This window comes from Brevibacillus sp. FSL L8-0520, from assembly GCF_037963895.1.
Taxonomy (GTDB): domain Bacteria; phylum Bacillota; class Bacilli; order Brevibacillales; family Brevibacillaceae; genus Brevibacillus; species Brevibacillus borstelensis.
The window spans coordinates 1,292,843-1,350,513 of sequence record NZ_CP150171.1 but is presented as its reverse complement, the minus strand read 5'-3'; the positions used below and the strand labels follow the sequence as shown (position 1 = coordinate 1,350,513).

Here is a 57,671-nt window from a genome sequence, read left to right as displayed (position 1 = left end):
GCCATGTACGGGGGAATCTTGGAAATTGATAGCGAAAATAGTTGAATAACCTCAATTTTTGCAATATATTAAAAATATATTAAATTTATAACAAAATGTTGGGGGTTGATCTCTTTGAAGCGCAGATGGTCATTCGTCCTCACCAGCCTGGTTCTCGCTGTTTCCATGCTCGTTGCCGCTTGCGGCACACCGGCGAACCAGCCTCAAGCTCAGAACAACTCGCCGGAATCGCCGGCAAAAACCGAGCCGACCGCACCGAAGACGTCAGCAGACACACTGTTCGTCGCGATCAACGCGGATCAAGGCACGCTCGATCCCGCCGTCACCTTTGACAACGCCGCATGGAAAATCACTTATCCCACCTACGAACGTCTCGTCGAATACGACGGGGAGTCCACAGAGGTCAAGCCCGGTCTCGCCAAGGAATGGAAAGTGAGCGAAGACGGCCTTACCTGGACCTTTACACTGGAAGAAGGACATAAGTTTGCCGACGGTACTCCGGTCACGGCAGAAGCCGTCAAGTTCACCTTCGACCGCACGCTCGCCATCAAGAAAGGCCCGGCTGACGTATACAGCGTGATCAAAGAAGTCAAAGTCGATTCGCCGACACAGGTTACCTTCGTTCTCTCCAAAAACTTCCCGCCATTCCTCTCGACTCTCGCAGCCAACTACGGCGGCATCGTCAATCCGAAGGTAAAAGAAGAAGAACAAAACGGCGATCTGGGCCAAAACTTCCTCGCAAACAACACGATGGGCAGCGGCCCGTACAAGCTCGAAGAATGGAAAAAAGGCGAATATCTCAAGCTCACCGTCAACCCGCACTCCACAGTGAAACCCGCATTCCAAACCGTATACTTCAAAATCGTTCCGGATGCGACAGCTCAGCGCCTGCAGTTGGAACAGGGCGAGATTGACATCGCCGAAGGCATCCCCAATGAACAATTGAAAGCCGTCAAAGAATTGCCCAACGTAGAAGTCCTGCAAAAACCGAGCCTGTTCGTCGACTACGTGTACGTAAACTCCTCCAAAGGCAACGAAGCGCTCAAAAACCCGAAGGTTCGCCAGGCGTTAAGCTACGCGATCGACTATGACGCCCTGACCGAATCCGTGCAGGAAGGCTACGCTACGCAAATGCGCGGTCCTATTCCAAAAGGTCTGTGGGGGCATGATGAATCTGCCCATCAGTACAAGCGCGATGTGGAAAAAGCCAAAGCGCTCCTGGCGGAAGCAGGCGTCTCCAACCTGACCCTCGATCTGCTGTATTCCGACAACAAACCGTGGTGGGAGACAGAAGCACTCACCCTGCAGGCATTTTTCGCCGACATCGGGGTAAAGCTCAATCTCAAAAAGATCGCCTACGCCACGTCCCGCGAAATGATTGACGCCGGCGAATTCGACCTCGCTCTTGGCGTTTGGAGCCCGGACTTCGGCGACCCGTACATGTTCATGAACTACTGGTTTGACTCCGTCAACTTCGGTCTGGCCGGAAACCGCGCCTTCTATAAAAACGACAAAGTGGACGAGCTGGTGCGCAAAGCCGCATCGATCAACGACAAGGCAGAGCGCGAGAAGCTGTACAAGGAAGCGCAGAAGATCGTCATTGATGAAGCGCCTTACCTTTATCTGTATCAAAAGGACTTCCTCCTGCCGGTCAGCAAAAACGTCAAAGGCTTCGTCTACAACCCGATGCTGGAGGGCATTTACAACCTGGCGGAGATGTCTAAATAACGCCTTGAATAAAGGAGTGCTTTCCTCATGAAACAGATCATCCTGAAACGTCTCGCCATGCTGGTGCTGGTGCTCCTCGGGGTCACATTGATCACCTTTTTCCTCTCTCATGTGATCCCGGGAGATCCGGCGCGGATGATGGTGGGACAGCGCGCCAGTGAGGAAACACTGCAAGAAGTTCGTCGCCAATTGGGCCTGGACCAGCCGGTCTGGGTCCAATATCTTACCTACATGAAAGGGCTTTTTGCAGGTGACTTTGGCACCTCGATTCGCACGCAGCAGCCTGTCGTCCATGATCTGATCGCCTTTTTCCCTGCAACGCTGGAGCTGGCCATCACCGCTTTTATTATCGCGATCGCCATCGGAATACCGCTGGGCGTCCTGTCCGCCGTGAAAAAGGACACTGGATGGGACCACTCCAGCCGCTTTTTCTCCATCGCGGGAATCTCTACACCCGTGTTCTGGAGCGGCCTCGTCGGCATCCTGATCTTTTACAAGTTTCTCGGGGCGCTGCCATCCAGCGGCAGGCTGGACCTGACTGTCCCGGCTCCGACCAAAATTACCGGCCTTTACCTGTTTGACAGCCTGCTCACGGGCAATTGGGCCGCATTTAAAAACAGCTTGTGGCATCTGATCCTGCCTGCCTTTACGCTGGCATTTGCTCAGCTGGCAATCGTCACCCGCCAGGTCCGCTCCAGCATGCTGGAGGTACTCGGACAGGATTACATTCGGACCGCGCTGGCCAACGGCATCCACGGCCCTGTCCTTTTGATCCGCTACGCCTTGCGAAATGCGCTGATCCCGACGATTACCGTCGTAGGTCTTTCCTTTGGCTCGCTGCTTGGCGGAGCAGTCGTGACGGAAACGATTTTCAGCTGGCCCGGCATGGGGAAATACGTCGTCGACTCGATTGCGTTTCTCGACTTCCCGGCGATGATGGGCTTCACTTTTGTCATATCTTTCGGGTACGTCGTGATCAACCTGCTGGTTGACCTCACTTACTACGTACTAGACCCGCAAATCAAGGAATAGGAGGGGCCACCATGTCCAGTCTATCGGCAAAAGCGGATACTGCTGCCCAGCCGTCCCGTAAGGTAAACCCCTTTTGGTTCCGGATCCGGCAGAGCCCGCTCACCTTGTTTGGCTTGTTTCTGCTCGTCATGCTGCTGCTCTTGTCCGTGTGCGCGCCGCTCATCTCCCCGCATGACCCGACCAAGATCAATATCCCGGAGCGGTTCTCCCCTCCGTCCGCTGCTCACTGGTTCGGAACAGATGAAGTGGGACGCGATATTTTTACGCGCATTCTGTACGGCGCTCGCCTGTCGCTCGGCGTTGGCGTAGCGGTCGTTCTCTCGGCGGGTCTGGTCGGAACGGTCATCGGGGCGATCTCCGGATACTTCGGCGGCCGCGTCGACCAGATCATCATGCGGATGATGGATATCGTCCTCGCGTTTCCTTCGCTCGTGCTGGCGATGGCGGTGGCCGCTGTTCTCGGCCCCAACCTCCAGAACGCCATGCTGGCCATTGCCATCATCAAGATACCTGTCTACGTCCGGCTGGCCCGTGCGGAAACACTGGCTCTGCGGGAAAAGCTGTATGTCAAAGCGGCTGTCACCTTCGGCATCAAGCCCTGGCGGATCATTACCCGCCACATTATTCCCAATGCCGTCTCCCCCGTGATCATCCAGGTCACGCTGGATATCGGCGATGCCATCCTGCTCGTCGCAACACTCGGCTTCCTCGGCCTGGGCGCTCAGCCTCCTACGCCGGAATGGGGCGCGATGATCAGTATCGGCTGGAAATACCTGCTTGATTATTGGTGGTATCCCACCTTCCCTGGGCTTGCCCTATTCCTCGCCTCGTGCGGGTTTAATCTGATCGGCGATGGCATTCGGGACATCCTCGATCCGAAAGCCAACCGATAGGGAGAGATACCTATGCTTCTTACAATCAAAGACCTGTCTGTCGAATTTTCCTCGATGCAGCAGACCGTCAAAGCGCTGAACCACGTCTCTTTTTCCATCGACCAGGGGGAAATTGTCGGCATCGTGGGAGAATCCGGCTCGGGCAAGTCGGTTACGGCGCTAACCATTCTCGGGCTGCTGGATAACAATGCGACGATCAAAAACGGAGAAATTCTTTATAAAGGAAGAAACGTCCTGCAGCTTCACAAAAAGGAGCAGCAATCCCTTCGGGGCAAGCAGATCGGCATGATCTTCCAGGAGCCGATGACGGCCCTCCACCCGACGATGCGGATCGGGGATCAACTGGCCAAGGTCATTCACCGGCACCGTGAGATCGCCTACAAGGAAGCTTACCGGCAAGCCGTCCTCAGCCTGGCGGAGGTAAAGATCAACGAGCCGGAGCTGGTCGCACGGAAGTACCCGTTTGAACTGAGCGGCGGCATGCGCCAGCGGGTCGTGATCGCGCTGGCGATGTCGGCGCCACCTGACTTGTTGATCGCCGACGAGCCGACTACAGCGCTGGACGTGACCATCCAGCATGAAATTCTCAAGCTGATGAAGGAGCTGGCTGAAAAACGCGGCACGTCCATCATGCTGATCACCCACGATCTCGGTGTCGTTGCCGAGGTATGCCAGCGGGTCGTCGTCATGTATGCGGGTGAAGTGGTTGAAACGGGAACGACCGATGAAGTACTCGCTCATCCCGTTCATCCGTACACACGCGCCCTGATCGGAGCCCTGCCAGACCTCGCTTCCCCTGATCAGCCGCTGCATGCGATCCCGGGGGAGTCTCCCGATCTGCGGAATTTGCCGTCCGGCTGCGTTTTCGCGCCGCGCTGCGACCGTGCCTTGCCGCTCTGCCGCGAGGACCATCCTGTTTTGGAGCCGGTACCGGGCTCGCGAGACGCATCGACAGGTACACATCAAGTCGCTTGCTGGGTGAGGTGATTACATATGGAAGCACTGCTGCAGCTTTCCGGCGTCAGCAAGCAATACGGGAAGGGAAGCCAACTGTTTCACGCTGTCTCTGACGCCGCTTTTTCGATCTATCCCGGTGAGACGTTTGGCCTGATTGGCGAATCCGGTTCCGGCAAAAGCACGCTGGGAAAAATGGTAACAGGACTGGAATACCCGACTTCCGGGTCCCTTCTGTACCAAGGAAGTCCGCTTTGGAACGGGAAAAAATTCAACAGAAGGAAGCCTGGCGAGATGCAGATCGTCTTTCAGGACCCGCAGTCCTCTCTCGATCCGCGGATGAAGGTTCAAGACATCATACTCGAGCCGCTGTGGGCCCTGCCTGCCGAAGAACGGAGGCAAAAGGGCAGCACGGAACGATTGCACGCCCTGATCGCACGGGTAGGCCTCAAGCCGGAGCATCTGCCGCGCTATCCCCACGAATTCAGCGGAGGCCAGCGCCAGCGAATCGCCATCGCACGGGCCCTGATTACCGATCCGACGTTCGTTATTTTGGACGAACCCACCTCGGCTCTGGACGTTTCCGTTCAGGCGCATGTCCTCAATTTATTGAAGGAGTTAAAGCGCGAACGGGGCCTCACCTATCTCTTCATCTCGCACAACATGGCGGTCATTCGCTACATGTGCGACCGGATGGCCGTCATGCAGAAGGGAAGAATTGTGGAGACGGGAACCGTTGAAGACATTTTTAAGCATCCGCAGGAAGCCTACACGAAGACCTTGTTGTCGTCCCTTCCAAGCCTGCACAAGGAAAACGCCTCTCTTCACGCATGAATGAAGAACACATGAGCCAACAGACTAGCTTGCATAGCAAAGAAGGTCGATACCATGTTCAACGGAGCGGAACTTAGAGAAATCCGCAAACAAAAACAGCTGACCCTGCAAAATCTTGCCAATCGGACCGGTCTCAGCATGAGCCTGCTTTCCCAAATCGAACGCGGCCTGGTCGATCCCACCGTAGGAACGTTTTGGAAAATCTGCTCCGCTCTCGATGTACCGATCAATCATTTTTTCAAGGCAAAGGATGACGAAGAACCTGTCATCCGACGCGATCAGCACAAGATCATTCAGTTGAAGAACACCCACGTCAAGTATCACGTACTCACGCCCATACAGGCCGGAAAAATCGAATTCCTGCTGATCGAAATCGAGCCCGGGGAGACACTGGAGCAGGAGCAGATTTCCCACTCCGGAGAAGAGTGCGGCTTCATTCTCAAGGGCGAGCTGAAGGTGCTGCTCGCCGATCGCGAGTACCATCTGTACGAAGGCGACAGCATCGGTTTCAACAGCTCGTCGCCCCATCGGTTTATCAACCCTGGAAACTCTGTCTCCCTGGCGATTTGGGCACGGGCTACGTAGGTTTCCTTCGACACCAGAACAACGTCCGTCTGATCAAAAAAGCTCCGGGGCCAGCTTAGCCTCGGAGCTTTTTACCGTCGTTTATCGTCGTTTATCGCTTAATCGGAAGGAATAAATACAAGAGTGATGCGTCTGTCTCCATGCGGAGATCTCGCCTCTCCCCCGACTATGTACGATCCCCGGCAGGCTTGGGCGACTTCGCCTGCCCAACGGGAGCTGCCACCCGCTCATTTCCCATCATCAGGATAAACAGAACGGCCAGAATGGCGGGGACCAGCGCCCAAAGAAAGGTATGGGCGATGGAGCTTGCCAGCGTGTCCGTTATTTTTTCCAAAACGGGAGCCGGAATTTGTGCTCTTGTCTCCGGCGATAGAATAGCTCTCGGATCGGAGAGTGACCCGCCTGGAATCGCACCGCCATTTCCCGCAAGAGCAGTGCTCAAGCCACTCTCAAACAAATTTCGCTGAATGATGCCAAAAATCGTGATCCCCAGCGTCATCCCGAGCGAACGGAAAAAGGAGTTGGTCGACGAGGCAGATCCTCGCTGCCGCATGTCAAAATTGTGAATCGCCGCCATCCCCAGGACGGAAAAAGAGAACCCGACGCCAAAGCCGGTAAGAATCATATAAATCGTTACCATGACGCGCGAGGTTTCCGGCGAGAGCGTTCCGAGCAAAAGAAGCCCCGGAACGAAAAACACGGCTGAGATCAGCATGATGTTGCGGAAGCTCGTCTTGGTCGTGAGCAGCCCTCCGACCTGGCTGCCGGCAACAGAGCCGAGCATCATCGGCGTGAGCAGCAGGCCGGAGTTGGTCGCGCTCCCGCCAAATACGCCTTGAATAAAGATCGGAATGTAGATGGTCGCAATGATAAACGCCGAGCCGTACAGGAGCGCCACGCCGTTGCTCGCGGCAAACAAACGCTTTCTGAACATGGCAAACGAGATGATCGGTTCCGCTGCCTTCCGCTCAACCGCGATAAAGGCGGCAAACAGGATCACAAACACAGCGAACAACGCGATGATCTGAACCGAATCCCATGCGTACTGATTGCCGCCAAGCTCCAGAGCAAACATCAAGCTGACGACGGCACCGACCAGGGTTATCGCACCCCACCAGTCAATGCTTTGCTTGTTGTGCGCCAGCGACTCCTTGTAGTGCAGACTGATAAAAAGCAGGGACAATAGCCCGATCGGCACATTGATGTAAAAGACCCAATGCCAGCCGAAATACTCCGTTATGTATGCTCCAAGCAGCGGACCAAAGACACTGGATGTACCGAAGACAGCTCCGAACAGTCCGGTCATCTTTCCCCGTTTTTCCGGCGGGAAAATATCAAAAATGATGGTGAAGGCAATCGGCATCAGCGCGCCTCCGCCAATCCCCTGGATCGCCCGGTATACACTCAGCTCGATCATGCTGCCCGCTGTCCCGCACAGGATGGAGCCCAGCAAAAAGACGGCAAGGCCAAAAATGTAAAACCGTTTGCGTCCGTACATGTCGGACAGCTTTCCGAAGATCGGCATCCCCGCCATCGTGGCTACCATATAAGCGGAGGTCACCCAGACGAACTTGTCCATTCCCCCCATCTCGGACACTATCGTCCCCATGGCTGTAGCCACAATCGTATTGTCCATCGATGCCATCAGCAGACCGAGCAGGAGCCCGGCTACGACAAATCCCGTTTTGCTTTCTTTGGCAATCACGCCGCACCCCTCCTATTTCCATGCTTGCCCACGAATTATATTGTAATCCAGGCCAACGAGTTGTTATGAAAAGATTGATAAAAAAACAGCGCACATGACATGGCGCTGTAAAAGGAAGACCGCTGGACCGCTCAGGCCCCGAGATGCGGTTAACCCGTCATTCTCATCAGCCTGGCGATCAGCGGGGATTGCTGTAATGCGTAGTTACAGACGGTTGAAAGCCAGCCTGCTGGCTCTGATACATTTTGTATCCGGCTTCCGACATCGGTTCCACCATCGGCTTGATCTCTCCGGTGTACACATTTTTGGAGAACGGCATATTAAAGGTCCGCACCCCATCGCTTTTGCGCATGATAGACCCATCCGAGAGCTCGACCCAATTGCTTCGCTGACTGCCGTAATCGACTACATAAACGCCCTCGTCCGTGTAAAACGGAGCGTTATAGCCAGGAGAAGCTTCCGGCTGTTGCTGCGTCTGTACCTTTGGTGCCGGTGTTTTCTTTGCTGCCTGTTTTTTCGGCTGCGTCTTTTTTCTCGCAGTTGCAGTCTGAGTGGCCTTCTTGGCCGGAGACTTGGAGGCCGCCGACTGGGCCGTTTGCTTCTGTTCCCCCGCCCCTGCAGATTGCAATTGAGGGGAAGCAGCGGTATTTTCTCTAGCTGCGAACTGCTGAAAAGCGACCTCGGTCTTTTTCGGGTCTTGGTTGGAAAAATCCGTCCCTGCCGCTGTCGCCTGCACGCGAGATTCGGCCTTTGGCTCCGCTGCCTTTGTCCCCGCCGATACCGACTTGATCAGCGCAGGCCAAATGTACGCATTGAGGCCAAGCAAGGCCACCATCAATGTAATCCCCAGGACTTTTTTCATTTCGTATTCAGCTCCGTAAGTAACCTGATCTATGTAGCAAATGGTTCTGCCCAAATCAATAATGACTTCAGAACTATTATACAAGAAAAAGGTGCCTGGGGAAGCAAGAAATGGCTGATTAATTTGTCTTCAATATATCGTGGTCGACGTAGCGCTCGCCGTTCAGCTCGCTGATGACATTGATCGCTACCTTGGCTCCGTCGCCTGCAGTGATAATCGTGTGGACGCTGGCTCCCGCGCATGTCCCGGCAGCCCAAAATCCGGGTACGTTGGTCTTCCCTGCCGCATCTGCGTCGATGACTGTTTTGATCCGGGGTTCGGTGCCAGGCTTTGTCGCCACGCCTGCTTTTTCCGCCAGTTCGACCAGTACGCCGGTGGCGAGGATGACATGCTTGGCTTCATATGTCGCGTTTTCTCCTGCGGCAATCACAAAACCATCGCCTGATTTGGAAATATCAGTTACTTGGGCAGCGACCAGCTCAGCGCCGAAGTGCGCCGCTTGCTTTTTCCCCAGCTCTACCATGTCCGGTCCGGTAATTCCCTCTACTCCGTAGTGATTCTCAATCCAAGCCCGTTTGGTCATGCTTTTGTCATTGTCGAGAAGCAAAGTGCTCTTTCCCGCCTTGGCTGCAAAAAGCGCTGCGCTTGCCCCGGCTGGACCTGCTCCAATAATGGCGATATCGTACATAATGTCAACACACCCTTTCTGGACTTCTTTTAATCAACTTAATTATATAATAAGTAACAAAAATAGAAACCATTTTTTACAGTTTGCCCGCGGTTTTTCAATCTTACCATCAGCAGTCTCCATTCTTGACGCCTGCTCCGCAGTAGTGATAAAAATAACTGATAAGTTACTTTTCTCGTCGCTTTTGTTTGGGAGGGAACCAAGGATGGAAACACAAGAACGAAACAGGACCGCAAAAGGCGAGGCCAGCAGACAGCGGCTGCTTGCTGCCGCGACTGCCCAGTTTGCCCGCAAAGGCTACCACCATACCAAAGTCAGCGACATCGTCAAAGCCGCCGGATTGACCCAGGCTGCTTTTTATCTCTATTTTCCGAGCAAGGAAGCCATCTTTACAGAGCTGGTGGACAGCTTTCGGATGAAGCTGGCAACGCTCGCCCAATCAGCCGGAAAAGTGGCGTCGCTCGCTCCGGGAGAAGCAGCCAGGCAAATCAAAGAAAATCTGCGGGACGTCTTTGCCTTTCTGCAATCCGAGCCCGAACTGACCCGGATCGCCTGGTTTGAGTCTCCAGACGCAAAAGAAATGAAGGAAAAAGTAATCGCGCTATTGAGCGCCCACATCCTGAACAATCAGCAAGCCGGCCATATTCGCAAAGAGCTGGTCCCCGAAGTGGCCGCCTGCTGCATCGTCGGCATGATTGACCAGTTGACCGAGCGATGGATCGTGACCGGGGAGAAACAGCCGGAGCAGTTGACGGAAGAAATGTCCGAGCTGCTGCTTTACGGCGTACTTGCTCCCTATCAAAGCAGGTGACGCTTCATCCGACTTCTAGCTTGCACATGTTCATACAGTTGACAATGCATCCCGATAGCTAGTCTATACCCGATCATCCGGTTGACTGCATCCGACAATCTGCAGTCGTTCATCCAGATCACGTAAGATTCATATTCGCAATCCAGTCGGAATATCCAAAGAAAAAGTCCCGGGCTTTTCATCCTTTTCTTCCCCGAATTACTTTAAAAATAAGACGCTTCTCCCCACTACGGCCACTTTCCAATCCTTCTTTTAAAATGAATCGTTCTCCGTATGCAAAAAAGCGCTCCCCTTAATCGGGAAGCGCTTTGCTATGCTCTTGGTTCACTTTCGAACCTTAGTACTTGTTGAACGTCATGATCCAGATAGAACCGACAACGATCGTAAACACGATCACCAGCCCCAGGATCAGGGTTTGCACATTGTATCGCGGCTTTTCTCCCTCTCTGATATGCATGAAGAAGAATAGCTGCACAATAAATTGCAAGATGGCCATCACCATGATCGTGATCACGAGTGCCGTTTTTTCAAGCATGTGGTTCATAACCAGCACGAGCGGGATAATGGTCAGCACAATCGACAAGATAAAGCCGATCACATACGATTTGAGCGATCCATGATTGTGGTTGTCATGGTTTTCATGATGCATCCTACATCACCCCCAACAGGTAGACGACCGTGAACAGGAAGATCCACACGACGTCCAGGAAGTGCCAGTACAAGCTCAGGTTGGTCACTTTGCGGCGGGTAACCGGCGTAATCCCGCGGCGGGCGAGCTGGATCATGATCGCCACCATCCAGAACAAACCTACCGAGACGTGCAGACCGTGCGTACCGACCAGCGTATAGAACGCGGAGAGGAACGCACTGGTGGAAATGGTCGCACCTTCATGCACCATGTGCACAAATTCGGTAACCTCCAGCGCGATAAAGCCCAAGCCGAGCAGCGCTGTTACAACCAGCCAGCCAATCAGCTTTTTCACGTTTCCTTTGTTCATTGCCAGAACAGCCAAACCGCTGGTGAAGCTGCTGGTCAACAGGATAAAGGTTTCCGCGATGACACCCGGCATTTGAAACAGTTCCTTTGGTGTCGGGCCACCAGCGTAGTTGTGCATCAGCACCGCATAGGTGGCAAACAGCGTACCAAACAAGATACAGTCGGTTACAACGAATATCCAGAAACCAAGTACTTTGAGCTGCTCATGATCTTCATGACCATGATCGTGGTCGTGCCCGTGACTATGGTCGTGATGTTTTGCCACTTGTTGCATTATACAACCCTCCCCAGTGAAGCCTCCGTGCTGCGCACTTCATCCACCGGTACGTAATAATCCGTATCATATTGGAAGGAACGCGCCCACATCGACAGGGCCACGCCAATAAATCCAATCACGGCCATCCATACCCAGCCGAACGTAAAGCCAAATCCGACCAAGAACCAGAAGCAGGACATGATAAACGGAATACCCGAGTTTTTCGGCATATGGATCGGTTCCAGATGCACAGGCTCTTTTTTATAGGTGCCGTTTGCCATCGCTTGTTTTGTATGCCACCAGTCGTCCGCTTCTTTTACCTCAGGAACGACGGCGAAGTTGTAAAACGGTGCCGGGGACGGAATAGACCATTCCAGCGTGCGTCCGTTCCACGGATCGCCTGTTGTGTCGCGTTCACCGCGCTTGATGCTGTAGACGATCTGCCATACTTGGAAGATGAAGCCGATCCCCATCAGGAACGCCCCGACGGTGGAAATCAGGTTGAGGTCAGCCCAACCGCGGTCCCATCCATACGTGTAATAGCGACGGGTCATACCCATGAAACCAAGCGCGTATTGCGGCATGAAGCAAACGTAGAAACCGATATTCCAGAACCAGAAGCCCCATTTTCCGAGCTTCTCGTCAAGCTTGAAGCCGAACAGTTTTGGCCACCAGTAGTAGATACCTGCCAGGTAACCGAACACAACCCCACCGATCAACACTTGGTGGAAGTGAGCAATCAAGAAGTAGCTGTTGTGGTACTGATAGTCCGCTGGAGCGACAGCCAGCATAACCCCGGTTGCTCCCCCTACGAGGAAGCAAGGAATAAACGCGATCGTCCACAGCATCGGCTGTTTGAACGAAATCCGTCCGCGGAACATGGTGAACAGCCAGTTGAACACCTTCACCCCGGTCGGAATCGCGATGACCATCGTCGATATCGCAAAGAACGCGATAACGCTTGCGCTCGTACCCATCGTAAAGAAGTGGTGAGCCCAGGTGAAGAACGATGCGATCGCAATCGTCATCAAGGCTGCCACCATGGATTTGTAGCCAAAGACTGTTTTCTTCGAGAACGTAGCCACGACCTCAGAGAAGATACCGAAGGCCGGCACGACCACGATGTATACTTCCGGGTGACCCCACATCCAGATCAGGTTGAGGTACATCATCGGATTACCGCCGCCGTCCATAGTGAAGAAGTGGGCACCTGCAAAGCGGTCGAGGAACAGCAGCGCCAGTGTTACGGTCAAAATCGGGAAAGCAAAGATAATCATGATACAACTGGACAGTACGGACCAGCTAAACAACGGCATTTTCATCAACTTCATGCCAGGAGCGCGCATTTTCAAAATGGTCACGATGAAGTTAATCCCCGTGGCCAAACTACCGATACCGGAGATCTGTATCCCCCATATCCAGAAGTTCTGCCCCGGCCCCGGACTGAAATCATTTTCCGAAAGCGGCGGGTAAGACAGCCAGCCGGCATCCGGGGAGCCCCCGATGACGAACGACAGGTTGAACAGCATCGCACCCAGCATGAACAGCCAGAAGCTGACTGCGTTCAGAAACGGATAGGCAACGTCCCGCGCGCCAAGCTGCAGCGGAACGACCATGTTGAACAAACCGAACATCATCGGCATCGCCATGAACAAAATCATGATCGTACCGTGTGTCGTAAAGATGGCATTATAGTGATCGGAGTGCAAAAACTCCACATTCGGGAATGCCAGCTGCAGACGCATCAGGATGGCGTCAACCCCGCCCCGGAACAGCATCAGCAGAGAGGCGATCAGGTACATGATCCCGATTCGCTTATGGTCGACCGTGGTCAGCCATTCGCGCCACAGCCAGCCCCATTTTTTATACTTGGTCAGAACGAAGACGATCGCGACCACGGTGAGTGCGATGGAAACGTCCGCGCCGTAGATCAGTGGATCACCTGTTACAAAGAACGTGGATGCAAACTCCTTTATGTTTTCCCACACTTGGTATTCCTCCTCCCTCTCAACTAGTGGTTGTGATGATGGGTTTCTGTCGAAGAAGCCTCATCTGTCTTGTTGCCCGATTCCTGCCCGGTTGCAGGCATCGGTTTTTTCATGACATAGTCCATGTCATGTCCATGGCTGTGTTTCATGACGATTTCTTCAAACAACCCTTCAGGGAATGCAGAATACGTCTTTTTATCCGTCAAGCCAGGCTTTCTCAACTCTTCGTAATCTTCCTTCGTCATAACAGGTGTCGTGTTCTTCACCTGCTGCACCCATTTGTCAAACTCTTCCTGCGGTTTGGCCTCTACCTTGAATTCCATATGAGCGAACCCTTCTCCAGTAAAGTTGGCTCCTCTGCCATAGAACTCGCCAGGCTTATCCGCTTGCAGGTACAGCTCGGTCGCCATCCCGGACATCGCATAAATCTGGCCGCCAAGCTCCGGTACCCAGAAGGAGTTCATAGGACCGTCCGCCGACAATTGAAATTGAACAGGTACGCCAGCAGGAATTTCCAGATAGTTCACTGTTGCGATGTTTTGTTCAGGATAAGTAAACATCCATTTCCAGTTCAAAGAAGTAACCTGAATGGTCATCGGCTTCACAGCCTGATTCGGCGATTCTTTCAACGCGTAAGTATCCCGCACCGTGAAATATCCCAGGATCGCAATAATGATGACCGGAATACCCCACCAAATAACCTCAAGGGTTGTACTGTGTGCCCAATCCGGCTTGTATGGCGCTTTATTGTCCTTGGTATCCCGATATCGATAGACGATAAAAGCAGTAAGCGCAAGAACCGGAATGATGATGATCGCGCACAATATCACGGAAATCATAATGAGATTGTACTGCGTCTCTGCGACAGGCCCTTTCGGATTCAGGACAACGTAATCGCTTCCGCATCCCGACAACAGGACGCTGGCGATAATCGCCATTAACCAGAAGCCCATCTGACGAAACGTCTTCGCTCTGTTCATTTCTTCTACCCCTTCCTCGTTCGCCACAGAAAAGGAAACGATCGTCCCCAATTTGTTCACATGAATTAAACTTTTCTTCGCCTTCACATACTAACAGACAGAACGATTTTCCGCAGTGGGTTTTTGACACCGTTCAACATTCTGTCTTTATTTTGTTACAAAGTGTTCAAGAAGGGTTCACGAGTTGATCATAATATTGTTATCGATCTCCTGCATTGGATTTGATCTGCCAAAAATGGTCATGTTTTCAGTGAAACTAAAAAAAGCGGATGCTGCCGCTGTGGCAAGCATCCGCTTTATCGGTTGGATCGTTTTGATTCGAGTTCTTTCCATATTATAGACCTGGCCCGTCTGGTCATACTGGTTTAACTGTTCGGTTCCAGATGAAGCAGTCGAAATACAACGCTGAGCAGGAAAATATTCGACGCTGCAATCAAAAACCCGATCGCTGCCATCAGACCGAAGTTTTCCGCCCTGAAATCGCTTACATGCGTAACGAACAAAAGTGCACCGATGAAGAAAGTGATCCAAGCGAACCATTTGAGTGTGTTTGCTGCTTTCATCCCGTTATTCATAACACATGACCCCTGTCTTTGTGTTTTCGAAATATTGTTACTTACATTGTAACACACTTTTCACTTGTTGTTCACTTTTTGTTCAAATTATTTTCAAAATCTTACTCTTGAGGAGTTTGATTGGGAAGCCGGCCGTCAATTATGAACAAAAATCAACAACCCGGCCTCCGCGCAAATGTGACAGACGGGGTCTTTTCCTGCCACGATCCGTTTTCCGTCAATCCGACACATAGACGCGCTCAAGCCGATTTCCCAGCCTGCTGCACAATTCATTCGTAATCGTTCCTGCCTGCTTTGCGACCTGCTCCGCTGTTATCCGCTCCGTGCCGTCCTCGCCGATCAACGTCACGATGTCATTTTGCCGGACATCCGGTATCCCGCTGCAATCGATCATGAGCTGGTCCATGCAAATTCTGCCGATGACAGGAGCCTTTTTCCCTTTCACCAGCACATAACCGCCGCCGCACGACAAGCATCTGGGAAAGCCGTCCGCATATCCGATGGAAACGACTGCGATTGTCATGTCGTAAGGAGCGGTAAAGCGGCACCCATACCCGACGGTCTCGCCCGCCCCGATCTCTTTTGTGAGCGCTACCCTCGCCTTCAAGGAGAGGACCGGGCGCAGGTCCACGGACAACTTCGTTTGATCCTCTGCCGTACTCAGCACGCCGTACAAGGCAATGCCGATCCGGGCGTAGTCGCACTGCAGCTCGGGAAAGTTCAACACGCCGTAGCTGCTCTGGATGTGTACGTTTGGCAGGTCGTATCCCCAATCCCTTAGCTGGGCCAGCACGCTGTAAAAATTGTCGATCTGAAAGCGGGAGAAATTCATTCCCGCCGGGCTGGAATCATCGGCCATGCCAAGATGCGTAAAGATGCCCTCCACGCTCAAGTTTTTGAAAGCAAACATGCCGGCTATCCCGCGTACGTTTTGATAGTCCTCCCCGAGCCGGTGCATCCCTGTGTCAATCTTTACGTGAACCTTTATTTTGCGTCCATACTGATCCAAAAGCTTGCCGTATTCGCAATCGACGACCGTCTGCGTCAAATCGTACCGGACCAGATCCGCAAATTCCTCCGGTGAAGTATAACCGAGGATGAGGATCTCTCCTGTTATTCCCTGTCTTCGCAGATGTACACCCTCCCGGATGGCAGCCACGGCAAAGGCAGAAATCCCGATTCGATTCAGTTCCTTTGCGACAACCGCATCTCCGTGCCCGTATGCATTTGCTTTCACGACCGCCATCACTTCGCACTTCGGCGGCAAAAGCTCCTTTAAAACCTTTGCATTGTGGCGAAGATGGTTCAAGTTGATCTCCGCCCACGCCCTGCTTTTCATACGATCTTCCTTTCTCTCTTCCGCTGCAGCAGCTTGGTGAGCAAGATAGCCCCCGCAAATGACAGAGCGGCTACCGCCACATAGTGGACGATACTATTTTCAATCAAAAGCGGCTGCATTTTCGCAATCTTGGCAAATCCGCGCACGACAATAATCGCCAGCGGGTGAATGATGTAGACAATCATCGAAATGGTCCGCAGGCTTCGGCTGCTTTTTCCCCTCCATAGAAGCAAGGATTGAAACAGGAAAAACATGCAGGGGAGCAGCATCACGTACATGCTGTCATGGCGCTGGAGAGAAAAATGGTGCAAGAGCAAGCCTTCCGCGAGCAAAAGCAAGAGCGAAACGGCAAGTCCGCCCATGCTTTCTCTCAAGCCAAATCCGCTTGTCTGCCGCGCGATCAGCCCGCCGAGCAAGAGAAAAACCGGGGCAAAAAACAAGCCGTTTCGCGTGTAATCCGAGAAGCTGAACAGCACGTCGTAAAACTGCGCAAAAAGCGGCACCTGCGATGTCAGGCCGTAATAGCTGTCCCCGCCGAGCCCGATCATGTAAAGCAGCCCGGCAATCAACGCCACCACGCCGGTCTTGCAGCTTCGCAGCAGAAGATATACGAGCCCCGCTCCCAGAATCGTCGCCGGCAAGTACCACAAATGATAAAACGTGCCATCGAAGAAAATATCCTTCAGCAGGTTGGGCAAAAGCGGCGTGGTTTCAAAGTAGCCGGCATACACGTTTACGGGGAGAAAAAGCAGGATCGCCATGCCATACAGCTTGCACGACTTGACAAAAAATTTGGCCAGGCTGCCCCTGTCTCCACGCTTCTCGTCCATGTATCGCGGCAGCAAAAAAAATCCCGTTGCCATAAAGAAAAACGGGACGGCTACCCGCCCCAAAATTCTCGTCAAGATAAAGTCCCCTGTCTCGCTGACGGAGACGAGCGGGTACGTGTGGATGGCCACAACCAGAAAGGCTGCGATGATGCGAAAGGTATCAATGCCCGCATAGCCCGCGTCCTGTTTCATCCGTTCTTCCTCCAAACCGTTGCCACGAATCCATCCACGTTATTTCCCGACACCTCGCAGCGGGCGCCGCTCGGAATGTCAATCCGCACTGTCGGGGAAGACAGGGCATGTACGTAAAAAATTTCTGCTGTTTGTCCATCTGCTTCAAACAACAAGTGCTCTCCCCCATAGGGGAAGCTTTTCACAAACTCCGTATACTCTTCCAGGGTAAACTGATGCTTCCGGATCAGCTCCGCATGCGGATAACCGACATACCGGAAGTGCCAGGGCTCGTGGGCGATGCCTGTAATGGCCTCTTTTCCTTGCGGGTAGCGTTCAATAAACCCGTACCTCGCTGCTTTTAGCCGGAACTCCTGACAGATGCCGGTATAGGGAAAGTCCGGCCTGATAAAGTCGATCTCTTCCTTCTGCTCGCCCACGTCAATCGCCAGCCCTGTCTGGTGCTCGCTGTGGTTCGGATAAGCTACGTACTTTCGCGTAAATTCCTCGCCGTTTTCCCGCATCGACTCGGTGTAGATGGTTTCCTGTTCTTTTTTTGTGCGATAGCCGCTGACAGGGACGATCCGCTCTCCGCCGTCGAGCGAGTGAATCAGCGCTGCGTACATCGCCGCCGCCCTTCGTTCCAGCAAAATGTCCGGGTGCCTGTGATCTGCGGGGATGAGCATGTCTTCCGCAGGCTCTTCAAAAACCGGGTGCATTCTGTTGATCAAGATCAGGCTGCCTTTATGCATATTGGCTTGTTCCAAAATCAATGTGTTCATTCCTCGATCGCCATCCTTATCAGCTTGTCTACGATTTCCTCAAACGACATGCCAATGCCCTTGAGCATATTCGGATAACGGCTGTGGGCGGTAAAGCCCGGGATGGTATTCACTTCATTAAAAACAAGCTCTCCCCCCGGCGTTACAAACATGTCGACTCTGGCAAAGCCGCGGCAGTCCAGCGCCTTGTAGATCGCAGCCGCTGTATGCTTTATCCGTTCGGCTGTCTGCTCGTCGACTCTGGCTGGCATGTGGATTTTGGAGGTTTTGAGCGTATATTTTTCGGTGTAGTCAAAGAACCCTTGCGACAGTTCGATTTCGTCCACTTCGCCGATAATCAGTTCCTCATTTCCCATCACGGCGCAGCCTACTTCGAATCCGTCGATGCCCTCCTCGATGACGACTTTTGGATCGTACTCCAGAGCGTTCACCGCCGCTTTGAAAAGGCCGTCTTCTCGCTCGACTTTGGTGATGCCAAACGATGACCCTGCCCTCGCAGGTTTGACAAACAACGGATAAGAAAGCTCCCGGACCAACTGTTGCAATTCTCCCTCGCTGATTTTGCCGTTTACGACGATGGAACGGGGCACCTTGATTCCCGCCTGCATGGCGATTTTGTGAGCCATGTCTTTATCCATGCACAGCGCCGAGCTGAGCGTGCCGCATCCTACGACAGGGATTCCGGCCAGTTCAAGCAAGCCTTGAATCGTGCCGTCTTCGCCGTTTTTTCCATGCAGGACGGGAAATGCGGCATCGATCCTGGTCGCTTTTATTCCGTCCCGATGAAACTCGATCACACCCCGAACATGCCTGCTTGGAGAAATAACGGCATGCACGCAGCCCGGGTCTGTGCTCCAAGTATCATCCATAATCTGTTCAAGGCTTCCGTTATACCGAAGCCATTCTCCCTGCCTCGTGATTCCGATCAAAACCGTTTCATACAGGGATTGATTGACGTGTTTTATGACTGCATAGGCGGATTGCAGAGAAACTTCATACTCTGTGGAACATCCGCCAAACAGGATGGCTATTTTTTTCTTTTCCATCGGTTCCCGCTCCCTCCTCCAACAATGCCTGTGCCCCGGCTTGCGGGAAGCAGGCAATTGTATTGTAGCGAAACGAGACAGGCCGTCCTTTAACTTTGCCTAAGGGAATCCTTACGAAATCATTACGGAATCATGACGTTTCCAGAACAGGTGAGCTGGAATAGAGGCCTGAAAAAACGACCAACCCTGCTTCGGATTCCCGGAACCAAAGAGCAGGGTTTTCCTTTGATCGGATAATGAATCGATCTATGATACCAGACAGCGGCAAACAATCGTTTTTGAACTGCATTTCTTTGCTTGACTTAGAGTTACCTCTAAGAGGTAGGCTAGTTCTACATCTACAGAGAGGGATGATGATCTTGTTCACCATTCGGGAAGCTGCTGAAAAGTGCGGCATCAGCTCGTATACATTGCGGTATTACGAAAAAATCGGGTTGCTCCCCCCGCCCAAACGAGACAGCGCGGGGAGACGCTGCTACACGGAAACGGATCTCCGCTTCATGCGGTTCCTGAAGAGCGTAAAGGAAACCGGCATGTCTCTGGAAGAAATCCATGAGTTTGTAAAAGACGGCTGTATCATGGAAAAGATTCACCTGGATGTGCCGATAAAGGAGCTTACCCCATCCTTAAACAGGCGCATCGAGATTTTAACGAAGCATCTGGAGAATATGGAAGCGAAGAAGAAGGAGCTCGAAGAAGTGATCGCGGCAACAAAGTCGAAGCTCGACTCCTACCATTCCATGCTGAGTGAGGGGTGAACATCAAATGAAGCCTATGAAAATATACGCGATGCTGCTCGGGTTTTCTATTTTTACAGGAGCCACCTTCAACCTCGCCAAATACACAGTCGAATACTTGGCGCCTTCCTCCGCGGCGGCGTGGCGTTTTGGTTTGGCTGCCGTGGTCATGCTGGTCATTTTGCTTTTGACGGAAGGGGTAAACAAAAGCCTGCTCAAGAAAAATGCAATCGCCTATGCAGTCCTTGGAATTGTCGGGATCTTTGGATTCAACGCTCTGTTTTTTATCGGCATGAAATATACGTCACCTGTCAACGCGGCCTTGATCATGGGATTGAATCCTTTGCTCACGACCATTTTCGCCCGGATGATCTTGAAGGAAAAAATTGTGAAAAGACAGGCAGTCGGCATCGCTTTTGCCTTTATCGGCGTGTTTCTCGTCATTACCCAGGGCTCGCTGGAGGCGATCGCCACCTTGTCGGTTTCAGTCGGAGATCTGCTTATTTTTGCAGGCAACCTTTGCTGGACGCTATATGCCGTGCTTGGACGCCGCTTTATAAAGGACGCCACTCCGCTGTCTACGACAACATACACGATGGCGGCCGGCGCGATTGGGTTAATCGTCGCTTCTTTGTTTACGTCCAACCCTGTTCCTCTTCCGGATGTTCCGGTCGGCGCTTGGGGCGCGGTTGCCTTTATGGCTGTCTTTACAAGCGTTTTGGGCTATCTGTGGTGGAATCAAGGGGTAAAAGAAATCGGGGCTGGGAAAACTTCTCTGTTTTTTAATCTTGTTCCTGTCGTTACGATGATCATTTCATTTGCCGCAGGAACCCCGATAACGTTCTTTCAAATGATCGGGGCTGCTCTCGTCATCGTCGGCGTTTTGGCTTCTTCGGGAATCTTCCATCTTCCCAAAGCCCATGCAGAAAAGCAAAAGCGTATGCTTGCAGCAAAATGAATTGATCTTAGGCTGAATACTGCCGTATTTCTCATACAGAGATGCGGCTGTTGTCTGTCCGTTTACGGATCCATTTTGTAGCCAACGCCCCGTACCGTTTTGATATACGTCGGACTTTCTGCCGAGTCATTCAGCTTTTCACGCAAATTCCTGATATGAACCATGACGGTGTTGGTATTATGACTGTAGTATTTTTCTCCCCAAACCTCCTGGAACAATTTCTCGGAGCTGACCACCTGTCCTCTGTTCTCACTCAAGAGCCAGAGGATCGAAAATTCGGTAGGCGTGAGTGGCAAAAGGTTTCCGTTCAAGAAGCATTCGTGGGAGTTTCTATTTAATAGAAGACCCGCAAAAGCGATTTTGTCATCCTCCTGCTGTGGATCACGATTGTATGTTGTGTATCTTCTAAGCTGTGCTTTTACGCGAGCGACAAGCTCCAGCGGACGGCACGGCTTTGTGAGATAGTCATCCGCTCCGAGCGCCAAGGCGGTGATTCGGTCGATTTCCTCGTCTCGCGCTGACAGCATGATGATCGGAAAATAGGATGTTTCCCGAATGTGTCGGCAGAGCGCGAATCCGTCCATCCCCGGCAGCGTGACGTCCATAATGGCAAGGTCAGGCCGAACAGAATCGAGACAGCGAAGAGCCTCTTCGGCCGTATCGCATTTGTGAATGCTGTAATTCTCGTTTTTCAGGAAAAGCTCGATATACTCCGCGTATTCCCGTTCAGCATCGACGATTAAAATAGTAGAATTCATGACTTCTCCCTCTTTTAGCAAAGCGATAAGAACTCTATGTATTCTACTGAAGAAACACCGGGAATTTTGCGTAGAAATTCTTAAGATTCCCTTACAAAAAACGCACACATGAAAAAACCCGCCTCCGAGATTCGCCGGAAACGGGCATCGGTCTAGCCTTGTGATCCGGGTGCTTGCCCCGCAACGGCACGACGACGTGCTCAATACACGCCCATCCCAACCGCTCATCGCTCAGTTCGTCAAAGATTGTCCGCTTGATTATAGCCTGTGTGAATATAAAAATCCCTCCAGTGAAGCTAAGATAGCAAAAAAACGAAAAATCCACCTCTATTATTTGGAAAAGAGGCGGATTTTTTGGAGGATCCAAAAGCCACATGCCTGTCAAAATTTTCAATGCTTCCTCGTATTTGGCTCTTTTACGCTTTCAAAAATAAGTAAAGCCCATCGACGTCGACATTGCCGCCGGAAATGACCGTCACGACTTTTTTGCCGGAGAATGGCAGCTTGCCGAACATAGCTGCTGCCACAGTCGTAGCGCTGGACGGCTCGATCATCTGCTTCATGCGCTCCAGCACAAACCGCAACGCCTGCCGGATTTCCTCCTCGCTGACGAGGACCAGATCATCGAGGTGCTTCATCAGGACTGGAAAGGTAAGGTCACCCGGCTGCGTCGTCCTGAGGCCGTCCGCAATTGTTTTCGGGCCCGGGACGGACACGATGCTTCGCTGCTTCAGCGAAAGCCATGTATCGTTTGCCAATGCCGGCTCCACACCGATCACCCGGACTTTTGGCCTGGATTCCTTTACTGCAGTCAAAATGCCGGAAATCAGTCTGCCTCCGCCGATGGGTACGATGATCGCATCCACGTCGCTGAGCTGTTCCAGTATTTCCAGCCCGATGGTTCCCTGTCCGGCCATGATGGAAGGATCGTCATACGGGGGGATGTAGACGCCGTTCTCGCTCGCTGCGAGCTCCTTTGCCCGCGGGAGCCTTTCTGCCGATGTGTACCCGTATTTCTCCACCGCCCCCCGGTAGGACCGGATCGCGTCGATCTTGCACTGGGCAGCATCCTCAGGTACCACAATCGTCGCCGGAATCCCCAGCCTTTGCGCGATATACGCCACCGCCTGCCCGTGATTGCCCGAGGATGCCGCCGTCACATAGGCGGCTCCTGCTGATACAGCCTGCTTTACCTTATTGGTCGCTCCGCGAATTTTGAACGAGCCTGTCTTTTGCAAGTGCTCCGCTTTCAAGTAGATGTCATTGCCGCAGCGCAGGGAGAGCTGTTCGGAGTTCAAGAGCGGTGTGACTCGCACGACGTCAGCGATTTGTTGACGCGCTTCCTTCACTTGCTCCAGTCGAATCATCGGCACTTCTCCTTTCATTTATTTGCGTTGACTGCAAACACAAATTCGATTTCCACCGGTGTATTCCCGGGCAGCTCAGCGACACCGACTGCAGAGCGCGCATGCCGTCCTTTTTCTCCAAAAATGGCTTGCAGCAGCTCTGAAGCGGCATCCAATACTTTGGGCTGCTGCGAAAAGCCGGGAGCGGACTGAACAAACCCGGTCACTTTCAATACCTGCTCCACTTTATCCAGACTGCCGAGCTCGGCTTCCAGACAGCTCAATCCTTTTAATACACAGATTTCCGCCAGTTCGCGGGCTTGCTCAATCGTGACCTCTGCCCCAACCTTTCCTGTATAAGGGAGCTCCCCGTTTACCCGCGGCACCTGGCCGCTAACGTAGGCAAAAGCTTCCTGAAACTGCCCATTTCATTTTCCCCTCGCAAAATCTTTGCACGATCTTCATCAATCCTTAACGGTATAGCTGCTACAATTCTTCCATGGGAGGCGGATTTTTGCATCAAAAGCAGCAAACTGTAAATTTTGCACATTTTACAGTTTGACCCAGTTGCCTTTCCATGCCCCGATTTTATATAATGGGTCTTATTTTCTGCGAGCAGGAAGGATGCTGATTCCTGTCCCGTGGCGTTTTTGAAAGAAATTGAGCAACACAGAGAGAGAGGAGAGAACCATCGAATGAAAGAACAGAGCATCCAAAAAGCGCCACTCGTCATCTTGATGGTCAACATGTTCATTGCTATGCTTGGAATTGGCTTAATCATTCCGGTTTTGCCAAAATTCATGCTGGAATTCGGGGCCAGCGGTACGGCCTTGGGCTATCTGGTCGCCGCATTTGGCTTGACCCAATTCATCTGTTCACCGATCGCCGGGGAGTTTTCCGACAAGTACGGCCGAAAGCGGATGATCGTCATTGGGCTGGCCGCGTTTGCACTGTCCCAGCTCATCTTTGCCCTCGCTGATCAGATGTGGCTGTTGTACCTGTCAAGGTTGATCGGGGGAATGGGCGCTGCGTTCATGATCCCTTCCATGATGGCTTACGTCGCCGATATTACGAGTGTGGAAGCAAGAGGAAAAGGGATGGGGCTCCTCGGAGCATCCATGTCGCTCGGGTTTGTGATCGGGCCGGGGATCGGCGGGTTTTTGGCCGAGTACGGCTTGCGTGTTCCGTTTTATGTGTCTGCCGCTGTCGCCTGTTTTGCGACCTTGGCTTCCTTCGTGTTTTTGCGTGAAACCTTGTCAATGGAAGACCAGTTGGCAGCCCGCAGCTCAGAGAAAAAGCGGGAGAACATTTTCAAGCAGTTTGCCTATTCGTTTAAAGCGCCTTATCTGGTGCTCCTGGTGCTGGTCTTTACCCTTACGTTTGGCCTGGCCAACTTTGAGGCGATTTTCGGGCTGTTCGTCGATCAGAAATACGGGTATACGCCAAAGGATATTTCCATTTTGATTACAGTCGGGGCTTTGATCGGCGTTGTCATTCAATCGCTTCTGATCGACAAGCTGCTCCGCCGCTTCGGCGAAAAACGGCTGATCAATCTCAGCTTTTTTGTTTCCGCAGTGACTATGGTGCTGATGCTGCTGTCTGGAAACTTCTGGTACGTGATGCTGGTGTGCCTCATCTTCTTTACTTTCACATCGATCCTCCGTCCCGCGATCAATACGCTGCTCTCCAAAATGGCAGGCAAGGAGCAGGGCTTCGTCGCAGGGATGAACAACGCCTACATGAGCCTGGGGAATATCGTCGGTCCTTCTCTGGCCGGTATCCTGTTCGATGTGCACATCAATCTTCCGTACCTGTTCGGAGCCTTCATGCTGCTGTTCAGCCTGTTGTTGTCCGTCTCATGGAATCGCCGCACTAAAGACAAACACATAACCCCTGCTATCCAGGAATAATCAGCAGGGAACGCAAAAGGGACGCGTGCCTTCTATTCGCCGAGAAGCGGATAAAGAGCATGCGTCCCTTTCCTTTTACAATTGCAGGTGATTTCTTTCCTTGAAGCAATTGCGGGTAACTCGCCTTATTGAAACAATTGATGAACTTCTATTTGACTCAGGTAATCCTGAATTTCTTTCCCTCTTTTTTCGAGCATATGGAGCGCTTCCTGTACCTTTTCTTCGGGCATGCGGTAGCTGGGACCCGCGATGGACAGGGAGGCGACGATTTCCCGATCTTTGTTGAACAGCGGGATGCTGATGCCAAATGTGTCCTCGAAATACTCTCCCCTGGAATAACACCATCCCTGCTTTTTGATGTTGTCCAAATCATCGATCAGTTTGTTCGGATCGACGATTGTATTGTCTGTATAGGGAGACAAGCCTTGTTCGATCACTTCCGCCCGCTTTTCTTCCGGGAGATAGGCCATCAGCACCTTGCTGGAAGCTCCAACATACAAAGGGGCTCGATTCCCCACTGTCAGCTCGTATTTTACCTTTTGCGGGCTCTCCACGATCTCGATGTCAACCGCTTCGATTCCCTCCAGGATCGTCAAAATAACCGACTCGCCGGTATCTTCGCACAGCCGGTGCATGATCGGCCGAATCGCGTCAATGAGCTTCAGCCGTTTCTGGACAAGCTGTCCGTACTCCCAAAATTTGATGCCCAGGACATATTTTTTTGTCACCTGATTTTGCGCCAAAAAACCGTGCTTTTCATAGGTGGCCAGAACCCGATGAACAATCGAATGGCTCACATTCAGCTCTTTCGCCAGCTCGCGGACACCCCAGGCAGGGGTTTCATCGGTGAAAAATTTTAAAATTTCCAAAGCGTTATCTAGTGTTTTCAAGCTCATACCGGTATCACAGCCTCACTTCCCTTATACAATGTCGATTATAGTATAAGAGTCCTGATATTGCCATTCGCTTCCATATATATTTCCAGAAACGGAAGATTCGTGCTGAGTGCTGCCCGCTCGCTGACCTTGAGCGACTATAGGCCAGACATCTCTTGTGACCATATCATCTGATGCTGTGACCGCCCAAAATTGTCAACTGTTTTTGACGATATACCAGGCGAGAAGCCCTTCTGCCTCCACTGGATCGATGACGGTCACGCCAAACTCCCTGCGAATGAGGGGTGCCAGGCCGATGGTTGAATACCCGGTGCACGCAAACGCGATCGTCTTTGCCCCGTTCTCCACCATCGTCCGCACAGCGTTCAGTGCTGCTTCCCGACCGTGGGGCGCCATGACCTCTGCGGAATTGGTCACCCCTGGCGGAGATATATGCCAAGCGAGCTGCCTGCCTAAAATCCGCTTCATGACCCGGGGCGGTTCGGCAGCGATATCGAGCAAACCGACTGGCTCGCCGTATCCTTTGGCAAGGAGTGCCGCCGCACTGCCCGCCCCGATCACGGGCACCCTCACCTGCTGACGCAGCGCATCGATTCCCGGATCATCCGCACAGCTGATCACCAAAACCCGGCAGCCTGATGCGGCCAGCCTTTGACCCAGTGCGACGATTTTCGGGACTGCTTGCCGCTCCGTCACCTCGTCGCAAATGCCGTACGGCTGATCGGGAATGCATGCGGATACGGTTTGGACACCGTACTTGCTCTCGATCAGCTTGCCGTGCTCATTCAGAATGTCCGCATCGTCAGTCGTGATTACCCGGATGATACCGATCATGGCTGGATGGTCACCCTCCCTTTGGAAAGGATTTTCGCTTCGTCGATGAACACGTCCGGCTCGTGGACGACCAGATCGATATGGACACCTGCTGAAATCGTGCCGCCAAACGTCCGGTTGCTGCCGAAGGCTACGTGAATCGTGCCGTATACCTTTTCATCCTCGAGCACATTTCCGGTGATGCGCGCCTTGTCATTGGTGCCGATGCCGAACTCCCCGAGCAGCCTGCCGTCTCCCTCTCCCAGCATGTCCAGAAGCTGATCGGCATCAGGGCCTTCCAAATCGATGATCCGTCCCTTGTCAACGGATACGAGCAGAGGACCGCTCACCTTGCCGATACCGGCAATCGAGCCGTCTACGACGATTTTTCCCGATGCCGTTCCCTCGACAGGTGCGATGTACGATTCTCCGGAAGGCAGATTGCCCGACTCGCCGGGATTGCGGTACACGCCCGTACTGGAAATCCCGTCTCTGCCCGCGATGGAAAAGCTGAGCGAGTGACCGTCCTTCTCGATCCGTACGGTGTGGCCAGTTGTCAGGACGCGCGTCACCTGCTCCGTCAGCACCTGTACCTGACCGTAGTCCGCCGTGATCGCTCCTACAAGAAACATGTCGGCTGTAATCCCCGGCATCGTCGCGATACGGGCGCCGCTCGCGGCTGCACGTTTTCTCGCTTCGGTATGGGTGAGGGAATACTCCGTCACACAAACGACGACGTCCGCTCCCCGCATCGCTTCCGCAATCGGTGTCGGCGGCTCTTCCCCGTCCTTTTCCCGCTCCTTCATCACCATCAGGAGCGATTCTGCTCCGATCGCAAGACCTGCCTTCTGAATCGCCTCCGCGAGCTCCTTTTTCTCCAGGTCAGCGACGACCAGGAGCGTATCCTCCTGCTTGAGCACCAGACTTGTCACCAATATGCTTTTGCTGACTTCGACCAATTGCGTGTCCATATCCCGATACCCTCCTAGTACAGTTCCGATACGATTTTGGCAAGCAAGGCGTTTGACAGGATGACGGGGAGATTCGCGTGGGCTTCTACGACCGCCTTGGACGCTTCTACATAGCCCATGCAGTCCATCAGGATCGCGTCCACATTTTGATCAGCCAGCTCTTTTGCGGCGCGGATCAGTTCCGTCTCCCCCTCCGCATATGGAGAAGCCGCTGCGTAGACGGCATCCACAAGGCTCCCCCATTCGTCTTCGAGCGCATCCTGCTGTTCCAGCAGAGGAACGATCACACCGAGTCTCTTGTTTTTCAGCATCGCGGACAAGGTCGAGCGCAGGATGACATCGGGCTCGATCAACAAGGCGTTGTTTGTGGCAAGCCCTTCAAATGTTCCGGTGCACAGTACGACAATCGGATCGCAGCCGGCTGCTTCCAGCTCATGCAGCCTGCGCTGGAGGACAGGCGCGATCTTTTCCCGGGACATCACCACAGACTCTCCGGTCACGAGCTTGCTGGTCAAGACGTAGTCACCCTTTTCCGGTGAAAAGGCCGCTTCCGCCTCCGCTTTGGTCATGCCGTCGAGTACGCCTGCCTGCATGATTTCCGCCCGGCCTCCGACGTATTTTTGGAAAATGGGGCCGACATCCATCCGCGGCGCTTGTCCGATCGTGACGATCCCCAGCTTTTTCATCGTCATGACGATTCTCCCGGCGTCTCTTGGCTGCCCATCGTCTGGAATACCGCCAGCGAGCCGTACAGGCTGACGAGGCGGTCGTACTCCGTCTGATCATAGAAGCTGCAAGTGCCAGCCGTAAACTCCTTGGCTACCTCGATGGCGAACCGGGCGGTGGCTGCGATGTCTACTTCGTGGCTGGCCCCTGTGCCGCAGCCGGGTACGGCAGATTGTGCCGTGATGGCGACTCCGACCACGGGAGCCTTTGTCGCGACAGCCGGCTGCATGATGCTGTTGAAATGGAACACGCCGTTTCCGTACGGCGTTATGTCCTGGAGCGTGATCGGGAAGGTGGCCGGAAGCTGTCCCGACGTCATTTCCATGATCCGCAGCAAATCCTCGCTTACGCGCAAAATGTACCCTTCCTTCACTGTCGGGGAGAGCGCAAAGCCTTTGATATTGATCAGCCTGTTTCCTTTGGACGTGTCGATGGACAATATCGCGTCCATCTCCGAACATACCTGGTAGCGGTTCATCGTCGGATCATCGACAGGGGAGTCCATGAAATCAACGGGATCATGCGGCTGGGTAGGCGCATCCGGACAGATGTGCGTCGTCACCAGCACGTCTCCTTTCAGCCTGTCGCCGTTTCTCGCCATCTCTGCCAGCTTCAAGCCGCTGGCGACCGCTGCCACCGCGCCATCCGCATCCGATACCATGCCGATCCGGCTCGGACGGGCCCCGATCCCGCCGAGCTGCCCGATGATGCCGAGTGTCGGAGCCGAGCCTCCCCGGGATTTTCCCTCTGTCCCGGGAATCAGGATTTTCACGAAATCCGTTTTGCCTTTGTCTCCTTGCACCGTATCTACTGCAACCTGAACATCGCTGTAAGGAGAGAACAGTTCCTTGATCTTCTCCCCGGAAGCGTATAGACTGTCCATCACCTCATAGACAATGAGTGTCTGTTTCAATGCCATGCCTTACCATCTCCTTTCAGGAAAACACGTACGAAATGACCTGTTTTCCAATCGCTTCTTCCACAGGTTCAAACAGTTTGCGGTTTCGCATCGTCGAGCTGAGCAGCAGCTGCTCCTTTGGCACCGCGATGACCGCCGCTTTTTGACCATTTGCCATTTTGGCAGATTCCAGCGGGCGTCCGCTTTCTGCATCAAAGGCCATGATCAGATCGGGGAACGTGGCCAGCCGCTCGCCATTTGACTCAAGTGTCATGTACTCGTTCCAAAAGGTAAGCTCCAGACTGCCAATGTCGGCCCGGCCCACATCAAATCCGCCTGTCGTATTCAACGAAAAATTCGAAACAGTCCCGACCTCGATGATTCTGCCCTGCAGGAGCTCGGTCACTGCTTCAATCGCCTTTTCTCCCGTGTGGGCCAGCATCGTCTCGCCGATGCGGATCGCCTGCTGGATCGCTCCCGGACAGCCGTTTTGCTTCACATAGGACACCTGTACGGGATTGCGGGCTACGGCGACCATGCCTCCCGCATCTACAGATGCCCGGCGCACCATTTGCGCCATGTTCTCCAGGGAACCGGACGCGCACAGCTCGATGTACCGGCTGCCCAATCCGCCTGCTGCCGTCTGCGTAGAGACGTAGCCTTCCAGCTCCGTCAAATTCATCGAGCCCATGCTCCCTGTCGGATGCGCTCTGCCGTTGCACGGCGCGTCCAAAACGGGCAGTCCGGTAACAGCCGACTGAAACCAGCCATTGACTGTGGTGCTCGCTCCGTTTTCGTTCGTGATCAGCCCGGAGATCGGACGGCCCAGCTTGTCCAGCAGCAGCTGCAGGGCCCGGATATAGTGCATCGGCTTGACGTACTGCTCGGCTGCGGCAGGTGCCCCCACCGCAGAAACCGTCACCACCCACTCGTCATCTAGCAGTTCATCTATCGTAATCAGCTTCGGCTCGCCTACCTCCAGGGCCAGTCTGCCGAGCTGGATGCCTTCTTCGATCGGGCCTCCGCCTCCGCCTCCGAGGACAGCGCCGCCCCAGACAGCAGCCTCCATTTTGCGTTCATCCAGCGTAATCGTTTCCATCTGCCTTCTCCTTCCTTCCTCTATTTTTTCATCGAAAAGACGGAGCTGAAGAAGCTGTACAAAGCATCGCCCGCGATAAATCCGGCTGCCATGATATTCATCGAGGAATCCGCCTCTTGGCCTTTCCATTTCAGGATAACGACGCGAATCAAGAGACCTGCGAGAACCGCCCAGCCCGCCTCGGGATACGTAAGCAGCAAACCCGTCGCAAACAAAATCCCCATCTGCCGCTTGGGCCCGCCGAGGAATTGCAGGATCGCGCCCGGAATCGCCCAGAGGAACAGCTCACCTGCCACATCGCCAGAGACCCCGGCGTTAATCGTCGCTACGTATACGGTATCGACAGGCGGAACGAGGTTTTGCGAAAACAGGCTGTGAAAGCTGAAAAGGACGACGAGGACAGCTACGCCGAAAGCGATCATCCCGGCTGTCATTTGCTGTCTTCTGCCCTCTTTCTCAAACTCGGGATCAGCGCCGTTGCCGCGCAAAATATAACCGGCCTTCAGGTCGTAGCCCATGTCTGCAAAAGCGGGACCCGTAGCTGCACTAAAGCCGACGAGCAGTGCCAGCGCGACAGGCGGAAATCCGATCAGCATGCCGAGGATCAAGGTGATCAGCGCCACCGCAAAAGCCGGAAACCAGCCGGAGTGCATCGCGGAAATGCCGACGATCAATTCGTGCAAATAAGCGGCGAAAGCAGCGAAAATAATGAACAATAAGAACATTCCAAACGACATATGCGTCAACAATCCGCCAATGATTGCCAAAATGACCGAAATCGCCATGTACAGCAAAAGCCCTGTCAAAAGCGTGCGCGAGGTTTCCTTTTCCCCTTTGGTCACCTGCAGCGCTTGCTCCGCCTCTGCGCCTGAACCTTGCTGCGGAGACTTTTTCCTGAAGATGACGAAGCTTACCTGGATCAGGGCGACAATTCCCGCTCCGATCATGAATCCATGCGGTATATACGAATCCTTCAAATCCATTCCAAGCAATGTCCCGGAGTAGCCCTTGAGCAAAAGACCGATCCCGAACATCGCCAGTGCCCAGATGTTTCCGATGAAGGCGACACCGAATGCAGACATCGGCACTCCCAGGATGGAGCCGACTACACCGCCGGCAATCCCCACACCGAGCAATCCGGCACGTTTGCCGCCTTTGTCGCCGGCAATGATCGACTCCGCTGTGGCGCGTCCGTCCGGCCAGGTGCCCGAAGCGGGAAAGACCTTCGTGTCAAACAGCCTGTACAACAGAAAGGCGTCAACGAACATCGCCAGCGCCGCACCGATCAGCATCGGCATGATCAGCTCCGGCTTCCCGAATACATATGGAATCCCGATCGGAATGAGCAGGCTGTTCGCAGCCCCGAATGTCGCCGACGAGATGGCGGTCTGAACGATATTTTGCCGATGGACAGAGCGCATCTTGCGAAGAAAGGCAAGCGGCACCCTCGCGATCAGCATAGCCAAGAGCGCTCCGATAATGGCCGTATTGGCCGTAATGCCCAACGTCACGATCAACTGCATCCCGATCGCCGCCCCGAGAATCGCCGTGACGATCGTCAAGATCAGCGTGACAGGCTCTAACGCTCTGGGATGCTTCTTTTGTTCCCCATTGTTCATGTTGCCCTTCGCCCCTTTTGTCTCCATATTCGGACCATAGGTCCTTATTTTAATAACATATGTGCAATTATACAAATCCGCCTTTTTTTATTCAATAATCAATTTTCGTTATTTTGGACTTTTGCAAATATTTTTGCGTCTGTTTGCGAACAGGCTGCGACAGAAAAACGACAAAAAACCCAAGCTGATCCGACTTCTCGGACGTCCGCTTGGGTTTTTCACGAAACTATGGTGAAAGATGGGCTTATTCTTCGACGATCAATTTTCCTGTCATCGTATCATGGCCGGCACCGCACATAACGGAGCAGTTGAATGTAAACTCGCCCGCTTTGTCAGCAGTAAACTCGGCGCTTCCGTCACCTTTGAGGTCTACGTTGAAATCAGGAATGGCTACACCGTGCATGCCTTCTGTATTGGTCAGCGTCAGCTTGATTTTATCGCCTTTTTTCACGTGAATTTCTTTTTGGTCAAATTCGAAGTTTGTCGCGGAAAGCTTGATCTCTTTTACGCCGTCTGCGGATTGAGCCGCACCTGCGTCAGCAGTAGCTGTGCTTGCTGCGTTATTGCTTGCAGCGCTGCCTTGGTCGGATTGGCTGTTTCCGCAGCCTGCCAGCGCAAGAGCTACAGCAGAAGCGAGGATCAGAGAAGTGAGTGCTTTTTTGTTCATTGTAATTACCTCCATTGCATCTGATAGATTGATTTATGTTGATATGGCCTGAGCGGCCATGTGTTACTTGGATTCAGGCTGCTGCTGGTTTTCGGTCTTGCCTTCGGTGGTGATGTCATCGACCACGCCTTTGGTCGACGAGCGGAATTCGCGCAGGGTATCCCCAAGCGCCCGTCCTAATTGCGGCAGCTTGGATGGCCCGAATACAACCAGAGCAATGACCAGAATAATGATTAATCCAGGGATGCCAATACTGTTGAACATCGATCATACCTCCTTTTTATGACTTTGACCCAGATACGAGCAAACCGCTTGATCTGCGATGATACCACCCTGAGATGAGGACGCTTAGCTCGAATAACAAAATGAGCGGAATCGTGACCGACAAATGCGAGACAAAATCAGGCGGAGAAATCATCGAGCCTACGATGGCAAGTCCCAGATAGACATATTTCCGAACGGCTTTCAGTTGGGCGGGAGTAATCAGCCCGATCCTCGTCAGGAACAGCACGACTGCCGGCATTTCAAACGCGACCGACAACGGAAAGATGACGTTGAACATAAAGGCGAAGTAGCGGTCAATCCCGTACGTTTCCACCGCTCCGATGCTTTTGTTCACCGACGAGAGGAACGACACCATCATTGGAAACGCGACGAAATAGCTGAACGCCATCCCGCACAAAAACAGAAAGCACGACAGCGGCACAAACCAGATCGTCTTCCGCGCCTCGTCATCGGACAAGCCTGGCCTGACGAACGCCCAGGCCTGGTAGAGCCCGAGCGGAAGCGTCAGCAGGATCGCCACCAGAAAGCCGCATTTCATATAGATAAACATGCCGTCCGTGAACGAAAATACGTTCCAGACTACATCGGCAGCCACCGGTTGCGCTTTGATAAACAGCAAAATGTCAGGGGACATGTACAAGCCGATGCACAGTGACAGAAAGAAGCCGACAATGACCACAATCAATCTCTTTCGCAGCTCAGCCAGATGACCAACAAATTCTTGTTTGTTTTCCATACACACCCCCAAATGAAAGGCAACGGGCAGCATTTTCAGACTAGACGAGGGAGCCGCCTTGCTTGATGTACTTCAAAATGCCTTCGGCTGCTCTGTAGGAGAGGGCCCCTACCGTAGCTGTCGGGTTGTATCCGCCGTTGTGAGCGAATGCGGAAGCCCCTACGACAAACACGTTCTCCGCATCCCACATCTGCAGGTAGGAGTTTACCGCGGAAGTCGACGGATCAGCCCCCATGATGACACCGCCCGTATTGTGCGTGGACTGATATGGGGTGATGTTGTACGATTTCATTTCTTTGGAGACTTCCATTTTGGTCGGATTCATTTCTTTCATGATCTCTCCGGCCCGCTCAGCCAGATACTTGTTCAATTCCCGGTCCTGATCCTCCCAGTCAAAGGTGATCCGCAAAAGCGGAGTTCCGTACGCATCCTTATAGGTAGGATCGAGGTCGAGGTAGTGGTGCTGCCACGGGAGGCTTGCCCCTTGGGAAGCCAGCGTAAGCGTCGAGTTCGCATACTTGAGCGACTGTTGTTTAAAATCCTTGCCCCAGGAAGGCGTGCCCTTTGGAACCGGATTGGTGGCAATCGGCCTTGCGCCAGTCTGGGTAAAGCGAATACCGGCCCCGTGCAGGAAGTTCAAGTTGCTGTGGTCAAAGTTGTCGCCGTTGAAATCGCTGATCTCCGCGCCGAGCGCACCCGCCCCCATGAACGTGTTGAACTCTTTGTCGTCGAAGAAGCCGACCGCTTTCCCGCTGTTTACCTGGTATGCGTAGTTCTTTCCGATCACGCCTTTTCCGGATGCCGGATCGTACGGTTTGCCCAGCTTGGATGTGAGCAGCAGACGGACGTTGTTCAGCACGTAGCTGGTCATGACCACGAGATCGGCAGGCTGCTCGATTTCTTCACCGGTAATGGTGTTGACGTAAACCACGCCGGTTGCCTTTTTCCCGTCATGCAGGATTTTGGTCACATTGGAATGCGTGCGCAAATCCAGGTTTCCTGTTTTCTCGGCGACTGGAATGACGGTTACGACCGGGTCGGCTTTGGCGCCGTACTCGCAGCCGAAGCGCTCGCAGAACGCACAGTACTGGCAAGCGGCACGCTCGATGCCGTCCGGATTTTTGTACATCTCGGACAGGTTGGCCGAAGGAATGATGTATGGGTGATAATTCAGCTTTTTCGCAGCGTCCATGAACATCTTCATGCCAGGCGTGACTTTCATCGGAGGAGTCGGGAACGGGTTGGAGCGTTTTCCGACCATCGGGTTTTGCTCCGCTTCACCCGAGATCCCCGCCATTTTTTCATACTTGTCGAAATAGGGCTCCAGCTCGTCGTAGGTAATGCCCCAGTCCTGAATCGTCATTCCTTTTGGAATCTTTTTCTCGCCGTAGCGTTCGATCGTTTTGGAGCGAATCTCGAAATCGTAAGGCAGAAAGCGTCCGTACTGCCCATTCCAGTGAGACCCTGCGCCGCCGAGACCGTCGCCCAAAAGGAAAGATCCGTACGTCCGCATCGGGAGCGCCCGCATTTTTTCGTTATTGCGGAAGGTGACGGTTTCCTTGGAGAGGTCCTGCATCATCTCATAGCGCAGCGCGTAACGGAGCTCGTCATGAGCCATGTAGTAATCGCTGGTGCTTCTGCCTTTTCCGCGTTCCAATCCAACAACCTTCACGCCGGCTTTCGTCAGTTCCGAAGCGATAATGCCGCCTGCCCAGCCCATACCGACGATCACAACGGGAACCTTTGGTAGCTTCTTGCTCATTTATGTCATCCCTTCCTGGTTATCAGTGGCCCATGTGGTCATGAAGACTTTTAGGCTCAATCTTCATAAATTCGTCCTTCTCGATATCTTTGGCGAAACTCATCTGGTTGCCAGGATAATTGCGCATTTTCCAGCCCTGCATGTCCTTGTTGCCGCCGTACATCGGATCGGTGTAAACGCCCTCGATCGTCATGCTGCGCAGAAGGCTAAAAAACCCTGTGGTCGAAGTTCCCGCAAGCTGATACTCCTTGCCTGCCTCAAAAACCTTCAAGGTCTCGTCTTGCTCTGCTTCGGTCAAATCAGTGAAGCGTTTGTTGTATTTCTTTTTGCTGTAGTCAGCCAGCCCTTGCAGCCCCAATGTGAAAATCTCCGCGCGTTTCAGGGAGGTTTGCATTCCTTGGGTCGGTTCTCCCGGGTAGAACGGACCGGTCATGTAATCTTTCGCATTGATTCCCCATGGACTGGCCAACTGGTGGTCGATGTAGAAGGCTACGCCCAGCTCTTTTGCGCCGGGGCCGTGCTCGTCCTGCGGAAAAATGCGCTCGCAAGCCGCTTCCGTCAATTGGAATTGCTCCTGATTGAAAAACATCAGCGCCTGGTTGTAGTTGACCGATTTCTCGACAACCTTCTCTACTTCCGCTTTCTTGCTTCCGAACAACGAACCACCCAGTACGCCTCCAACCACCAGCCCCCCGAGGGCGATCCCGGAATTCTTGAGGAATTCGCGCCGCGAGCTACTTTTGGGCTGTTTTGAGTTTGTATCTGCCACAGTAGTTCCTCCTTGATGTGTAAAATTAACTAGATAATTATTACCTAGTTCATGATAGTTCCAAAGAAAAATATCTGTCAAACGTTTAGGTGTTATTGTAATTTTCCAATAAAACAAACTTGGAAATCCCTACGCTGTCCAAAATGAAATTTCCATACAATTTTCACAAAAGATACATTTACTTAAAGCCGTTCTGCAAGTAGGATGAATAGTAGTTGCATTTACTTAGGTAAACATTTGAAAACGGATTCATCGCGCCGCTGAGCAGTCCGTTTTTTGGAAATCATAAACAGATGGAAGCAAAAAAATTGTTACCAACCTCTTGGTGTTCCGTCTATGAAAGAAAAGGATCATCTGCCAAAAAGCACCTTTAGGAGGATAGCCATTGAACTACATATATGGACACAAAATAAACCAGGCGGCTAGGAAATTTACCAAAAAATTGAATGAAAAGCTGTCTACCCAAGGGTTGTACAGCTCACAGTGGGGAATTATCTGGTGTTTGCATCAGCGAGGCTCCTTGACCCAGGTCGATATCAGCAATTATTTAAACGTGGAAGCCCCCACAATTACCAGATCACTGACCCGGCTGGAGGAGCTGGGATGGGTGATTCGCGAGGAAGGCGAGGATAAACGGGCACGCAAAGTTTCCCTGACTCCGCAGGCGAAAGAGATGCTCGCCACCTGGCAGAAAACCTCTGACGATCTGGAAATTATCGCCCTGCAAAATATCAAGGAAGAGGATTTGATCGTCTTTGACCGCGTCTTGCAGCAAATGATGAAAAATCTCGATTCGCTCTCTTGATCGTTTCAACATCGGTTACACGCTATCTGGCCAAAAAGCGCCGCTCCGATCCGGAGGGCGATTCTTTGTGTTTTCCTATGATTCCAGTTGGCTGATCAGGGGGCTCTATTTGAGCTCTATTTGGAGCTCTCTTTTTGAGTGAAGCTACACTCTTGCTATGTCACTTCAGTGCCTCGTCAAATGCGCTTTCGATTTTCTCCGCTTCCTTCGACACCGCCAAAAGAATGTAGCGGCCCTTCGTCTTCAAGACATGTTTTTCCAATAAAAAGTACTCATCTGGGACGTAATCTTTGAATTTTTTCCCTTGCTCTTCTATTCGCTCCGCTATTTTTGCCTTGATGCTTTCTGCCTGACTATCATCCTTTGCGATCAGCACTGCGACCTCGTCAGCCCTTACGTTCGTCGGGGCTGTATACAGGATAAAATCCTCAACCTCTTCCTCGCCGAGCTTGTACAGCTTTTGAAGCTTTTTCGCGTCTCCCGCTTTCATATCATCCAGATGCACAGCCTGTTTGATTCGATCTCCTATTTCTGCCGCTGCAAGCTGACTCTCTTCCGTATTTTGTCCGGAACAGCCGGTTAATACGGAAAGAGCAACGATACATGCAATCATCGAAACGAGTAATACTGCGTTTATTTTTCCAAGCCATTTTTGCATCATGCTTGGCCTCCTTTCCTATCTCCACTTACACGCTGCGGCGCTCTATGGCGGTGATCGGACGACCTGCTGGCCACCGGCAGCCTGATTCAGCGCTGACTGGCCAGCTCCTTTATCGACGGATCTTCCAAAAACGTATTCACGTTATAGAGCAGCAGCACATCGGTTATGTGGTTTTCCTGTATGAGCTCATCCAGGCGATCCTCGTAATACCGGAGGTCCACTACGTATATTTCCTCGAAATGAGCCGTCAGAAAGGGCAGAAAGCAGTTGGCATATGAGTCCTTGACGACAACGAGTTTTTTTCCATCCCCGGAACCAGTCGTGATTTTAATGAGTGGATGGTTGCCATTTAAAAAGACCGTGTATTTGTCTTTTTTCTTCAGGTTTTCCCTCTCATAAAGGGAATAGGTGCTCCTCTTTTCGCTTGCATACTCCACGCTATACGCTTCATCATCCTTTGGCAGATACAGGTCGATGCTGTCAGGGAGCACATGTCTGAATCCGCTTTTGGAAAAAAGCGAGCCATAGAAGTCATCAGTGGCCCGTTCAATCCGAAAATCCGCTTGCATCCTCGGCGTAAAGCCCATTTGCTTGCCAAGCTCCTGATAGGCATAGTAGGCTCCCCTGGTCGTCCAGTGATGGTCCGTTTTATAGTACAAATACTCTTCCTTTTTGGAACGCAGCGCAGGATAAACGTCCACAAAGGCAATGTCTTTGCTGAGCGCCTCTTTCACTTTTTCCATGTACGTTCGTTCTTCGTCCCCAGTGACATGGGCAGGCAGCTTTTCTTCCAGCACGCTGGCTGCAGTCGGCACCAGCATCATGTACGTATGGAGCCCCGGCAATGATTTGGCAAAGCCGTTTATGGCTTCCGCCTTCTCTTCCAGATCGCCGTCCTCCGGTTTCCCGAATTTTTGAATCAGAAATCCGTCCTTGCCTACATAAACCCCGTTGCTCTCCTTTTTCCCCATCAAGCGATCCGCTTCCGATTTTACGCCGATCCAAAAGTCTCGAAAAACAAACTGGTCAGACAGGTACTTCTCGAAATGGGCAGTAAATGTTCCATTCATACCTTTTTCCAGTGAAAAGGACGGAAGCTGCTCCAACATTCTGTTTTCTGACTCGGAAAACTCGCGTGTCGGCGCACCCGTGTTCAGTACCAGCAGTCCGCCGATAAACATTAGAAATACCAAACCAAGCATCCATTTGGACAGCTTGTCATCTCTCAGCATGAATACCCCCTCCTGCCAAGCCTGCTGATTTGCATGCACACCACCGCATCCGGTTAAAAGCGAAAGTAAAGAAACGGATTGTACGTTTCATTGACCAGATAAGCCGTCGAAAGAAAAAGCAGACCGACGTAGACAGCGGTACCGATGAGCATTCCGGCGATGTTCAGCCTTTCCCGCAGAACAGAAAACGCCTTGTGGGGAAGCGGGGTTGAGCACATAGCCAATGCGCTCAGCAGGACGAAATGGGTCGATAAATCGTATAGCGCTTTGCTATCTACGAGCGAATGCCCGCCTAGTCCAAACAGCGTGCCAATAAATGCCCACGCGGTGGACAGGTCTTCGATCTCGAAAAATACCCAGCCGACGATCACGATCAGCAGTGTATACAGATGTCCGACGAAGCGAGTCCTATACTTCAGCCAATCGAGCAGAAACCGCTTTTCCAGCGCGAGAAAACAGCCGAAGTACAATCCCCACAGGATGAAATTCCAGTTCGCCCCGTGCCATAGTCCGGTCAACATCCAAACGACGAACAAATTCCGAAGCTGTTTGGCCGTCCCCGCCCGATTCCCTCCAAGCGGTATGTAGACGTACTCCCGGAACCAGCTACCCAGCGAGATGTGCCACCGGCGCCAAAACTCCGTGATGCTTCGGGACACGTACGGGTAATGGAAATTTTTCAGAAAGTCAAAGCCAAGCATTTTCCCTAGGCCTCGGGCCATATCCGAATAGCCGCTGAAGTCGAAATAAATCTGGAAGGTAAAGGCGATGATACCCAGCCATGCCGAAAGCACTGTAAGCTCAGCCACAGGCGTCGCTTTCACATTCGTCCAGAGCAGTCCGATGTTGTTGGCCAGAAGCACCTTTTTTGCCAGCCCTTTGACAAACAATTCGGCCCCTTCTCCAAAATGCTCCATGGTTACCTTTCGGGCTGCGAGCTGCTTTGCAATATCGCCGTATTTCACGATCGGCCCTGCGACCATTTGCGGGAACATCGTCACATAGGCGCCGAAGGAGATGAAATTTCGCTGTACAGCCACTTTTCCCAGATAGACGTCAATGACATACGACATCGTTTGAAAGGTGTAAAAGGATATTCCCACCGGGAGCGGAAGCTCTGCCGCATGGATGTTCAGGCCGAACAGATCATTGATCGCAGCGACGAGAAAGCCGTAGTATTTGAAGAAACCGAGGACCCCCAGACTTGATATGATGGAGACGATGAATATGGCTCTGGCAATGCCCTTGCGGCTTCTGTATTTGTCGATCATGCGGCCGTTCATATAGTCAAATGCGGTAGAGAAGATCATGAGAAACAGGTATACGGGTTCTCCCCATGCATAAAACACCAGACTTGCCGCAAACAAGATGCCATTCCGAAGCATGCGCGGTGACAGGTAATAAACAAGCAGCACCAGAGGGAGAAATAGGAAGAGGAATAAGAGACTGCTGAATACCAAGGCTTTCCCCTCCTGGAGTAATTTTTGTTTTTGGGCAAGCTTGCTCGCATAAGGCGTTGCCCAGCATGTTTGGACGCTGCGGGCATGTTTGAGCGCTCAGGAAGAGAACTGCCCTGCAGCCCTCCTGAACCGAATGCAGGGCAGCGAATCTATTTTTGACGGTTCTTGATAAACTCCAGCATGAGAGGATAAAACTCCGCTTTGAAGTGAATGCCATCCGCATCATGCAGATCGGATCGACCTGTAAAAAGCGGCGACAGATCGATATATTCCACCTGCTCCTTTGCAGCCAGCTCCTTCAGTCCCTGATTGTACTCGCCGATCGTGTTATAGCGTGGCTCTTTTTTCTCTGCCTCCGCTGTGACCGGCGTGACGGTAAGGATCGAGATTTTTGCATTCGGCAGCTTTTCTTTGATTTGGCCGATCAGTTTTGCGTATTGATCCAGCGCATAGGCAACCGGATTCTCTACCGGCCAGAGGATGTCATCCGACCCTAGCTGGATGTAGATATGCTCCGGGTTTCTTTTGACCAGATCGTCAATGTCCTCCAGAGCAAACTCGGCCGTTTTCCCGGCGCCGGCAGCCACATTCGCTTCGTCCAAAACATCATGGAAGGACAGCCCTTCCGTAATGGAATCTCCCAAAAATACGCTCGTTTGAAAAACGGATGGCAACGAAGGCTTCGCAGCGGGCTCTTGCTGGTTCGCTGCGGGAGTGGAAAGAGATGTTCCCTGGCTGCTTGCCGTTTCCTGGCTTCCGCACGCCGCCAGCGATGCCGCTGCGACCCCTGTGAGCAAAAATGTCATCCATTTTTTCGTCATATCGATGTCCCTCTCTTGTACATGTATTTCCAAGCCTTGCGCTTGCAAGAGATAGCGTAATCCGGGCAGATAAAGATCAGATGCAGATGAGATCAAGATAAATAAAAAAAGTGCAGAACCTGCAGTTCTACACTTTTTTCGGCAAATAGAAGTAAAACAATACGCCCTCCGCTGTATTGGCCACCCCATAAGCTGCACCGTGCAAATCCAATATTTTTTTGCAGATCGCCAGTCCCAGCCCGGTGCCGCCCTTTGAGCGCTGGCGCGAAGGCTCCCCGCGATAAAAGCGGTCCCAGATTTTCTCCAGATGCTGCTTCTCGATATGGACCCCTTTGTTTTCCACACAGACCTTTACGCTTCCCTCCTCTTCCATAGCCGTAATGGAAATCGACTCCTTCTCCGGCGAGTAGCGGATCGCGTTTGTCAAAAAGTTGGTGATGACTTGTTCGATGCGATGCTGGTTGGCGATGACTTCGACCGGAGCCAGATCGGTATGAAGCTGCAGCTGCTTTTTGTCCAGCTCCAGAGACAACTGCTGGCATATTTGCCGGATCACCGTATCAATAAAAAAAGCATCGAGCTTCAGCTTGTACGTACCGGACTCGAACTTCGCCAATTCAAGCATATCGACGATCAGCATGTCCATCCGGTTCACTTCATTTTCCATCGCTTCCAGATAATGCTCCCGCTTGTGACTCGCGACGCCGTCCCTGACAATCGAGATGCAGCTTTTGATCACGCTCAGCGGCGTTTTCAGTTCATGCGAGACGCCCGCGATAAATTCCTTCCTCGTGTTTTCCAACTGTTTTTCCTTCTCGATGTCCTGCCGCAGCTGTTTGATGTGCGAATGCAGCGTATCGGAAAGCTCATTGATTGTCTGAGAAAGATCGCCAATCTCGTCTTTGGAGGCAATGGAGATTTTCTCCGAGAAGTCCAGCGCGGCAATCTTTTTCGTCGTGCGGTTGATGAGCAATAGCGGCCGCGCAATCCGTTTGGAGTAGTAAAACGAGAGCAACAGAATCAGGATCATCACAAACAGAATCAGATACACGTAGTACGCCTGGATCATCTGTACGGCCTCGTCAACAGGCTGCAGCGAGGTCATCGCGATGACATAGGCGGGTTCTCCGCCGACGATTATCGGGTCGATCATGATTTTGTACTTTACGTCGTTTTCCTCATAATCAATCATTTGCAAACCTACAGGCTGCTTCTTCTCTTTCCCCAGCAGCAGATTGGCCTGGAATTCTTTGACCCGGTCTATAAACAAGTGGTTGGAATAAACAAATCTGCTGGCGCGGTTTCCGTCAGGCAGTTGGACCTTGGTGATGTGGCCATAGAGAAAGTAGGAGGGAAATTCTTCATGCTCCTCTGCCGGATTATCAAAGCTCGGAATGATTTCGTGCTCTTTCTTGGCCATCTGCTGGTTCTCCCAGGCAATATTTCCGTTTCCCAGCCCCACCCGATACGTGACCGCTGCCGAATCCACCGTGATGCCATTCAGAATCACACGCTCCCCTTCGCGAAGAAAAGGATTCTTCTTAGAAATTTCTTCGGCACCCACGAGGCTGTACAGCGGAACGGTTATCGTCTCCCCTGCGATGCTGTGGTCTTGATCAGGATCGAGTTTGACCTCGATATAGAAGTCGTCAGTTCCTTTCAAATTGCCCAGCTTGTCAACGGTGGTAATCCATGTATTGTGCTTGCGGTAAAACTCTTCCTCCAGCTTGTCGATTGCGTGTGTATCGCCGCCGCTATTTGCGTAGGCTGTTTCAAAGCTTTGGAGGCTTGCCTGAATATTATCCACTTTTTTATTCACATAAAACTGCTTGAAAAATACGGTTTGACCGACAAAAATGACGGCCAAAATGAACAGGCACAAGGCGCTTGTCAGCAGAAACAATTTGAATACGATGCCCGTTCTCATGCGTGCTCCTCGAATTTATAGCCCGAACGGACAACCGTCACAATACATTTTGCTTTATCCCCCAGCTTGTATCGCAAATTGCGGATATGGCTGTTCACCGTGCGGTCATCTCCAGCGAAATCATAGCCCCAGATTTTGGTGATCAACTGCTCCCTGTTGATGATGATCCCTTTGTTTTTCATGAGATAGGCGAGAATTTCAAATTCTGTATGCGTCAGGCTGCTGTTCTTTCCATCCACCGTGACGGTACGGGAAGGCAGGTGCATCACAATGCCGCTGCCTGATAAAGTGTCATCGGCTGAAGCTCGCGTCAGCTGCCGGCTTTCCAGAAGCCTTTTCGCCCTCGCAAGCAAAATCGGCGGGCTGAACGGCTTCGTAATATAATCATCCGCACCCAGCTCAAACCCGAGCAGGGTGTCATCTTCATCCGAGCGGGCGGTCAACATGATGATCGGAACGTTGGATATTTTGCGAATCCGCTGGCAAACAGACCACCCGTCGATTTTCGGCAGCATGATATCCAAAATGATCAGATGAACGTCATGTTCCTGGAATAAAGCCAAAGCTTCTTCGCCGTCGACTGCTTCCAGCACTTGATAGCCTTCATGCAGGAAATAATCCTTGATGATTTCACGTAAGATCTCTTCGTCTTCTACGACTACAATTGTTTTTTGCATCATGTTTGTACTCTCCGTTACAAGGTTTATCTGTAGCTTTGCCAAGGATGGGCCGGTGTGGCAAGTGTAAATCGGAGGCAAGACCGGAAATCTCCGGGACTTGTTACATACCATCCTACCTATCAAGTCTACTGAAACAGGTGGCGGGATTCTATCTTTTTTGCTGTTTGGGTTTGTTTTATCTGTTGCGTCCTATTGGATTATCCCGGTTCTCGCAGAGTTTTCGCTACAATAATTGGATTAATTTGTAAAGATACTAAAAAGGTTTTTATTGAACATTATATGAAATTAATAAAGAAGATTTACAATATAGTGGGTAAATGGTAAAAATAGTATATACCAAATTTTAGGAGGTATTTTCAATGAAAAAGATCGTCCTAAGCATGCTCAGTCTTGCACTTTTATCCAGTGTAGCTGTCGCAGCATCTGCAAATGAAGCTTCGACGAATTCTGTGATTAAGCCACAAGCAATCTTCTACGATAGAGAACCAAACGATAAAAGGGCCGATGCCAACTTTTTCTCTATTGGCGACGGAAACCAAATCTCCGGGACACTCCCGATAGGGGACGCTGCGGACTGGTATACATTTACTCCATCGACAACCGGAAAATATCGTTTTTATTTTTCCCATTCGTCCCTCCAGTTTTATTCAATGGTTGTTAAAGGGGATGGCGTTGGAACAGTAGGAAAAATTGAATATAATGACCCAATTAAGTATTTTGACGCCACAGTAGAGGCAGGCAAAACTTACTATATTGAGGTCAGTGGCGGTAAGGACGATACTGCTGATTTTGGTTATGATATTTACACGTACAAAATTAATTAATGAAATGAAAGGAACCACTCGGATAACTCCGAGTGGTTTCGCTTTCCCTTATTCGCTACTGCCGTTTTTCCGGGCTTGCGTTAGTTTTCTAATCAGATCACACTCAAACTCAGCAAGACTTATTTCCATTGGCTGGCATCTACCGGTTTTGCTTTGATCAACTCAGCGACAATTTCTTGTTGCTGCGGAAGATCTTCCTGGAAGGTTACCTGGTAGCCGAGATCGTTCTCTACCCAAAAATAACTGACATTGTCAACTTCATCCGGCGAGCTCAACCTTCCATCTATTTTATATTTTTCTGTGCGGAATACTTTTTTCCCCTCTATTTGCAAAGGAGTCGTCTTCAAGCCAATTTTTTCGCCATTAATAATTTCGTGAAAATAGGTGCCCGTCTTCTGAATCTCTTCATACGTGCTCGTGTCTTTTTCCTGATCAAAATAGAAGCTGTTTTTCCATTTTCCAGGTTTGTTGGTTCTTGCAAACTCCACGAAGAAGCCCATTGATGTGCGGTCCGTATCTCGATAGTACGCCCAAGCTCCAGATGCTTCAAAGATTTCAAGAAATTGCATGGGAAGCTTCGGAGTAAATCCGAGCAACTCCTGCGCATAGCGCAAGTCTTCTGTGTCATAGACGTTTGTTTTGAACTGACCCTTCTGATTTTCATATTGCTTCAACATGTCTTGGTCAGGGAATTTCATCGAGGAAATCACTTTCAACATTTCTTCATCAGAAACATCAAACTCTCTGAGCTTATATTGAAGGCCTTGGTCCTCCCAAAAATAGGCGGTCAGCGAGTCCGATACCCGTGTCAGCTTTAGAATGTCCATTCCATTCAGCTTCAGCGTTTCTTTCTTGATATCCGGGGATTGCTGATTTTCCAACAAGGCATCATCATGCTCGGCTCCACTAGGAAGAATCACCATATCATATAAGTAGTGGCTCTTTCCTTCATATTTGTTAAAACCAATATCCACTTTGGACAGCTTTTGATCATCCAGATACAAGGTAACATAGGCCAAGCTTAACTCCGGCAAGTCCGGCACCTTGAACGGTGTGGGCGATACCTTTACCGCCTTTTCCAAGCTGCCGTAGCTCCGATGAGAAGAATTGAAAAGAAGGCGCTCTTTTCCCGTTTCCGCAATGGTTGCCGGGCTGCTTGCCGGAGCAGGTGCAGGCGCGGCGGCGTTTGTTAATGTCGCTACACCGAGACCGGCTACACAGACAACCGCCAGAGCCGACAATTTATACGTTCCCTTTTTATATGCTTTGATCATGGTAATTCTCCTTGTCATTTCGCTTTTGTTGGTCGTACCCCAAAAATACAGCAGTTGGGGCTGAGCGGATTTGGACGCAAACCGCTTCAAACATTCAATCATCGTCAAGCCATAAGGAGTCGCTGCTTGTTCTCCGAGAACCTCCAGAACGCAGGCATCGCAGGCGATCTCCCTGGCCGCTTTCATTCTTTTTACACAGATCCACACGAGCGGATTCATCCAGTGAATCGCCAGGACAAAGCTGCTGAGCGTATTCCACCACATGTCTTTTCTTTTGCAGTGGGCCAGCTCGTGTGACAAAATATGTAGTAGCTGGGAGGGGGCCAACTCTTTCACGACCGCTTCCGGGACGAAGATCCACGGATGAATCAATCCGGCGATAAACGGGCTTTTTGCATAGTCCCCTGTGTACAGCGGGATTGGCTTCTTTATACCGAATTTCCTTTGACATTCATCCATGACAGACAAGATCTGCGGGTCTGTTACAGGCGTGAGCGTTTTGCGTCGATTTCTCAACCGGAACAGGCAGGCAAACAAATAGCCTATGAACACAATGGCCCCGGCAAACCAGATCGCCGATACGACTTGTACTCCCAGCGGATAGCCAACCTGCGAGAATTGACGTGCTTGCGTTTCATCCTGCAGCGCGATCGCTACAGGCTGCACATGATTTTTTTCAAGAGCCGTGCTATGATTGTTTTGTGGTATTTTATTCTCTTCGCTGTTTCGAGAAATGTCATGGGACAGGCTGCTGCCTTCCACATGAATCATCGAAACGGCATTTTTTATCGTTGCGGCAACATTAAATATGCTTGCCGGGCTGCTTGGCAAATCAGGCAAAAGCAGTCTGACCAACACGAGCAGCCACAGCGCATGCTGAAGGCGGGGACTCAGACGATGCCGAAACAATTTTTGAATGGCCATCACCAGCAGGACCACTGCGCTCGCCGCTAGTGTGGAATCGAAAAACCATAAAAAAACGTCGCATAGGATCTCCATGTGTTTGTACCTCAACGATGGCCTCCGGCATTTCGCCTTCTGTCGCTATCGTTTTTCTCCCTTTTTTTCCTCAAGTATCTTCTGCAGCTGCTCAATCTCCTTCTCGGACCAATCGCCCTCTTCCAAAAAGTTGGTCACCATCAGCTTTGCCGCTCCGCCAAACACTCTGTTTACAAACGATTTGCTTTCCGCTTTGACGCATTCTTTTTCGGTAACCGCCGGGTAGTACAGATAGCTTCTACCCGCCTTCTCGAATCCGATCGCCTTTTTTTTCACTAGCCTGTTCAGAAAGGTGCGAACCGTCTGATCGCTCCATTCGATTTCGGCCGGCAGTTGAGCTGCGATTTGCTCCGCGGTGAGCGGACTTTGCTTCCAAATCACCTTCATGATTTCCCACTCGGATTCGGATATTCTCGGAATGTTGGTCATATGCTTCACCTCCTATCGATTGGAAACCATTATTTACAAATGTAAATATAACAGCCGACTTCAAGTTTTACAAGCGTAAATTCATTTTGTTCAGGTCAGCAGCATCATGAAACAAGCTTGCGCAACAAAAAGCGGAGATGGCGTTCGAGGTGCTTCTCTTTAAACGAAAAAGCAGTAGCTGCGGCTTGAGCAGAACAATGGGATGGCAGTGCGGCTGATGTCCATTCTGTCTGGAACAAAAAAAGGGGCTGATCGCCCCATCTGCACTTTTTGCTTTCCCGTGAAAAAAATGTTCTTGTGATCTTCCCGTACTCTTACAAAAACCGCCGATGCACCTTTTTCCCGTCATACGTAAACTGTACAGGCCGATCCTCGATCACCGTTTCAAGATGGACATTTTTCCCCCACATGCGATAAATGTAAGGAATCGTCTTCTCCACGTATTTGACATCCAGCTCCAGTCCTTCAAAATGGTGCTTCAGGTACAGCTCGCCAGCCCGCAGGTAGTCGCCGTCGTGGACCATGACATACGGGAAGCCGCCATTGACGCGGGTAACGGCGAGACCATCCCGGACATCCTCCCATGCCTTGTCAGTCACGACCCACTCGTTCCCCTGCTTGCCAAACATGTACAGATCGAGCTTGCCGACCAAATCCTTGGTCAAGTAGTTGCGGATAAAGCTGATGTCAGACTCCAGCTCGCGGACTTCAAAAATTTTGGCGCGTCCCTGCCCCGGCTTCCGTCCGAAACGCTCCTGCTCCTCCTTGGTCGGATTGTCCCAGCGGCGTTCAATGTCTTCGAAAATTTTCAACCCCAAATGATACGGATTAATGCTCGTCGGCGAAGGCTGAATGACAGAGGAATGCAGCTTGGCAAATTCAATCGTCTCCGCTTCGGTCAGGTCCATTTCGCGCAAAATCCGCATGTGCCAGTAGGAGGCCCAGCCTTCGTTCATAATCTTCGTCTCCAACTGCGGCCAGAAATAGAGCATCTCATCCCGGACGATCGTCAGGACATCACGCTGCCAATCGTCGAGAATCTGGCTATGCTCCATAAGAAAGAGCAGCAGGTCTTTCTCCGGTTCTGGCGGAAATTTGCGCGCCGGCTTCTCCGGCTCCATCTTCTCTTCTGCACGGTCCAGCCGCCACAAATCGTCGTATGGGGTGCTGCGCTCCGCTTTGGCTGCCGGTTTATTCCCCGCCTCCTCTACCTCCCGCTTCCATCTCAGCTTGGGACGCAAGAGGCTCGGGTCGATGTGCTCCTGAACGGCCAGGCAAGCATCGAGCAAGGATTCGACCGCTTCCTTGCCGTGCTCGATTTCGTATTGGCGGATGCGCTCCGAGCTCGCTGCCATGCTCTCGACCATGTCCCGGTTGGTGTTGGAGAAGCGGGCGTTGTTTTTGAAAAAGTCGCAATGCGCCAGGACGTGGGCGACGATCAGCTTGTTTTGGATCAGGGTGTTGCCGTCAAGAAGAAAGGCGTAGCACGGATTGGAGTTGATCACCAGCTCGTAAATTTTGCTCAGGTTGAGGTCGTACTGCAGCTTCATTTTGTAAAAGGACTTTCCAAAGCTCCAGTGCGAGAAACGGGTCGGCATCCCGTACGCGCCGAACGTGTAAATGATGTCCGCCGGGCAAATTTCGTACCGCATCGGGTAAAAATCAAGGCCGAAGCCTTTGGCAATCTCCGTAATTTCGTCTATGGCACGCTCAAGTTCTTTGCGCTCTTCATTGGTCATTGTTGTCCCCCCAAGTCTTTCCGTCCTTATCTTATGTATATGGGGAGTGCTTGGGATTAGATGAGGGTTGCTGAGCAATTTTTGTGTGGGTAATTCGTTCGTTGTTTTACGAAAAGAATAGGCTTCGAAATTATTATTTAGAGTTGTAGTTGCTTTTTCGTTGTCATTTTTTCCTTGCTAGTTGAAGCGACAGGAAAGACCGGTCCTAACAGTCGTTTTTAAACCTTTAAAACTAGGGGGAAAATTAAATGGCGATGCGAAATTTGCTAGTATATATCGGCAGGCAGTATGATCCCATTCGTGCAAGAGACCTTGATAAACTCGAGGGTACCGGCTTGAATGCGATTACTTTAGAAGTGGGATTAGGAAGTGACAAGTTTAGGTACGATGATACCAGACATAATAACAGTATCGTTGATTTCTGCATTAACGGAGTAGAATCATTTTTCCGGGAATATGCAAAATCCGATTTTCAGCCTTGGGTGTGGGTCGGTCTACCTCATTATGAGGCCACACATGGGACGATCAACTATGAAAGGCATCTGTACAAGTACTACAGAAATTATATTGATGGTGTACGAGAAAGTCTTGAATCAATTGGTCGTTGGGAAGACGTTAGGGGTTTTTATTACTCGATGGAAACTGTACATCCAGTTTATGAAAAAATTAGTGAAACTTCACCAACGTCCAATTCTAGCGTCAGATTAATGAATGACATATCGTACTATATTCGCGATTTAGATGACCATTATGGAAATGAGTTTATGTGGTGCCCTTACTATGGATTTAATGAAAACAAACTAAAGATTATTCATAATCTGGGTGTTGTCGCTAATAGAACCAATATTTTCGACTACATCTTGATCCAGCCTTCCTACTACTTCCAACCATCAGAAAAGGAAAACGTGAATGCTGTTCTAGATTCAGTTACAAATGAATATTTGGATCAAGATGGCGAAATTGTTGATCTGGATGGTGATCCTGTAGCTGGTGGAAGAAAAGCTAATGCTACCGCAGATATTGGAGTCGTAATGGAGATTAACGATAAATATTTTTCTAACAGCGCATACGCTGAACGTTACGATTATTGTGAACGACGTTTCAGTAGACTCCTCCACCCTGACTCGCGTACACCTATTACTTTTTATGCAGGTCAACTTTCAAGTGTTCTCTCTGAAAAATCAAACGGCGATAGTCTAATAAAAAAAATAAAAGATTTCTATGATAAAAGAAAAGATTGGTAAAACGTTGTTGGATAATAATCTCTAATCCACTATTTAAGATACCGCCTCCAAATATTTGGCGAAAACGAAGACATTCGTGGCTTATATATGGTATCTAATAATATCTCGAAAACATCTCATAAAACCAAGTAGCTTAAATCTAACAAGGTTTCATCCCCTTAGCGGAATATCTTCCCTTGACACAATATAGTCACAGACGCTAATTAAAGCGGCTTGCGACTAATGTTCGGGAGAGAACCATCCTTCGGGGATGAAACCTTTTATTAAATCTACGTAGGTACAAAGTACAGTTATTATTTTATACACAGTCTTTTATTTTTTAGGGATACTGAACAACGTTCCGGTTGGATCTTGGACGTTCTCAAAAAAATAAATGCTAGTAGATTGGGGTTCTTTTTTAGGAATAGCATAATATTCTTCGTCCCAATATGTCCAAAATATCTCTTCCTTCATCGGAAGGCCTGTTTTTCGATCAACGTAAGCGAATATCGTGGTAGTGCCTTTTGGTTCAGTATCTACTTGCTTGTACACTTGTGTCATCTTCCTGTTATAATTTACAGTTCCTACAAATTCCCATTCCCTCCCGCCTTGATTTTGAAACAAAGATAGTCCTGCAGGAATAAAATTCCCTGGCTTCCTCTCCGTATTTACAGTAACTTCTCCTCCTTCCTTTCTCTTATGAAAAAACTTCGTTCCTTGTTTATTTACGATCCATTGCTGACTTACACCCTCTTTGAATGAAAAGTCATAATTAAAAAATTCATACCGCTCATCGCCATTTTGTGGATGTTGCCAGCTTTTTGAAAAGGAAATAATATTTGAACTTTTTGTTATCTGTGTCACATGTTTGATAATTTGTTTATGCTTTTGGGGATCCGGAATCGTGAATAAGGCACCTGCTGGATCGTCTACCTTTTCAAAAAAGAACGCCTCCGCAATCAGCGGTTTTTTTAAGTCTCTACCCTTGTAATACTCTTTAACAACAGGCAAGCCGGTCGTTTGTTTCAAATAAACAATTTCCGTATAAGAGGCCACTGGGTCCCGTACTTCTCTTATCATTTTTTCCACCCGTTCCCCGTCGATTTGTACAGTACCAGCCGAAGTCCAATCCGTTGTCCGATAGGCATCTGTCGTGGATTGGAACAAAGTTTTGCCCGGAGATATTGTTGTATAATACGGTCCCGTTCCGGTATCCTCAGTAACTTTATCCTGTTTTTTACTAATCCTATAAATCTGTTTCCCTTGCTCTTTTACGATTGTCCGTCCCATCCCAATTTCTTCACTGTCAGCAAAGGAATATTCGAATTCGTCATGGCGCTCATTCTTACTTTGTGTATGATACCAACTTTCTCTAACGAGTATTTTCTCAGGACTTTTTACCAATGTTACCATATGCTCAATAACAGGTTCAGGATGTTCTGAAGCAAAGCTGCACGAACTGTCAGTCACACTCCACATGAGTAAGACGAGAATGCTCAGACACCCTACAATTCGCTTGAAGCTCATGTTCCTCCTCCTTTTTCCTCTATAGGTAATTACCTCCTTAATTATTAAACGCAAAATGAATCAATAAGTTGCTTTTTTACAATTATTTTTTTCTACAAATTCCCATCCTACTAACTAATACTTAGATTTCATCCCATCGTCCTCCTGAAAAAGTATCACTTCCACCTCCTTTATAATGAAATATACAGAATAACCCCTGGTAATATCCGCCATCCGTCCACGATCAGCAAACTAAACGACCCTTTCAAAATACATTCCTAGGAACATGCTGGGTATGTTCATACATACGTTCAATCATGATAATTCGCCTCCCTTTTTTACCTCATGTTAGACACTTATCAATAATTTATTTGTCGAATTACGTTATGTAAGCATTCGTGATTTTTACAAATTTCGACATCTAATATAAATTAATAAAAAATAACCTATGTTTTCCTAGGAATAAGGTTGCAATTTAAACAATTGGATTTCCTTGTTAATAGATAGTCTTAGACTAGGGCTATATTCCTCCCCCTTGGCCATTTCCACATTTCCATCAGCTTATTTTAAAAGGTAAGAAGGTGAGACTGTTGAGAGATGAAATCATAAAAAAAGAATGTCGAAATTTTTTAAAACGTGTCGCTTGGCGCTTGCAATATTCTGCTAAAAGAAATGTATACCGCCACACTCGCATGATAGATGAAATATATGGTGAAGATATCACTTCTCATACCGTCTCAAAGCTCTATATCGAAGAAGTACTCTCTCAAATACCAGAAAAAGCTCGTTTTATCATTTGTAGTATTGTCATCGACGGACAAACAGAAGAAGAAGTAGCAAAAAAATTAAAAATCTCGAGACAAGGAGTGAACAAATGCAAAAACAAATACCTTCGAATACTCAAAGAAAAAATGACTCCTTTTACATGACTTTTAAACTTGCAATGGCAGGTGATAACCAAGCTATGATGGAAGTTATTGACTTTCTACTCCCTGATATGGAATACCTTGCAAACTTTATTAAATTACCTAGAGAAGAATCTATTCAAGAAATGAAAGCCGCTATGATTGAAGCCATCCGCCAGGGAGAAATTCAACTATGATACCATCTGATTTGATAAATGTGCTCGCCGTTATCGTCTGCTTTTTAGTTCTAGTAGTCACATGTAACCATGTGGACTTGCAAGTTAGAGTAAAAAATATTCTTGACTTACACTTAAAAACAAATAAAGAAAAGAAGGAAAATAGTGAAGACGAAGATCAATTTCCATCGTAGTTTGTGAATGTAGAAACAATACAATCAGGGTTTCTTCTCTTAAATCTATGTTAATTATAGGAAATGAGAGGTGTACTGCCAAATGGCGGAGGTTGTGTTAATTGGCTCATGTGCCGTTCTAGTATTCTTATTTAGTGGTCAAGTAATTTTATTAAGACGAATAAAACAAAAGATTAAATAGTTCTCGAAGTACACTTTGAGCTATCGTACAGTTTACTTTGATAAGCATTGTAAAATAAACAATAAACATTCATTTTGAATTTTATCATCTGTTTACTACAACTTCAGATTCTATCTTCTGAACAGGGGGAAGGAATATCATTCCGTGGAAAATGGTCGAAGATTCAGGGTCTGTAAATAAATTTATGTAAAATCAAACATACCAGTATATAAGGTTTCATTCCCTAATTAGAAGTTCTCCCTTAGAACCAATCGAGTCAAAGGCGTAGGTAAAGCGAACCTATGACCCTAATTGGAAGAGAAAAATCAGAAAATTATTAGGGGGATGAAACCTTTTCATATATTTAGGTTGATTGAGTTTACTCGAAAATCTTGACAGACCTAATTGACGCAACCCGTCCATTTCCAGTAAGATGTCCGTCATCAATGTAGAGCATTTGAGATGAGCCTCTACCTGTTTATGGCAGACTAAAAATGTAGGTTATGGCAGTTAATTTATGCAGACCCGTAGGGGCTGCATAAATTAAAAAACCACTTGCCAACATCCCCTTATCAAAATACACTCCTGTTGGGCATTACAGACGACGGGAGGTATAAAGTTAGGAGATGTTAGCAGTGGCAGAAATTAATTATATCAGGCATGAGGCAAACAAAAAAGGGCGAGCTTATAGCAAGATTGCCAAACAAATGAATCGTGATTCAAGGACGGTTCAGAAGTATGCAGAAATGGATGATTTCAATCTACAAGAAAAGCCCAAGCAAATTCGAAAAGCTAGAGTCATGGAGCCCGTTAAACCTATTCTTGATCAATGGATCAAAGAGGACTTGAACAAGAAAAAGAAGTTCCGAAGAACAGCACAACGCTTGTTCACGCAATTAGTGGAGGAATACCAATTTACAGGATCATCTCGCTCTGTCAGACAATATGTTTCCCAACGTAAGCACCAGTTAGCGGAGACAAGTGATGCTGCGGCATTGCCATTGGAAACGAGACCTGGATCAGCTCAAGTTGATTTTGGAGAAGCACCATTCAAATATCAGGGAGAAAGTGTTACCTTGCCATTCCTCGTTCTCTCGTTTCCTTATAGCAACACGTTCTACTTTCAAGTTTTCCAGTCTCAGAATCGAGAATGCTTTCTGGAGGGATTAAAGCGTATCTTTCACTATATAGGTGGAGTTCCAAAGGTCATTCGATTTGATAATTTATCACCAGCGGTGAAAAAGATCATGCCAAATGGTCAGCGTGAACTGACGGAGGAATTTCAAAACTTCGTTTTTCATTATGACTTTGAATACGAGTTTTGCAATCCCGGTAGTGGCAATGAAAAAGGGCACGTAGAGGCGATGGTCAAGTACGTTCGCAACAACTTCCTGCTTCCTGAGTTGCAGATACACAATCTTGATCAGCTAAACGAAACCCTTTGGAAAAAAGCCGAGAAAGATCGGGAGAGACCTCATTATGTGAAAGAAACCATGCTTTCCGAACTATATTTGGCAGACAAGGAACACCTTCTTCAATTACCTGCCAAAGAGTTTGATTGTATCCGATATGAACGAGTAAAAGCGGATAAATACGGATATATCCGAGTCGAAAATAAACTCTACTCAACGTCTCCCCGTTTTGCCAAATGTATGGTTTTGGCAAAGATCTCATTTGACCGAGTCGATATTTTAACTGAAGAATATGAGCTGATCGTACAGCATCCCAGGCTGTATGGCAAAGAGCCAAAATCAGTGATTTGGCAGCCATATTTGATATTGATGGCAAAACGGCCAACTGCTATTAAATACACAAGTTTTTATGAACAATTGCCAATCGAATGGCAAGTCTATCTCTCGAATTGCACGGTCCCAGAGAAGCAAGAAGCTCTCCAGCTACTATCCGTCATTTTAAAAAACGATGATATGAAAATACCCACGCAAGCTTTGCAGCTTGCCTCTGAGAATGGTCACCCAGCCGTTGATTCTATTAAGCAGATCTATTATCAACTCATGAATGGCCGTGGACAAAGGGATACCATCCAACCGAAAGGTTTTGTTCCTGCCGTTCCAACAGCCACTAGAGGATTAGCCCATTACAATGAATTTTTTAAGGGAACGGGAGGTCATCACTAGTGGATGCATTGATAAAAGAATATTCAAAGCGTCTCAAGTTGAGTTGGGTTCGGCAACATTTCCATGAGGTTGAAGCTACTACAAATGAAGAGTACTTACTCAAAATACTAGAAAACGAGATACAACAACGAGAAGTACGGAAAATCAATCTGCTCTTTAAACAATCTTCCTTGCCAAGAGTAACAGGAAAGCCATTTGAATGGGGTCATATTCAGATGGGACAAGGTCTCACGCAGGATCATATCCTTCATGGTGGATTTATAGAGGAGAAAGAAAATCTGATCTTTTATGGCGGTGTGGGAACGGGGAAAACGTACTTATCCACTCTGATTGGCTTAAATGCCATTCAGCAGCAAGGGAAAAAGATAAAGTTCTTTACTGTCGCTGGATTAGTCAATCGGCTGCTAGACGCTCACGAGACTGGCTCGTTGAGCCGATTCTTTAACCATATTGAGAAGCTAGATCTGTTAATACTCGACGAACTGGGGTATATTCCTCTGCATAAACAAGGTGCAGAACTGCTATTTCAGATTATCTCCATGTGCTACGAAAGAAAAAGTATTATTATCACGACCAATCTACAGTTTGGCCAATGGAATCATATATTTGGTGATCCAATTTTAACAGAGGCAGTTATTGATCGCTTGATTCATCACTCTCATTTGATCGTCTTCAATGGCGAAAGCCATCGATACAAAGAATCGCTATTACACGGTAAATAATTTAGGGGTTGGCAAGTGGTACATTTTTAATTGCCATTTGCTACATTTCTTACTTGCCAAAAACAGTTCAGGAGTCGTTCCCAACTTTAATGTAGAGAAGGACCATGAAAAAGACCTCTTAGAATCTCTTTGTAAAATTAAAAAGTAGCATGAACCTATTGTCCGCGAAGATAATATTTTATCTCGTTATCTGGATCTCCAACCTGCTTCATTCGGTAATAACATTTTTATACTCTGAATGATACTCTTCTCGGCATAACCATCAATCTTTTTAAAAAACAAATAACCCGCAAGAGGTCACTTTTTTTAGTGGTTATCTTACGTGTGAACGGCACTGTTAAAATCCTCAATAACGGCACTTGAAAATTCCCCACTTTCGGCAGAAAATCTCTCCCTGGAGGAGAGAAAATATGCTTAAGAATGGGGAGTTTTACTTGATCAAAGACATGAGACAAAGAGGAATGAATATCACACAAATTGCTGATTCATTAGGGAGGGATCGAAAAACAATTCGTAAGTGGCTGAAAAAGGATGAGCCTTCGAAATACCAACGATCTGTTAAAAAAACAAGCATTCTCGATCCATTTAAACCCTATATCAAAGCGAGAATGGAAGAAGGCTGCTTCAATGCTGTCGTTTTGTTTGATGAGATCAAAGCCCAAGGTTATCCAGGGCAAATTCGGCTCCTTCGCTCATTCATGGAACCATTGCGCCCGGTTGTTAAGACCAAGGCAACGCTCCGTTATGAAACGGCACCCGGAAAGCAAGCGCAAGTAGACTGGGGACATTTTAAGGTAGAGTGGAATGGTGGATATAAACGGCTGTACGCCTTTGTCATGGTTTTGGGATACTCGAGAATGTTGTATGTGGAATTTACAGAGAATGAACGGCTTGATACCCTCATCGGCTGCCACTTGCGTGCCATGCAATACTTTGGCGGCAGACCGGAAACATGCTTGTATGACAATATGAAAACCGTCATTGTCGGTTACGACGATCAAGGGCATGTATTGTGGAATGAACGATTTTCCCAGTTTGCAAGCCATCACGGTCTTACGCTGCGACGCTGCGCTCCCTACCGTGCACGAACAAAAGGGAAAGTGGAAAATGGAGTAGGATATGTTCGCAAGAACTTTTGGCCTCGGGTGCAGACGTTTACCAGCCTTCGTGACTTGAATCAGCAAGTACGTCATTGGTTGGATACGGTGGCTAATGTACGGGTACACGGCACCACGCATGAAAAACCAGTAGATCGATGGAAACACGAACAGTTGAAGCCACTTAACCCGATCCCATTCGAAGAGGTAGAACGCCATACTCGAAGAGTATCGAATGATTCACTCGTTTCTTACGGAGGAAGCCGGTATTCAGTCCCCTATGTTTATGTAGGTCATACGGTAGAAGTACAAGATCTCCAGAATGGCCATATCCGGATCTATCAGGGCAACATGATCATCGCTGAACATCCTAAAGCTACTCGTACCAAGCAAGTCATAACCAATAAAAAACACTTCGAGGGGATTCAAAACCAAATTGGCGCGAAGGCTCCCCAACCTATGCCGCGTTTGGTTCCCAATCCAAGCCCCGAAGTGGTGGAACGTGATTTGTCTGTCTATGAGCAGTTTGCTGACGAGGAGGTAATCGTACAATGATACTCCAGGCCCGTTTAGAAGAAGCCTTTGTACAGATGGGATGGGTACGAATCCCGGAAATTATTCACCACCACGCAGAAGAAGCTGCTGCTCAGAATATATCGTATTTGGAGTTCTTGGACAAGCTTTTGCAAGAAGAAA

54 protein-coding genes and 2 pseudogenes (2 of these 56 running past the window's edge) are annotated in these 57,671 nt (G+C 50.0%); 20 read left to right on the top strand and 36 right to left on the bottom strand.

Annotation, left to right across the window (positions count from 1 at the left end):
* From NSQ24_RS06945 to NSQ24_RS06915, 7 genes are all read left to right on the top strand, one after another.
* Positions 1-45: the final stretch of a M15 family metallopeptidase gene (locus NSQ24_RS06945; protein WP_227277603.1), read on the top strand. 663 nt of this gene lie to the left of the window's left edge; 45 of the gene's 708 nt are visible here — the last part of the coding sequence; its start codon lies beyond the left edge, outside the window; its stop codon occupies positions 43-45.
* A 69-nt stretch (positions 46-114) separates the two neighbouring features.
* On the top strand, positions 115-1,728 hold the full coding sequence (locus tag NSQ24_RS06940) for an ABC transporter substrate-binding protein (protein WP_003388126.1): 1,614 nt from the start codon (positions 115-117) through the stop codon (positions 1,726-1,728).
* 27 nt (positions 1,729-1,755) lie between these two features.
* Positions 1,756-2,760, top strand: coding sequence for an ABC transporter permease (locus NSQ24_RS06935; protein WP_003388127.1), 1,005 nt, complete (start codon positions 1,756-1,758; stop codon positions 2,758-2,760).
* A gap of 11 nt (positions 2,761-2,771) precedes the next feature.
* Positions 2,772-3,653, top strand: a complete 882-nt coding sequence (locus NSQ24_RS06930; protein ID WP_003388128.1) for an ABC transporter permease subunit — start codon at positions 2,772-2,774, stop codon at positions 3,651-3,653.
* A 12-nt stretch (positions 3,654-3,665) separates the two neighbouring features.
* A complete protein-coding gene (locus NSQ24_RS06925) occupies positions 3,666-4,640 on the top strand; it encodes an ABC transporter ATP-binding protein (RefSeq protein ID WP_031932185.1) in 975 nt (324 codons plus the stop codon).
* A gap of 6 nt (positions 4,641-4,646) precedes the next feature.
* Positions 4,647-5,441, top strand: a complete 795-nt coding sequence (locus NSQ24_RS06920; protein ID WP_003388130.1) for an ATP-binding cassette domain-containing protein — start codon at positions 4,647-4,649, stop codon at positions 5,439-5,441.
* A gap of 54 nt (positions 5,442-5,495) precedes the next feature.
* Positions 5,496-6,026, top strand: coding sequence for a cupin domain-containing protein (locus NSQ24_RS06915; RefSeq protein ID WP_003388131.1), 531 nt, complete (start codon positions 5,496-5,498; stop codon positions 6,024-6,026).
* 166 nt (positions 6,027-6,192) lie between these two features.
* Here the strand turns inward: NSQ24_RS06915 and NSQ24_RS06910 are convergent, their stop codons facing one another.
* From NSQ24_RS06910 to NSQ24_RS06900, 3 genes are all read right to left on the bottom strand, one after another.
* Complete coding sequence (locus tag NSQ24_RS06910; RefSeq protein WP_003388133.1) at positions 6,193-7,731, bottom strand: MDR family MFS transporter; 1,539 nt, start codon at positions 7,729-7,731, stop codon at positions 6,193-6,195.
* 178 nt (positions 7,732-7,909) lie between these two features.
* Complete coding sequence (locus NSQ24_RS06905) at positions 7,910-8,593, bottom strand: hypothetical protein (protein ID WP_031932184.1); 684 nt, start codon at positions 8,591-8,593, stop codon at positions 7,910-7,912.
* Positions 8,594-8,711: 118 nt separating this feature from the next.
* A complete protein-coding gene (locus NSQ24_RS06900; RefSeq protein ID WP_003388135.1) occupies positions 8,712-9,281 on the bottom strand; it encodes an FAD-dependent oxidoreductase in 570 nt (189 codons plus the stop codon).
* Between the two features lie 205 nt (positions 9,282-9,486).
* Here NSQ24_RS06900 and NSQ24_RS06895 point away from each other — a divergent pair, with 205 nt between their 5' ends.
* Positions 9,487-10,092, top strand: a complete 606-nt coding sequence (locus NSQ24_RS06895) for a TetR/AcrR family transcriptional regulator (RefSeq protein WP_003388136.1) — start codon at positions 9,487-9,489, stop codon at positions 10,090-10,092.
* 337 nt (positions 10,093-10,429) lie between these two features.
* On the opposite strand, the gene cyoD is transcribed toward NSQ24_RS06895, so the two are convergent.
* The 8 genes and pseudogenes from cyoD to vanG form a co-directional block, all read right to left on the bottom strand.
* Positions 10,430-10,741: a cytochrome o ubiquinol oxidase subunit IV gene (gene cyoD / locus NSQ24_RS06890; RefSeq protein WP_339167498.1), complete on the bottom strand. Its 312-nt coding sequence runs from the start codon at positions 10,739-10,741 to the stop codon at positions 10,430-10,432.
* 1 nt (position 10,742) lies between these two features.
* Positions 10,743-11,363 (bottom strand): cytochrome o ubiquinol oxidase subunit III, encoded by a 621-nt coding sequence (cyoC, locus tag NSQ24_RS06885; RefSeq protein ID WP_003388138.1) that lies wholly within the window; start codon positions 11,361-11,363, stop codon positions 10,743-10,745.
* Entirely contained in the window at positions 11,363-13,333 is a 1,971-nt protein-coding gene (locus NSQ24_RS06880; RefSeq protein WP_024983482.1) for a cbb3-type cytochrome c oxidase subunit I, read from the bottom strand. The genes cyoC and NSQ24_RS06880 overlap by 1 nt, the downstream gene beginning before the upstream one ends.
* Before the next feature lie 23 nt (positions 13,334-13,356).
* Positions 13,357-14,373, bottom strand: coding sequence for a cytochrome aa3 quinol oxidase subunit II (qoxA, locus tag NSQ24_RS06875; protein ID WP_251255160.1), 1,017 nt, complete (start codon positions 14,371-14,373; stop codon positions 13,357-13,359).
* 305 nt (positions 14,374-14,678) lie between these two features.
* The gene (locus NSQ24_RS06870; RefSeq protein ID WP_003388141.1) at positions 14,679-14,888 is read right to left on the bottom strand and encodes a hypothetical protein; all 210 of its coding nucleotides are present in this window, start codon (positions 14,886-14,888) and stop codon (positions 14,679-14,681) included.
* A gap of 217 nt (positions 14,889-15,105) precedes the next feature.
* A pseudogene (vanT, locus tag NSQ24_RS06865) lies at positions 15,106-17,249 on the bottom strand (serine racemase VanT catalytic subunit).
* The gene (locus NSQ24_RS06860; RefSeq protein ID WP_031932183.1) at positions 17,246-18,010 is read right to left on the bottom strand and encodes a M15 family metallopeptidase; all 765 of its coding nucleotides are present in this window, start codon (positions 18,008-18,010) and stop codon (positions 17,246-17,248) included. Before NSQ24_RS06860 ends, vanT begins: the two are co-directional and overlap by 4 nt.
* Complete coding sequence (gene vanG / locus NSQ24_RS06855; protein WP_339167496.1) at positions 18,007-19,056, bottom strand: D-alanine--D-serine ligase VanG; 1,050 nt, start codon at positions 19,054-19,056, stop codon at positions 18,007-18,009. Before vanG ends, NSQ24_RS06860 begins: the two co-directional genes overlap by 4 nt.
* 353 nt (positions 19,057-19,409) lie before the next feature.
* On the opposite strand from vanG, the gene NSQ24_RS06850 reads away from it, so the two are divergent.
* On the top strand, positions 19,410-19,814 hold the full coding sequence (locus NSQ24_RS06850; RefSeq protein WP_081924324.1) for a MerR family transcriptional regulator: 405 nt from the start codon (positions 19,410-19,412) through the stop codon (positions 19,812-19,814).
* Positions 19,815-19,821: 7 nt separating this feature from the next.
* Positions 19,822-20,751, top strand: coding sequence for an EamA family transporter (locus NSQ24_RS06845; RefSeq protein WP_031932181.1), 930 nt, complete (start codon positions 19,822-19,824; stop codon positions 20,749-20,751).
* Positions 20,752-20,813: 62 nt separating this feature from the next.
* On the opposite strand, the gene NSQ24_RS06840 is transcribed toward NSQ24_RS06845, so the two are convergent.
* The 3 genes and pseudogenes from NSQ24_RS06840 to NSQ24_RS06830 form a co-directional block, all read right to left on the bottom strand.
* Positions 20,814-21,509: a response regulator transcription factor gene (locus NSQ24_RS06840; protein ID WP_003388149.1), complete on the bottom strand. Its 696-nt coding sequence runs from the start codon at positions 21,507-21,509 to the stop codon at positions 20,814-20,816.
* A 416-nt stretch (positions 21,510-21,925) separates the two neighbouring features.
* Complete coding sequence (locus NSQ24_RS06835; protein ID WP_339167494.1) at positions 21,926-22,876, bottom strand: threonine/serine dehydratase; 951 nt, start codon at positions 22,874-22,876, stop codon at positions 21,926-21,928.
* Positions 22,877-22,890: 14 nt separating this feature from the next.
* Positions 22,891-23,253 (bottom strand): annotated as a pseudogene (locus NSQ24_RS06830) (RidA family protein); the annotation flags it as partial.
* Positions 23,254-23,514: 261 nt separating this feature from the next.
* Here NSQ24_RS06830 and NSQ24_RS06825 point away from each other — a divergent pair.
* On the top strand, positions 23,515-24,765 hold the full coding sequence (locus NSQ24_RS06825; RefSeq protein WP_275261635.1) for an MFS transporter: 1,251 nt from the start codon (positions 23,515-23,517) through the stop codon (positions 24,763-24,765).
* Between the two features lie 125 nt (positions 24,766-24,890).
* Here the strand turns inward: NSQ24_RS06825 and NSQ24_RS06820 are convergent, their stop codons facing one another.
* The 12 genes from NSQ24_RS06820 to NSQ24_RS06765 form a co-directional block, all read right to left on the bottom strand.
* Positions 24,891-25,661, bottom strand: a complete 771-nt coding sequence (locus tag NSQ24_RS06820) for an IclR family transcriptional regulator (protein WP_024983492.1) — start codon at positions 25,659-25,661, stop codon at positions 24,891-24,893.
* Positions 25,662-25,856: 195 nt separating this feature from the next.
* Entirely contained in the window at positions 25,857-26,495 is a 639-nt protein-coding gene (locus NSQ24_RS06815) for an aspartate/glutamate racemase family protein (RefSeq protein WP_172921074.1), read from the bottom strand.
* Positions 26,492-27,445: an aminopeptidase gene (locus tag NSQ24_RS06810; protein WP_172921075.1), complete on the bottom strand. Its 954-nt coding sequence runs from the start codon at positions 27,443-27,445 to the stop codon at positions 26,492-26,494. The genes NSQ24_RS06815 and NSQ24_RS06810 overlap by 4 nt, the downstream gene beginning before the upstream one ends.
* Before the next feature lie 14 nt (positions 27,446-27,459).
* The gene (locus tag NSQ24_RS06805; RefSeq protein ID WP_172921076.1) at positions 27,460-28,137 is read right to left on the bottom strand and encodes an AroM family protein; all 678 of its coding nucleotides are present in this window, start codon (positions 28,135-28,137) and stop codon (positions 27,460-27,462) included.
* Entirely contained in the window at positions 28,134-29,090 is a 957-nt protein-coding gene (locus NSQ24_RS06800; RefSeq protein ID WP_172921077.1) for a DUF1177 domain-containing protein, read from the bottom strand. The genes NSQ24_RS06805 and NSQ24_RS06800 overlap by 4 nt, the downstream gene beginning before the upstream one ends.
* 16 nt (positions 29,091-29,106) lie before the next feature.
* A complete protein-coding gene (locus NSQ24_RS06795; RefSeq protein WP_024983496.1) occupies positions 29,107-30,168 on the bottom strand; it encodes a DUF917 family protein in 1,062 nt (353 codons plus the stop codon).
* Positions 30,169-30,188: 20 nt separating this feature from the next.
* Positions 30,189-31,787 (bottom strand): OPT/YSL family transporter, encoded by a 1,599-nt coding sequence (locus NSQ24_RS06790; RefSeq protein ID WP_172921078.1) that lies wholly within the window; start codon positions 31,785-31,787, stop codon positions 30,189-30,191.
* 244 nt (positions 31,788-32,031) lie between these two features.
* Positions 32,032-32,454, bottom strand: coding sequence for a cupredoxin domain-containing protein (locus tag NSQ24_RS06785; protein WP_003388162.1), 423 nt, complete (start codon positions 32,452-32,454; stop codon positions 32,032-32,034).
* A gap of 63 nt (positions 32,455-32,517) precedes the next feature.
* On the bottom strand, positions 32,518-32,718 hold the full coding sequence (locus tag NSQ24_RS06780) for a twin-arginine translocase TatA/TatE family subunit (RefSeq protein WP_003388163.1): 201 nt from the start codon (positions 32,716-32,718) through the stop codon (positions 32,518-32,520).
* A 16-nt stretch (positions 32,719-32,734) separates the two neighbouring features.
* The gene (gene tatC / locus NSQ24_RS06775; protein WP_024983499.1) at positions 32,735-33,475 is read right to left on the bottom strand and encodes a twin-arginine translocase subunit TatC; all 741 of its coding nucleotides are present in this window, start codon (positions 33,473-33,475) and stop codon (positions 32,735-32,737) included.
* Between the two features lie 40 nt (positions 33,476-33,515).
* A complete protein-coding gene (locus NSQ24_RS06770) occupies positions 33,516-35,237 on the bottom strand; it encodes a GMC family oxidoreductase (RefSeq protein WP_024983500.1) in 1,722 nt (573 codons plus the stop codon).
* Positions 35,238-35,259: 22 nt separating this feature from the next.
* Complete coding sequence (locus NSQ24_RS06765) at positions 35,260-36,006, bottom strand: gluconate 2-dehydrogenase subunit 3 family protein (protein ID WP_172921079.1); 747 nt, start codon at positions 36,004-36,006, stop codon at positions 35,260-35,262.
* Positions 36,007-36,391: 385 nt separating this feature from the next.
* On the opposite strand from NSQ24_RS06765, the gene NSQ24_RS06760 reads away from it, so the two are divergent.
* Positions 36,392-36,811: a MarR family transcriptional regulator gene (locus NSQ24_RS06760; RefSeq protein ID WP_003388168.1), complete on the top strand. Its 420-nt coding sequence runs from the start codon at positions 36,392-36,394 to the stop codon at positions 36,809-36,811.
* Between the two features lie 160 nt (positions 36,812-36,971).
* Here NSQ24_RS06760 and NSQ24_RS06755 read toward each other — a convergent pair whose 3' ends face one another.
* From NSQ24_RS06755 to NSQ24_RS06730, 6 genes are all read right to left on the bottom strand, one after another.
* Entirely contained in the window at positions 36,972-37,472 is a 501-nt protein-coding gene (locus tag NSQ24_RS06755) for a DUF4358 domain-containing protein (protein ID WP_338059224.1), read from the bottom strand.
* 86 nt (positions 37,473-37,558) lie between these two features.
* A complete protein-coding gene (locus NSQ24_RS06750; protein ID WP_339167489.1) occupies positions 37,559-38,704 on the bottom strand; it encodes a DHHW family protein in 1,146 nt (381 codons plus the stop codon).
* 53 nt (positions 38,705-38,757) lie between these two features.
* Positions 38,758-40,164 (bottom strand): MBOAT family O-acyltransferase, encoded by a 1,407-nt coding sequence (locus NSQ24_RS06745; RefSeq protein WP_339167488.1) that lies wholly within the window; start codon positions 40,162-40,164, stop codon positions 38,758-38,760.
* A gap of 149 nt (positions 40,165-40,313) precedes the next feature.
* Positions 40,314-40,985, bottom strand: coding sequence for a GDSL-type esterase/lipase family protein (locus NSQ24_RS06740; RefSeq protein ID WP_152562206.1), 672 nt, complete (start codon positions 40,983-40,985; stop codon positions 40,314-40,316).
* Positions 40,986-41,112: 127 nt separating this feature from the next.
* Positions 41,113-42,912, bottom strand: coding sequence for a HAMP domain-containing sensor histidine kinase (locus tag NSQ24_RS06735; RefSeq protein ID WP_227278409.1), 1,800 nt, complete (start codon positions 42,910-42,912; stop codon positions 41,113-41,115).
* Complete coding sequence (locus NSQ24_RS06730; RefSeq protein WP_339168016.1) at positions 42,909-43,589, bottom strand: response regulator transcription factor; 681 nt, start codon at positions 43,587-43,589, stop codon at positions 42,909-42,911. Before NSQ24_RS06730 ends, NSQ24_RS06735 begins: the two co-directional genes overlap by 4 nt.
* 362 nt (positions 43,590-43,951) lie before the next feature.
* On the opposite strand from NSQ24_RS06730, the gene NSQ24_RS06725 reads away from it, so the two are divergent.
* Entirely contained in the window at positions 43,952-44,416 is a 465-nt protein-coding gene (locus NSQ24_RS06725; protein ID WP_024983508.1) for a hypothetical protein, read from the top strand.
* Positions 44,417-44,535: 119 nt separating this feature from the next.
* Here the strand turns inward: NSQ24_RS06725 and NSQ24_RS06720 are convergent, their stop codons facing one another.
* The 3 genes from NSQ24_RS06720 to NSQ24_RS06710 all read right to left on the bottom strand — a co-directional run bounded on the left by NSQ24_RS06720 (position 44,536) and on the right by NSQ24_RS06710 (position 48,857).
* Entirely contained in the window at positions 44,536-46,689 is a 2,154-nt protein-coding gene (locus NSQ24_RS06720; protein ID WP_003388169.1) for a M56 family metallopeptidase, read from the bottom strand.
* A 45-nt stretch (positions 46,690-46,734) separates the two neighbouring features.
* Positions 46,735-47,118 (bottom strand): BlaI/MecI/CopY family transcriptional regulator, encoded by a 384-nt coding sequence (locus NSQ24_RS06715; RefSeq protein WP_003388170.1) that lies wholly within the window; start codon positions 47,116-47,118, stop codon positions 46,735-46,737.
* Positions 47,119-47,432: 314 nt separating this feature from the next.
* Positions 47,433-48,857 carry a SpoVR family protein gene (locus NSQ24_RS06710; RefSeq protein WP_327970071.1) on the bottom strand — a complete coding sequence of 475 codons (1,425 nt, stop codon included), beginning with the start codon at positions 48,855-48,857 and terminating at the stop codon, positions 47,433-47,435.
* A 248-nt stretch (positions 48,858-49,105) separates the two neighbouring features.
* Here NSQ24_RS06710 and NSQ24_RS06705 point away from each other — a divergent pair, with 248 nt between their 5' ends.
* Positions 49,106-50,101, top strand: a complete 996-nt coding sequence (locus tag NSQ24_RS06705; protein WP_024983510.1) for a hypothetical protein — start codon at positions 49,106-49,108, stop codon at positions 50,099-50,101.
* A gap of 312 nt (positions 50,102-50,413) precedes the next feature.
* On the opposite strand, the gene NSQ24_RS06700 is transcribed toward NSQ24_RS06705, so the two are convergent.
* On the bottom strand, positions 50,414-51,607 hold the full coding sequence (locus NSQ24_RS06700; RefSeq protein ID WP_024983511.1) for a hypothetical protein: 1,194 nt from the start codon (positions 51,605-51,607) through the stop codon (positions 50,414-50,416).
* Between the two features lie 560 nt (positions 51,608-52,167).
* Here NSQ24_RS06700 and NSQ24_RS06695 point away from each other — a divergent pair.
* The 6 genes from NSQ24_RS06695 to istB (NSQ24_RS06670) all read left to right on the top strand — a co-directional run.
* Positions 52,168-52,515 carry a sigma-70 family RNA polymerase sigma factor gene (locus NSQ24_RS06695; protein WP_338143132.1) on the top strand — a complete coding sequence of 116 codons (348 nt, stop codon included), beginning with the start codon at positions 52,168-52,170 and terminating at the stop codon, positions 52,513-52,515.
* A 35-nt stretch (positions 52,516-52,550) separates the two neighbouring features.
* Entirely contained in the window at positions 52,551-52,688 is a 138-nt protein-coding gene (locus NSQ24_RS06690; RefSeq protein WP_221175479.1) for a hypothetical protein, read from the top strand.
* Positions 52,689-53,647: 959 nt separating this feature from the next.
* Positions 53,648-55,156 carry an IS21 family transposase gene (gene istA, locus NSQ24_RS06685; RefSeq protein WP_024985313.1) on the top strand — a complete coding sequence of 503 codons (1,509 nt, stop codon included), beginning with the start codon at positions 53,648-53,650 and terminating at the stop codon, positions 55,154-55,156.
* Entirely contained in the window at positions 55,156-55,878 is a 723-nt protein-coding gene (gene istB, locus NSQ24_RS06680) for an IS21-like element helper ATPase IstB (RefSeq protein ID WP_311067724.1), read from the top strand. Before istA (NSQ24_RS06685) ends, istB (NSQ24_RS06680) begins: the two co-directional genes overlap by 1 nt.
* 410 nt (positions 55,879-56,288) lie before the next feature.
* Positions 56,289-57,530 carry an IS21 family transposase gene (gene istA / locus NSQ24_RS06675; protein WP_024985200.1) on the top strand — a complete coding sequence of 414 codons (1,242 nt, stop codon included), beginning with the start codon at positions 56,289-56,291 and terminating at the stop codon, positions 57,528-57,530.
* Positions 57,527-57,671, top strand: the beginning of a protein-coding gene (gene istB / locus NSQ24_RS06670) for an IS21-like element helper ATPase IstB (protein WP_024985201.1). It continues 635 nt past the right edge of the window; the window shows 145 of its 780 coding nt (coding positions 1-145); its start codon is at positions 57,527-57,529; its stop codon lies off the right edge, out of view. The genes istA (NSQ24_RS06675) and istB (NSQ24_RS06670) overlap by 4 nt, the downstream gene beginning before the upstream one ends.

What these genes read in the sequence shown, in the direction of transcription:
- NSQ24_RS06935 (WP_003388127.1), top strand. Translation starts at nt 1,756, where the DNA reads ATGAAACAGATCATCCTGAAACGTCTCGCCATGCTGGTGCTGGTGCTC.
- NSQ24_RS06930 (WP_003388128.1), top strand. Translation starts at nt 2,772, where the DNA reads ATGTCCAGTCTATCGGCAAAAGCGGATACTGCTGCCCAGCCGTCCCGT.
- NSQ24_RS06925 (WP_031932185.1), top strand. Translation starts at nt 3,666, where the DNA reads ATGCTTCTTACAATCAAAGACCTGTCTGTCGAATTTTCCTCGATGCAG.
- NSQ24_RS06920 (WP_003388130.1), top strand. Translation starts at nt 4,647, where the DNA reads ATGGAAGCACTGCTGCAGCTTTCCGGCGTCAGCAAGCAATACGGGAAG.
- NSQ24_RS06915 (WP_003388131.1), top strand. Translation starts at nt 5,496, where the DNA reads ATGTTCAACGGAGCGGAACTTAGAGAAATCCGCAAACAAAAACAGCTG.
- NSQ24_RS06905 (WP_031932184.1), bottom strand. Translation starts at nt 8,593, where the DNA reads ATGAAAAAAGTCCTGGGGATTACATTGATGGTGGCCTTGCTTGGCCTC.
- NSQ24_RS06900 (WP_003388135.1), bottom strand. Translation starts at nt 9,281, where the DNA reads ATGTACGATATCGCCATTATTGGAGCAGGTCCAGCCGGGGCAAGCGCA.
- NSQ24_RS06895 (WP_003388136.1), top strand. Translation starts at nt 9,487, where the DNA reads ATGGAAACACAAGAACGAAACAGGACCGCAAAAGGCGAGGCCAGCAGA.
- cyoD (WP_339167498.1), bottom strand. Translation starts at nt 10,741, where the DNA reads ATGCATCATGAAAACCATGACAACCACAATCATGGATCGCTCAAATCG.
- cyoC (WP_003388138.1), bottom strand. Translation starts at nt 11,363, where the DNA reads ATGCAACAAGTGGCAAAACATCACGACCATAGTCACGGGCACGACCAC.
- NSQ24_RS06870 (WP_003388141.1), bottom strand. Translation starts at nt 14,888, where the DNA reads ATGAATAACGGGATGAAAGCAGCAAACACACTCAAATGGTTCGCTTGG.
- NSQ24_RS06860 (WP_031932183.1), bottom strand. Translation starts at nt 18,010, where the DNA reads ATGAACACATTGATTTTGGAACAAGCCAATATGCATAAAGGCAGCCTG.
- vanG (WP_339167496.1), bottom strand. Translation starts at nt 19,056, where the DNA reads ATGGAAAAGAAAAAAATAGCCATCCTGTTTGGCGGATGTTCCACAGAG.
- NSQ24_RS06850 (WP_081924324.1), top strand. Translation starts at nt 19,410, where the DNA reads ATGATCTTGTTCACCATTCGGGAAGCTGCTGAAAAGTGCGGCATCAGC.
- NSQ24_RS06845 (WP_031932181.1), top strand. Translation starts at nt 19,822, where the DNA reads ATGAAGCCTATGAAAATATACGCGATGCTGCTCGGGTTTTCTATTTTT.
- NSQ24_RS06840 (WP_003388149.1), bottom strand. Translation starts at nt 21,509, where the DNA reads ATGAATTCTACTATTTTAATCGTCGATGCTGAACGGGAATACGCGGAG.
- NSQ24_RS06835 (WP_339167494.1), bottom strand. Translation starts at nt 22,876, where the DNA reads ATGATTCGACTGGAGCAAGTGAAGGAAGCGCGTCAACAAATCGCTGAC.
- NSQ24_RS06820 (WP_024983492.1), bottom strand. Translation starts at nt 25,661, where the DNA reads ATGAGCTTGAAAACACTAGATAACGCTTTGGAAATTTTAAAATTTTTC.
- NSQ24_RS06815 (WP_172921074.1), bottom strand. Translation starts at nt 26,495, where the DNA reads ATGATCGGTATCATCCGGGTAATCACGACTGACGATGCGGACATTCTG.
- NSQ24_RS06810 (WP_172921075.1), bottom strand. Translation starts at nt 27,445, where the DNA reads ATGGACACGCAATTGGTCGAAGTCAGCAAAAGCATATTGGTGACAAGT.
- NSQ24_RS06805 (WP_172921076.1), bottom strand. Translation starts at nt 28,137, where the DNA reads ATGACGATGAAAAAGCTGGGGATCGTCACGATCGGACAAGCGCCGCGG.
- NSQ24_RS06800 (WP_172921077.1), bottom strand. Translation starts at nt 29,090, where the DNA reads ATGGCATTGAAACAGACACTCATTGTCTATGAGGTGATGGACAGTCTA.
- NSQ24_RS06795 (WP_024983496.1), bottom strand. Translation starts at nt 30,168, where the DNA reads ATGGAAACGATTACGCTGGATGAACGCAAAATGGAGGCTGCTGTCTGG.
- NSQ24_RS06790 (WP_172921078.1), bottom strand. Translation starts at nt 31,787, where the DNA reads ATGAACAATGGGGAACAAAAGAAGCATCCCAGAGCGTTAGAGCCTGTC.
- NSQ24_RS06785 (WP_003388162.1), bottom strand. Translation starts at nt 32,454, where the DNA reads ATGAACAAAAAAGCACTCACTTCTCTGATCCTCGCTTCTGCTGTAGCT.
- NSQ24_RS06780 (WP_003388163.1), bottom strand. Translation starts at nt 32,718, where the DNA reads ATGTTCAACAGTATTGGCATCCCTGGATTAATCATTATTCTGGTCATT.
- tatC (WP_024983499.1), bottom strand. Translation starts at nt 33,475, where the DNA reads ATGGAAAACAAACAAGAATTTGTTGGTCATCTGGCTGAGCTGCGAAAG.
- NSQ24_RS06770 (WP_024983500.1), bottom strand. Translation starts at nt 35,237, where the DNA reads ATGAGCAAGAAGCTACCAAAGGTTCCCGTTGTGATCGTCGGTATGGGC.
- NSQ24_RS06755 (WP_338059224.1), bottom strand. Translation starts at nt 37,472, where the DNA reads ATGATGCAAAAATGGCTTGGAAAAATAAACGCAGTATTACTCGTTTCG.
- NSQ24_RS06750 (WP_339167489.1), bottom strand. Translation starts at nt 38,704, where the DNA reads ATGCTGAGAGATGACAAGCTGTCCAAATGGATGCTTGGTTTGGTATTT.
- NSQ24_RS06740 (WP_152562206.1), bottom strand. Translation starts at nt 40,985, where the DNA reads ATGACGAAAAAATGGATGACATTTTTGCTCACAGGGGTCGCAGCGGCA.
- NSQ24_RS06735 (WP_227278409.1), bottom strand. Translation starts at nt 42,912, where the DNA reads ATGAGAACGGGCATCGTATTCAAATTGTTTCTGCTGACAAGCGCCTTG.
- NSQ24_RS06730 (WP_339168016.1), bottom strand. Translation starts at nt 43,589, where the DNA reads ATGCAAAAAACAATTGTAGTCGTAGAAGACGAAGAGATCTTACGTGAA.
- NSQ24_RS06725 (WP_024983508.1), top strand. Translation starts at nt 43,952, where the DNA reads ATGAAAAAGATCGTCCTAAGCATGCTCAGTCTTGCACTTTTATCCAGT.
- NSQ24_RS06720 (WP_003388169.1), bottom strand. Translation starts at nt 46,689, where the DNA reads ATGGAGATCCTATGCGACGTTTTTTTATGGTTTTTCGATTCCACACTA.
- NSQ24_RS06715 (WP_003388170.1), bottom strand. Translation starts at nt 47,118, where the DNA reads ATGACCAACATTCCGAGAATATCCGAATCCGAGTGGGAAATCATGAAG.
- NSQ24_RS06710 (WP_327970071.1), bottom strand. Translation starts at nt 48,857, where the DNA reads ATGACCAATGAAGAGCGCAAAGAACTTGAGCGTGCCATAGACGAAATT.
- NSQ24_RS06705 (WP_024983510.1), top strand. Translation starts at nt 49,106, where the DNA reads ATGGCGATGCGAAATTTGCTAGTATATATCGGCAGGCAGTATGATCCC.
- NSQ24_RS06700 (WP_024983511.1), bottom strand. Translation starts at nt 51,607, where the DNA reads ATGAGCTTCAAGCGAATTGTAGGGTGTCTGAGCATTCTCGTCTTACTC.
- NSQ24_RS06690 (WP_221175479.1), top strand. Translation starts at nt 52,551, where the DNA reads ATGATGGAAGTTATTGACTTTCTACTCCCTGATATGGAATACCTTGCA.
- istA (WP_024985313.1), top strand. Translation starts at nt 53,648, where the DNA reads ATGTTAGCAGTGGCAGAAATTAATTATATCAGGCATGAGGCAAACAAA.
- istA (WP_024985200.1), top strand. Translation starts at nt 56,289, where the DNA reads ATGCTTAAGAATGGGGAGTTTTACTTGATCAAAGACATGAGACAAAGA.